Annotated in this window: 54 protein-coding genes (2 of these 54 running past the window's edge); 27 read left to right on the top strand and 27 right to left on the bottom strand. The window is 70.7% G+C overall.

From position 1 onward, the window contains the following. The 5 genes from OG885_RS45370 to OG885_RS45350 form a co-directional block, all read left to right on the top strand. Positions 1 to 98, top strand: partial view of a hypothetical protein gene (locus tag OG885_RS45370; RefSeq protein WP_331729405.1) — the 3' portion only. The gene continues 988 nt to the left of window position 1, outside the view; only the last 98 of its 1,086 coding nucleotides appear in the window; its start codon lies beyond the left edge, outside the window; it ends in the stop codon at positions 96 to 98. Continuing rightward, positions 95 to 820, top strand: a complete 726-nt coding sequence (locus tag OG885_RS45365) for an ABC transporter ATP-binding protein (protein WP_331729402.1) — start codon at positions 95 to 97, stop codon at positions 818 to 820. The genes OG885_RS45370 and OG885_RS45365 overlap by 4 nt, the downstream gene beginning before the upstream one ends. Next, complete coding sequence (locus OG885_RS45360) at positions 817 to 2,046, top strand: ABC transporter permease (RefSeq protein WP_331729399.1); 1,230 nt, start codon at positions 817 to 819, stop codon at positions 2,044 to 2,046. The genes OG885_RS45365 and OG885_RS45360 overlap by 4 nt, the downstream gene beginning before the upstream one ends. A gap of 206 nt (positions 2,047 to 2,252) precedes the next feature. Next, positions 2,253 to 2,912 (top strand): VTT domain-containing protein, encoded by a 660-nt coding sequence (locus OG885_RS45355; RefSeq protein ID WP_331729396.1) that lies wholly within the window; start codon positions 2,253 to 2,255, stop codon positions 2,910 to 2,912. A gap of 20 nt (positions 2,913 to 2,932) precedes the next feature. Beyond that, positions 2,933 to 3,562, top strand: a complete 630-nt coding sequence (locus tag OG885_RS45350; RefSeq protein ID WP_331729393.1) for a TetR family transcriptional regulator — start codon at positions 2,933 to 2,935, stop codon at positions 3,560 to 3,562. A 67-nt stretch (positions 3,563 to 3,629) separates the two neighbouring features. Here OG885_RS45350 and OG885_RS45345 read toward each other — a convergent pair whose 3' ends face one another. From OG885_RS45345 to OG885_RS45335, 3 genes are all read right to left on the bottom strand, one after another. After that, complete coding sequence (locus OG885_RS45345) at positions 3,630 to 4,430, bottom strand: SDR family NAD(P)-dependent oxidoreductase (RefSeq protein WP_331729390.1); 801 nt, start codon at positions 4,428 to 4,430, stop codon at positions 3,630 to 3,632. A gap of 191 nt (positions 4,431 to 4,621) precedes the next feature. Continuing rightward, positions 4,622 to 4,999, bottom strand: a complete 378-nt coding sequence (locus OG885_RS45340; protein WP_331729387.1) for a fic family toxin-antitoxin system, toxin component — start codon at positions 4,997 to 4,999, stop codon at positions 4,622 to 4,624. Further along, positions 4,999 to 5,238, bottom strand: a complete 240-nt coding sequence (locus OG885_RS45335; protein ID WP_331729384.1) for a hypothetical protein — start codon at positions 5,236 to 5,238, stop codon at positions 4,999 to 5,001. The genes OG885_RS45340 and OG885_RS45335 overlap by 1 nt, the downstream gene beginning before the upstream one ends. Before the next feature lie 186 nt (positions 5,239 to 5,424). Here OG885_RS45335 and OG885_RS45330 point away from each other — a divergent pair, with 186 nt between their 5' ends. Next, on the top strand, positions 5,425 to 6,555 hold the full coding sequence (locus OG885_RS45330; RefSeq protein ID WP_331729381.1) for a glycosyltransferase: 1,131 nt from the start codon (positions 5,425 to 5,427) through the stop codon (positions 6,553 to 6,555). Between the two features lie 13 nt (positions 6,556 to 6,568). Here OG885_RS45330 and OG885_RS45325 read toward each other — a convergent pair whose 3' ends face one another. Continuing rightward, entirely contained in the window at positions 6,569 to 7,216 is a 648-nt protein-coding gene (locus OG885_RS45325) for a helix-turn-helix domain-containing protein (protein WP_331729378.1), read from the bottom strand. 284 nt (positions 7,217 to 7,500) lie between these two features. Here OG885_RS45325 and OG885_RS45320 point away from each other — a divergent pair, with 284 nt between their 5' ends. Next, complete coding sequence (locus OG885_RS45320; protein ID WP_331729375.1) at positions 7,501 to 7,851, top strand: hypothetical protein; 351 nt, start codon at positions 7,501 to 7,503, stop codon at positions 7,849 to 7,851. A 77-nt stretch (positions 7,852 to 7,928) separates the two neighbouring features. On the opposite strand, the gene OG885_RS45315 is transcribed toward OG885_RS45320, so the two are convergent. Continuing rightward, positions 7,929 to 8,465, bottom strand: a complete 537-nt coding sequence (locus OG885_RS45315; protein WP_331729372.1) for a DUF4232 domain-containing protein — start codon at positions 8,463 to 8,465, stop codon at positions 7,929 to 7,931. Positions 8,466 to 8,730: 265 nt separating this feature from the next. On the opposite strand from OG885_RS45315, the gene OG885_RS45310 reads away from it, so the two are divergent. Next, complete coding sequence (locus OG885_RS45310) at positions 8,731 to 9,417, top strand: hypothetical protein (RefSeq protein WP_405743334.1); 687 nt, start codon at positions 8,731 to 8,733, stop codon at positions 9,415 to 9,417. A 19-nt stretch (positions 9,418 to 9,436) separates the two neighbouring features. Here OG885_RS45310 and secY read toward each other — a convergent pair whose 3' ends face one another. Next, entirely contained in the window at positions 9,437 to 10,750 is a 1,314-nt protein-coding gene (gene secY / locus OG885_RS45305) for a preprotein translocase subunit SecY (RefSeq protein ID WP_331729367.1), read from the bottom strand. 135 nt (positions 10,751 to 10,885) lie between these two features. Here secY and OG885_RS45300 point away from each other — a divergent pair, with 135 nt between their 5' ends. After that, positions 10,886 to 11,128, top strand: coding sequence for a hypothetical protein (locus OG885_RS45300; protein ID WP_405743332.1), 243 nt, complete (start codon positions 10,886 to 10,888; stop codon positions 11,126 to 11,128). Between the two features lie 30 nt (positions 11,129 to 11,158). On the opposite strand, the gene OG885_RS45295 is transcribed toward OG885_RS45300, so the two are convergent. The 5 genes from OG885_RS45295 to OG885_RS45275 all read right to left on the bottom strand — a co-directional run bounded on the left by OG885_RS45295 (position 11,159) and on the right by OG885_RS45275 (position 15,212). Beyond that, a complete protein-coding gene (locus OG885_RS45295; RefSeq protein ID WP_331729361.1) occupies positions 11,159 to 11,938 on the bottom strand; it encodes an SDR family oxidoreductase in 780 nt (259 codons plus the stop codon). A 70-nt stretch (positions 11,939 to 12,008) separates the two neighbouring features. After that, complete coding sequence (locus tag OG885_RS45290) at positions 12,009 to 12,845, bottom strand: GNAT family N-acetyltransferase (protein ID WP_331729358.1); 837 nt, start codon at positions 12,843 to 12,845, stop codon at positions 12,009 to 12,011. A 77-nt stretch (positions 12,846 to 12,922) separates the two neighbouring features. After that, positions 12,923 to 13,555, bottom strand: a complete 633-nt coding sequence (locus OG885_RS45285; protein ID WP_331729355.1) for a TetR/AcrR family transcriptional regulator — start codon at positions 13,553 to 13,555, stop codon at positions 12,923 to 12,925. Next, on the bottom strand, positions 13,552 to 14,193 hold the full coding sequence (locus OG885_RS45280; RefSeq protein WP_405743330.1) for an alpha/beta hydrolase: 642 nt from the start codon (positions 14,191 to 14,193) through the stop codon (positions 13,552 to 13,554). Before OG885_RS45280 ends, OG885_RS45285 begins: the two co-directional genes overlap by 4 nt. A gap of 83 nt (positions 14,194 to 14,276) precedes the next feature. Then, positions 14,277 to 15,212: an SDR family NAD(P)-dependent oxidoreductase gene (locus OG885_RS45275; protein WP_331729349.1), complete on the bottom strand. Its 936-nt coding sequence runs from the start codon at positions 15,210 to 15,212 to the stop codon at positions 14,277 to 14,279. Positions 15,213 to 15,371: 159 nt separating this feature from the next. Here OG885_RS45275 and dacB point away from each other — a divergent pair, with 159 nt between their 5' ends. After that, a complete protein-coding gene (gene dacB, locus OG885_RS45270; protein ID WP_331729345.1) occupies positions 15,372 to 16,745 on the top strand; it encodes a D-alanyl-D-alanine carboxypeptidase/D-alanyl-D-alanine-endopeptidase in 1,374 nt (457 codons plus the stop codon). A 461-nt stretch (positions 16,746 to 17,206) separates the two neighbouring features. Next, a complete protein-coding gene (locus OG885_RS45265; RefSeq protein ID WP_331729342.1) occupies positions 17,207 to 17,989 on the top strand; it encodes an RICIN domain-containing protein in 783 nt (260 codons plus the stop codon). A 48-nt stretch (positions 17,990 to 18,037) separates the two neighbouring features. Here OG885_RS45265 and OG885_RS45260 read toward each other — a convergent pair whose 3' ends face one another. Beyond that, the gene (locus OG885_RS45260; protein ID WP_405743327.1) at positions 18,038 to 21,031 is read right to left on the bottom strand and encodes a S8 family serine peptidase; all 2,994 of its coding nucleotides are present in this window, start codon (positions 21,029 to 21,031) and stop codon (positions 18,038 to 18,040) included. Between the two features lie 178 nt (positions 21,032 to 21,209). Between OG885_RS45260 and OG885_RS45255 the strand changes: the two genes are divergently transcribed. From OG885_RS45255 to OG885_RS45245, 3 genes are all read left to right on the top strand, one after another. Next, entirely contained in the window at positions 21,210 to 22,193 is a 984-nt protein-coding gene (locus OG885_RS45255; RefSeq protein ID WP_331729336.1) for a LuxR C-terminal-related transcriptional regulator, read from the top strand. Between the two features lie 185 nt (positions 22,194 to 22,378). Continuing rightward, positions 22,379 to 23,218 carry an oxidoreductase gene (locus OG885_RS45250; RefSeq protein ID WP_331729333.1) on the top strand — a complete coding sequence of 280 codons (840 nt, stop codon included), beginning with the start codon at positions 22,379 to 22,381 and terminating at the stop codon, positions 23,216 to 23,218. A 102-nt stretch (positions 23,219 to 23,320) separates the two neighbouring features. After that, entirely contained in the window at positions 23,321 to 24,178 is an 858-nt protein-coding gene (locus tag OG885_RS45245; RefSeq protein WP_331729330.1) for an oxidoreductase, read from the top strand. Between the two features lie 270 nt (positions 24,179 to 24,448). Here the strand turns inward: OG885_RS45245 and OG885_RS45240 are convergent, their stop codons facing one another. Then, a complete protein-coding gene (locus tag OG885_RS45240) occupies positions 24,449 to 25,891 on the bottom strand; it encodes an aldehyde dehydrogenase (protein WP_331729327.1) in 1,443 nt (480 codons plus the stop codon). 198 nt (positions 25,892 to 26,089) lie between these two features. On the opposite strand from OG885_RS45240, the gene OG885_RS45235 reads away from it, so the two are divergent. From OG885_RS45235 to OG885_RS45220, 4 genes are all read left to right on the top strand, one after another. After that, positions 26,090 to 26,623, top strand: a complete 534-nt coding sequence (locus tag OG885_RS45235) for a TetR family transcriptional regulator (RefSeq protein ID WP_331729534.1) — start codon at positions 26,090 to 26,092, stop codon at positions 26,621 to 26,623. A 121-nt stretch (positions 26,624 to 26,744) separates the two neighbouring features. Then, the gene (locus OG885_RS45230) at positions 26,745 to 29,525 is read left to right on the top strand and encodes an AAA family ATPase (protein ID WP_331729532.1); all 2,781 of its coding nucleotides are present in this window, start codon (positions 26,745 to 26,747) and stop codon (positions 29,523 to 29,525) included. A gap of 158 nt (positions 29,526 to 29,683) precedes the next feature. After that, the gene (locus tag OG885_RS45225) at positions 29,684 to 30,742 is read left to right on the top strand and encodes an alpha/beta hydrolase (RefSeq protein WP_331729324.1); all 1,059 of its coding nucleotides are present in this window, start codon (positions 29,684 to 29,686) and stop codon (positions 30,740 to 30,742) included. Between the two features lie 60 nt (positions 30,743 to 30,802). Next, entirely contained in the window at positions 30,803 to 31,561 is a 759-nt protein-coding gene (locus OG885_RS45220; protein WP_331729321.1) for a creatininase family protein, read from the top strand. A 52-nt stretch (positions 31,562 to 31,613) separates the two neighbouring features. Here OG885_RS45220 and msrA read toward each other — a convergent pair whose 3' ends face one another. Beyond that, on the bottom strand, positions 31,614 to 32,129 hold the full coding sequence (msrA, locus tag OG885_RS45215; protein ID WP_331729317.1) for a peptide-methionine (S)-S-oxide reductase MsrA: 516 nt from the start codon (positions 32,127 to 32,129) through the stop codon (positions 31,614 to 31,616). 222 nt (positions 32,130 to 32,351) lie between these two features. On the opposite strand from msrA, the gene OG885_RS45210 reads away from it, so the two are divergent. From OG885_RS45210 to OG885_RS45200, 3 genes are all read left to right on the top strand, one after another. Next, the gene (locus tag OG885_RS45210; protein WP_331729314.1) at positions 32,352 to 33,212 is read left to right on the top strand and encodes an alpha/beta hydrolase; all 861 of its coding nucleotides are present in this window, start codon (positions 32,352 to 32,354) and stop codon (positions 33,210 to 33,212) included. Positions 33,213 to 33,307: 95 nt separating this feature from the next. Next, entirely contained in the window at positions 33,308 to 34,189 is an 882-nt protein-coding gene (locus OG885_RS45205; RefSeq protein WP_331729311.1) for a helix-turn-helix domain-containing protein, read from the top strand. Positions 34,190 to 34,273: 84 nt separating this feature from the next. Beyond that, a complete protein-coding gene (locus tag OG885_RS45200) occupies positions 34,274 to 35,074 on the top strand; it encodes an alpha/beta fold hydrolase (protein ID WP_331729307.1) in 801 nt (266 codons plus the stop codon). A gap of 95 nt (positions 35,075 to 35,169) precedes the next feature. Here the strand turns inward: OG885_RS45200 and OG885_RS45195 are convergent, their stop codons facing one another. Beyond that, the gene (locus OG885_RS45195) at positions 35,170 to 35,649 is read right to left on the bottom strand and encodes a hypothetical protein (RefSeq protein WP_331729304.1); all 480 of its coding nucleotides are present in this window, start codon (positions 35,647 to 35,649) and stop codon (positions 35,170 to 35,172) included. A gap of 94 nt (positions 35,650 to 35,743) precedes the next feature. Continuing rightward, a complete protein-coding gene (locus OG885_RS45190) occupies positions 35,744 to 36,118 on the bottom strand; it encodes a hypothetical protein (protein WP_405743322.1) in 375 nt (124 codons plus the stop codon). 112 nt (positions 36,119 to 36,230) lie between these two features. Between OG885_RS45190 and OG885_RS45185 the strand changes: the two genes are divergently transcribed. Further along, a complete protein-coding gene (locus OG885_RS45185) occupies positions 36,231 to 36,818 on the top strand; it encodes a TetR/AcrR family transcriptional regulator (RefSeq protein ID WP_331729299.1) in 588 nt (195 codons plus the stop codon). On the opposite strand, the gene OG885_RS45180 is transcribed toward OG885_RS45185, so the two are convergent. The 3 genes from OG885_RS45180 to OG885_RS45170 form a co-directional block, all read right to left on the bottom strand. Continuing rightward, positions 36,790 to 37,692, bottom strand: a complete 903-nt coding sequence (locus OG885_RS45180; protein ID WP_331729296.1) for a Bax inhibitor-1/YccA family protein — start codon at positions 37,690 to 37,692, stop codon at positions 36,790 to 36,792. The genes OG885_RS45185 and OG885_RS45180 overlap by 29 nt on opposite strands. Positions 37,693 to 37,822: 130 nt before the next feature. Further along, a complete protein-coding gene (locus OG885_RS45175) occupies positions 37,823 to 38,467 on the bottom strand; it encodes a peptide deformylase (protein ID WP_331729293.1) in 645 nt (214 codons plus the stop codon). A gap of 3 nt (positions 38,468 to 38,470) precedes the next feature. Further along, positions 38,471 to 39,271: a GNAT family N-acetyltransferase gene (locus OG885_RS45170; RefSeq protein WP_331729290.1), complete on the bottom strand. Its 801-nt coding sequence runs from the start codon at positions 39,269 to 39,271 to the stop codon at positions 38,471 to 38,473. Positions 39,272 to 39,623: 352 nt separating this feature from the next. Here OG885_RS45170 and OG885_RS45165 point away from each other — a divergent pair, with 352 nt between their 5' ends. Beyond that, the gene (locus OG885_RS45165; RefSeq protein WP_331729287.1) at positions 39,624 to 40,580 is read left to right on the top strand and encodes a 2-dehydropantoate 2-reductase; all 957 of its coding nucleotides are present in this window, start codon (positions 39,624 to 39,626) and stop codon (positions 40,578 to 40,580) included. Positions 40,581 to 40,637: 57 nt separating this feature from the next. On the opposite strand, the gene OG885_RS45160 is transcribed toward OG885_RS45165, so the two are convergent. From OG885_RS45160 to OG885_RS45145, 4 genes are all read right to left on the bottom strand, one after another. Beyond that, positions 40,638 to 42,041: an FAD-binding oxidoreductase gene (locus OG885_RS45160; RefSeq protein ID WP_331729284.1), complete on the bottom strand. Its 1,404-nt coding sequence runs from the start codon at positions 42,039 to 42,041 to the stop codon at positions 40,638 to 40,640. A gap of 143 nt (positions 42,042 to 42,184) precedes the next feature. Next, entirely contained in the window at positions 42,185 to 43,192 is a 1,008-nt protein-coding gene (locus OG885_RS45155; protein ID WP_331729281.1) for a PAS domain-containing protein, read from the bottom strand. Between the two features lie 154 nt (positions 43,193 to 43,346). After that, positions 43,347 to 45,275: an ATP-dependent zinc metalloprotease FtsH gene (gene ftsH, locus OG885_RS45150; protein WP_331729278.1), complete on the bottom strand. Its 1,929-nt coding sequence runs from the start codon at positions 45,273 to 45,275 to the stop codon at positions 43,347 to 43,349. A 31-nt stretch (positions 45,276 to 45,306) separates the two neighbouring features. Beyond that, entirely contained in the window at positions 45,307 to 45,693 is a 387-nt protein-coding gene (locus OG885_RS45145; RefSeq protein WP_331729529.1) for an SPW repeat protein, read from the bottom strand. 293 nt (positions 45,694 to 45,986) lie between these two features. Between OG885_RS45145 and OG885_RS45140 the strand changes: the two genes are divergently transcribed. Then, entirely contained in the window at positions 45,987 to 46,847 is an 861-nt protein-coding gene (locus tag OG885_RS45140; protein WP_331729275.1) for a PrsW family glutamic-type intramembrane protease, read from the top strand. Positions 46,848 to 46,981: 134 nt separating this feature from the next. On the opposite strand, the gene OG885_RS45135 is transcribed toward OG885_RS45140, so the two are convergent. The 3 genes from OG885_RS45135 to OG885_RS45125 all read right to left on the bottom strand — a co-directional run bounded on the left by OG885_RS45135 (position 46,982) and on the right by OG885_RS45125 (position 48,466). Continuing rightward, complete coding sequence (locus OG885_RS45135; RefSeq protein ID WP_331729272.1) at positions 46,982 to 47,302, bottom strand: WhiB family transcriptional regulator; 321 nt, start codon at positions 47,300 to 47,302, stop codon at positions 46,982 to 46,984. Between the two features lie 53 nt (positions 47,303 to 47,355). After that, entirely contained in the window at positions 47,356 to 47,760 is a 405-nt protein-coding gene (locus OG885_RS45130) for an SsgA family sporulation/cell division regulator (RefSeq protein ID WP_331729269.1), read from the bottom strand. A 76-nt stretch (positions 47,761 to 47,836) separates the two neighbouring features. Beyond that, positions 47,837 to 48,466: a hypothetical protein gene (locus tag OG885_RS45125; protein ID WP_331729267.1), complete on the bottom strand. Its 630-nt coding sequence runs from the start codon at positions 48,464 to 48,466 to the stop codon at positions 47,837 to 47,839. 479 nt (positions 48,467 to 48,945) lie between these two features. Here OG885_RS45125 and OG885_RS45120 point away from each other — a divergent pair, with 479 nt between their 5' ends. Together OG885_RS45120 and OG885_RS45115 are read left to right on the top strand one after the other, a co-directional pair. After that, the gene (locus OG885_RS45120) at positions 48,946 to 51,840 is read left to right on the top strand and encodes a LuxR C-terminal-related transcriptional regulator (RefSeq protein ID WP_331729264.1); all 2,895 of its coding nucleotides are present in this window, start codon (positions 48,946 to 48,948) and stop codon (positions 51,838 to 51,840) included. 69 nt (positions 51,841 to 51,909) lie between these two features. After that, positions 51,910 to 52,569, top strand: coding sequence for a response regulator transcription factor (locus OG885_RS45115; protein WP_331729261.1), 660 nt, complete (start codon positions 51,910 to 51,912; stop codon positions 52,567 to 52,569). 23 nt (positions 52,570 to 52,592) lie between these two features. On the opposite strand, the gene OG885_RS45110 is transcribed toward OG885_RS45115, so the two are convergent. Further along, positions 52,593 to 52,967: a response regulator gene (locus OG885_RS45110; protein WP_331729258.1), complete on the bottom strand. Its 375-nt coding sequence runs from the start codon at positions 52,965 to 52,967 to the stop codon at positions 52,593 to 52,595. Between the two features lie 294 nt (positions 52,968 to 53,261). On the opposite strand from OG885_RS45110, the gene OG885_RS45105 reads away from it, so the two are divergent. Beyond that, positions 53,262 to 55,915: the 5' portion of an AAA family ATPase gene (locus OG885_RS45105; RefSeq protein ID WP_331729255.1), read on the top strand. It continues 145 nt past the right edge of the window; the window shows 2,654 of its 2,799 coding nt (coding positions 1-2,654); it begins with the start codon at positions 53,262 to 53,264; the stop codon falls past the right edge of the window.

Raw genomic sequence — 55,915 nt, 5'->3', positions numbered from 1 at the left:
CGCTGGTCGCGGTACGGACGGGCATGTTCGCGGGCGGCCTCGTCGAGGTGAGCGGCAAGGGACTGACCGAGGGCAGCAAGGTGGTGACGGCCTCATGACCACTCCCGACACTTCCGCCGCTACCACCCCTGCCGCAGAGCCTGTTCTCGTCCTCGACGAGGTCACCAAACGCCACCCCGGCAATGTCACCGCGCTGGACCGGGTATCGCTGCGGGTCGACGCGGGCGAACTCCTCGCCATCGTCGGCCCGTCCGGGTCCGGCAAGTCGACACTGCTGCACATCATGGGCACCCTGGACCGGCCGACGACCGGCACCGTCCGCGTCAGCGGGCACGATGTCCGCACACTGCGCGACCGTCACCTCTCCGCACTGCGGGCACGGTCGCTGGGCTTCGTCTTCCAGCACTTCCACCTCACCGACGGGCTGGATGCCACGGAGAACGTGGCCACCGCTCTGCTGTACGCCGGTGTCCCGCGCCGCAAGCGCCGGCCGCTGGCACAGGAGGCGCTGGACCGGGTGGGACTCGCGCACCGCCACGCGCACCTCCCCCAGCAGCTGTCCGGGGGCGAGCGCCAGCGGGTCGCCATCGCGCGGGCGCTGGCCAACCGTCCCGCTCTGGTGCTGGCGGACGAACCGACCGGAGCGCTGGACGCGGCCAACGGCAAGGCCGTACTCGATCTGCTCGTCGAGCTGAACGCGCAGGGCACGACCATCGCCGTCATCACCCACGACCGTGACATCGCGGCCAGGCTGCCGCGCAGGGTGGAGTTGCGTGACGGCCGTATCACCGACGACGTGTGTGAGGTGAGTGCCGTATGACGCGCACGACTGCTGCGCACGGGCCGCGCCCGGTCCGGCCGGCGTTCTCCGACATCCTGCGCCTCGGTCTGCTGGGGATCAGAACCCGTGGTCCGCGGGCCGCGTTGTCCGCTCTCGGCATCTCCATCGGTATCGCGACACTCGTCGTCGTGACCGCCGTGCCCGCCTCCAGCCAGCGGGCGCTGATGGACCAGTTGTCCGCGCTCGGCACGAACATGCTGCGGGTGGCGCCGCAGGCGAACAGCGATCCCCCGGTGGTGCTGCCCGCCGACGCGGACGCCATGGCTGCCCGCATCGGGCCGGTGACGGGCGCGAGCGCGGTCGCCAACACCCATACGACGGTGCTGCGTTCGGACCGGGCCGACCCGGCGGACGCGTCCGGCATCAGCGTCCTGGCCGCCCGCACGAACCTGCTCGGGGCGGTGCACGGCACGGTCCGCTCCGGGACGTTCCTCACCCCGACGACGGCTCGTTTCCCGACCGTGGTGCTGGGCTTCCGGGCCGCGTCCCGGCTCGGCTTCGACCGGGTACGCCCCTCCCCGGCCGGTCAGAATGCCGGGCAGGTCTACATCGGCGGGCGTTGGTTCACGGTCATCGGCGTCCTCGACCCGCTGCCGCTCGCCCCCGACCTCGACAGTGCCGTCCTGGTCGGCTGGAAGGCGGCCCGGGACCGGCTCGGTTTCGACGGCCACCCCACGGTCGTCTACGTCACGGCCCGCGAGGCGCAGATCGAGGAGGTGCGTGCCGTGCTGCCGGCCACCGTTCACCCCCAGCTGCCGGGCCTGGTCCAGGTCAGCCGCCCGTCGGACGCGCTGGCCGCCAAGCGCGCCACCGAGCAGACGCTGTCAGTGCTCCTGCTCGGGCTCGCGGGGGTCGCCGTGCTCGTGGGGGGTGTGGGCGTGGCCAACACCATGGTCGTCTCCGTGCTGGAACGACGGCGCGAGATCGGCCTGCGCCGGGCGTTGGGCGCCAGCCGCCGGCAGATCCGGGGGCAGTTCCTGGCGGAGTCGGTGGTGTTGTCCGCGCTGGGCGGCGGTGCCGGGACCGTGTTCGGGGCGGCGGGGGCGGCGGGGTACGCCGTGTCGCAGTCCTGGCCCGTGGTGATCCCGACGCTCGCGCTGGTCGCGGGCGGGGCGGGGGCGGTCGTCGTCGGGATGGTGGCGGGTGTGTATCCCGCCGTCCGGGCGTCCTTGCTGCCGCCGACGGAGGCTTTGGCCGCGGTGTGAGGTGTACGGTCGGGACATGTATGAAACGGGTGTCTCGACCGAGTGCCACGTCGACGGACACCCCTTCCAAAACTGTGGAAAATGGGCCACTTTCGGAAAGGCGCCAGCCGCCGAAATTGCGGGTGCCCTATCGAAACCGGGTCCCTTCAGTCCCTGCGCTCGGCCCGGTCCGTTCTCACACCTACCTTGATCGCTACGCTGCGGCCATGCGATGGTTCTGGCTCGTGATCGGGCTTTTCGCCGCGATTCTCGTTCCGTTCTTCCTCTTCGGGGACTATTTCGACGGCCTGGCCTCACAGGCGGCGGAGCACCGGCTGTCGACCTCCGTGGCCGTGACGGTGATCGCCGGTCTGCTCGCGCTGGACGTGTTTCTCCCCGTGCCCTCCAGCGTCGTCTCGGCTGCCGCGGGAGTGCTGCTGGGGTTCGGGTGGGGTACGGCCGTCGTCTGGGCCGGGATGACGGTCTCCTGCGCGCTGGGCTATCTCGTCGGGGCGCGTTCGGAGTCCCTGACCCGGCGGCTGGTGGGTGAGGCGGGGCTGGCCCGTGCCGCCGACGGCGCCCGGCGCCACGGGCTGGTCGCACTGGCCCTGTGCCGTCCCGTGCCCGTACTGGCGGAGGCGAGTGTGGTGCTGGCGGGCGCCACCCGGGTACGTCCCGGCAGGTTCCTCCTGGTGTGCGCCTGGTCCAACCTCGGTGTGGCCGTCGTCTATACGGGCGTCGGTGCCTGGTCGGTGTCCGTGAACTCCTTCGCGCTGGCGTTCCTCGCCGCGATGGCCTTCCCGGGGTTCGCGCTGGTGGTCGCCCGTATGCGGGCCGGGTGGGCGCGGGTGGAGGAGGTGAGGGCAGAGGGCGGGGGCGGCAGCTGACCACACGTATGCTCCTGCGCATGAGTCCCGAGCAGCCTGCCCGTAAGCGTGACGGTGCCGCGACCCGCGAGGCGATCCTGGCCTCGGCCGTCACCGAGTTCACCGAGCACGGTTACGCCCGGGCCGGGGTGCGGCAGATCGCCGAGCGGGCGGGTGTCACGGCGATGATGATCAATCGCTACTTCGGCTCGAAGGAACGGCTGTTCGCCGAGGTCGTCGACCGCGTCTTCGCACCGCCGACGGTCGTCGGCGACCGGCTGCCCGGCCTGGCGGACTCGGTCGCCCGCACGCTCGCCGAGCGCACGGCGCCCGACGCCGAACGGCTCGACCCGTTCCTGCTGTTGCTGCGATCGGCCTCGGACCCGGAGGCGGCGGACATCGTCCGGCGGGGCATCGAGACCCATGTGGGCACCCGGCTCGCCGGGCTGCTCGAAGGCTCCGACGCGGAGGTCCGGGCGCAGTTGGGACTCGCACTGCTCGCCGGTACGTGGCTGCTGCGCAGCATCGTCGGTACCACCGCGCTGGCCGAGGCCGACAACGACCACCTCGCGGGCCTGATCGCCGACATGCTCCGCCCTGTCACCCAGGAGACCGGCAGGACCGGCATCGCCCATCGCTCCGTCGGCGGCCCGGCCGACAGCGCCGAATAGCCGCCGGGGCCGGGGCTGGGGTCGGTGCCCGGGCCGGGGCCGGGGCCGGGGCTGGGGCCGGGAGCGCTCAGAACGCGGAGCGGATCAGCCCGCCGTCCACGCGGATCGTGGCCCCGCTGACGTACTGGGCGTAGTCGCTGCACAGGTACGCCACCGCCGCCGCGATCTCGTCCGGCTCGCCGAAGCGTTCCTGGTCGTTGGGGATGAGGGCCTGCACGGCGTTGGGCTGGATCTCCTCCCAGGTGTCGCCCCAGCCGCGGGCAGGGCCGATCTCCGTGACGAGTTCCTTCGTCGCCTCGACGAGGATCGCTCCGGGTGACACGACGTTCGAGGTCACGCCGGTGCCCTTGAGCTCGCGGGCCAGGGACACGGCGAGGTTGTGCCGGGCGGCCAGAGTGGCGTTGTACTGCGGGTGGGTGTTCATCGGCTGGGACGCCAGTCCGCCGCCGATGGTGACGATCCGGCCCCAGCCGCGCTCGCGCATCGCCGGGACCAGGTGCTGGATCATCCGGACACCGGAGACGACGTTGACGTTGTAGGTGGTCCGCCATTCGTCGGGGCTCGCCTCGGCCCATGACAGATGCCGGTAGAAACCGGCGTTGTTGATGAGGATGTCGACAGCACCGTCGCTGGTCGCCGCCCGTGCGACCTCGGCGGCCGCCTCGTCGTCGGCGAGGTCGCCCACGACCGTGGTGGCCGTGCCGCCCGTCTCGCGGATCTCGCGCGCGACCTTTTCCGCGCGCTCCTTGTCCCGGCCGTGCACCACTACCGCCGCGCCCTCGGCCGCCAGCAGCTTCGCGGTGGCCTCGCCGAGGCCGGCGCTCGAACCGGTGACGAGCGCGCGCTTTCCGGTCAGATTGAGGTTCATGTCTGTTGTCTGTTCTCTCTCCGGGGTTCCCGGGCCCTGACGGCCCGGGAGTGTGTGTCTCTACTCAAGAAGTCTACGACTGTATACTTCTTCGCGCTCGCCGACTTCGAGTGGCGTACGACACGGTGGCCAATAATCATGACCATGACAACAGTGGAGCGTCAGGCGGGCATGGCGACCGCGCCGGCCGCTCAGGTGGCCGCGGGCCAGCCGCGCAGCTGGGCGGCGATCTGTGCGGTGGTGCAGGCGGGGCCGCGCAGCAGGTCGCGCAGGGCGATGGCGTCGTCGCGGGTGGGCTTGACGGGGATGCCGGAGGCTTCCAGGTACATGACGCCGGTGGCCGCGGCCACCGCCATGTTGGAGCGCTCCAGCCAGCGGCAGCGGCCGAGGATGTGGACGAGGGCGGCGGCGCGGGCGTAGGGGCCGTCGTAGACCGGCTGGTCGAGGAGTTCGGCGCGGTGGGCGGCGACGGCGGCGACCGGGATGCCGTAGTCGTCGGGCGCGGGGTCGCGGGCGCCGGCGAGTTCGGCGACCTGCAGGATCCAGGGGACGTCGATGTGCAGGTCCATCAGGCGGCGTGGGCTCCCGGTGCGGTTCGGTCGGCGTCCTCGGCCTCGTCGAAGAGCGCCTGGTGTTCGTCGAGGAAGCGGCGGGCGGCCTCCAGGCCGCGGGCGCGCAGGCCGTCGGTGTCCTCGCGGACGAGGGCGGCGATGTAGTCACCGACGCTCAGGCCGCGGTCCTTGGCGCGGGCTTTCGCGAGTTCGGCGACCTCGTCGTCCACGCGGGCGCCCAGTTGTGTCTTTGCCATACAGGCATGGTAACAGCTGTTACCAGATCTGTGGCGGGCCGTGTCGCGGCCTGAGTCACTTCGGTCGCTGCGGTGACTGAGGGCGGCGCTAAAACACGTGTCCTGCGACGGTGTGTTTCAACACGTGTTTGTTATCTCCCCATTTGGATAGAGGCACACTTCATTGAATGCCCTACACTCCTCGCCATGCGAATCCTCTTCTCCAGCACTCCGCAACACGGACACCTCCTGCCGGAACTCCCCCTGGCCCGCGCCTTCCGCGACCGCGGCGACGAGGTCGCCGTGATCACCTCGGCTTCCTTCGGGCCCCTGTTCGCCGCCGAGGGCATCACCCTGTTCCCGGTCGGCCCCGAGATTCCCGAGCTGCTCGCGGAAGCCGCCCGGCTGGCCGGAGTGGACGACCCGACGGTGCCCGACCCGGCCGTCGCCGCGGAACTGTTCGCCGGTGCCCGGATCGACCTCACCGCGGACGCGGCGATCGCCGCGGCACGGGACTTCGCGCCGGATCTGATCGTCGCCGAGGCCACCGACTACGTGGGCCCGCTCGTCGCCGCCGCTCTGGAAGTCCCCTACGCCAAGCTCGCCTTCGGCCCGCTGATCCCCGCCCAGTTCACCGACGTCTTCGACACGGTGGCCGAGCGCCGCTACCAGCAGCGCGGGCTGACCGTGCCCCAGCCCGACTGGTACCTGGACCCATGCCCCGAAGCGCTCCAGGGCCCGGACTGGCAGGCGCCGCAGGGCCGTCTGCCGCTGCGCCCGGAACCCCACCGCGGCCTCGACACCCCACAGCCGCCCGCCGCGGTGTCCACCGGCAACGGCACCCGCCCCAAGGTGCTGCTCTCCTTCGGTACGCACTTCGCCGAGCCGGGGTTGCTGCGCCCGGTCATCGACGCGCTCTCCACGCGGGCCGACCTGGTGGTGACGCTGGGGCTGACCGCGACAGCGGCCGACTACGGCGACGGGCTCGACCATGTCGAGTTCGTCGGCTTCACCCCGCTCGCCGAACTGCTCAGCGGCATCGACCTGGTCGTCACCCATGGTGGCGCGGGTACGACGCTGGCCGCTCTCTCGCGCGGTCTGCCGATGGTGGTCGTACCGCAGGGCGCGGACCAGTTCCTCCAGGCGGGTGCGGTCGCCGCTTCCCGGACCGGTGTCGCTGTCATGCCTCCCGCCGACGCGGGCGCGGTCGCGGACGCGGCGGCGGAGGTCCTCGACAGCGAGGAGTACCGGACGAACGCGCAGCGGATCTCCAAGGAGATCGCGACGATGCCTTCGCCCCGTGAGGTCGCCGACACGCTGGCCGGCCTCGTGGGCTGACGCAGCGTGGGGGTCAGCCGTCCTTCGGCTCCGCGAGGAGGGCGGCGATCGCCTGCTGGGCGAGCCACTGCTCGGTCTCGTCCCAGGACCAGCCGTGTTCCGCGACGAACAGGCGCCAGGACGGCAGCCCGAGCAGGAACCACAGCATGTCGGTGGCGCGCTCGGTGCTCAGGCCGGGACGCAGCGCACCCAGTTCTGCCAGGCGTTCGGCGAGGACTCCCAGCGCCTGGCGGTAGGCGGTGGAGACCTGACGGAGCTGCTCCTCGACCTGCTCCTCCACGGCGGCGGCCGTGATCATCACCTGGACGATGTCCAGGTGACGTTCGTTGTCCAGGCGCACCCCGTGGGCCATGGCCGCGACCGCCGCCCTGGCGTCGGTCGCGGTACGGACGGCTTCCAGCGTCCGTTCGACGACCGGGTCGTCCACCCCCCGGTTGATCAGGACGGTCAGAATGGCCGACTTGCCGCCGGTGCTCGCGTAGACCGTGGGCACCGCGGTCCCGGCTTTCCGGGCGATGTCGCCGATCGTGACCTTCGCGTACCCGTGTGCGACGAAGAGCCGCAGGGCGGCCTCGAGGATCGCGGCCCGGGTTCCCGCGGCGGCTTCGGCCCGCCGGTCGTTACGGTAGGGGCGCCGCCCGCCGCCGGTGTGCGCACTCATGCTTTCCTCTCCTGCGCCGGCGGACGCGTCTCTGCTTTCGTCGGCCGTGCCCCCATGATGCCCTGCCCAGCCGCAGGTCCTGAGCTGGAGCCGGGGCCGCCCGCAGCTGGACGGCATGGGTCGCTCGGCGCCAACAAGCAGGGGTGCGGCCTGCTTCTCTGCCGGTCTTCTCACACGTGTCTGGGGTGGCCGGTATTGATCTCTCCCTCACATGGTTGAACGTGCAAGAGTTTGCGTCGAGCACATTTGACGCACAGGAGAGGGTGGATCACATGTTCGCCTCCATGACGGGATTCCGTGCCGGAGTCGCCGGCGCGACCTTGGCCGGCGCGCTGGTCGTCGGCGCCGGTGCCGGCACAGCGGTCGCGGCCGGCTGGCCCGCGTTGCAGGAGGGCGCGTATCTCTACCCGGGCACCACCGGGACGGGTACGGCGACCGAGGCCGACCTCACTGACCTGGGAACCTGCCACACCCTGTCGAAGCCGGCGCTGTCGGTTCAGGTCGTCTCGGGCTCCGCGTCCCTGGAGCTGTACCCCGGGGCCGGCTGCACCGGCGCCGTTGCCTGGCGCAGCGGCTCTCTGGCCCAAACCGACCTTCCCTGGGCGGCGTTGAGCTACCGGGTGGTCACGGCCTGATCGTGCACGGATGCCCCCAGTCTGGCGTGGGCGTTCTTGGGGTCCTGCCGCCGCAGGACCCCAGGTGACGCGGGCCGTCAGAACGTCGGGCCGGTGCCCTTCGCCAGCGGGGTGATGTCGATGCGGCCCTTCTGGAGGACCTCACCCAGCTTCCACGTCGTGTTGAGGTGGTGGCGGGAGTCGGGCGGAGTGACCTCCAGCCGGGTGGGGTTCTTCTCCGCCTTGGTCGGTTCACCCGCGGCCGGTACCGCTCCCCAGTGCAGCCGGGTGTAGGCGCTCTGCCCCGGCTTGAGAGTGATCAGTGGGGTCCGGCCCTCGTCGCGGACCACGTGCGTGGGCACGTCCTTGCCGCGGGAGTTGAGGAGTTGCAGCCCCACGTATCCCTCGGTCCGGACGGTCTTGTGGGTCTTGTTGGTGAGAATCACCGTCGCGTAGCGCTGTCCGGCGCCCGAGTCCAGCGCGTGCACACGTACGGACAGCGAGGACGTGTCCGCCCAGCCCGGCCGGGTCGCGGCCTGCGACGGAGCGGCGGTGATGCCGACCAGCGCCGCTGCGGCGAGAGCCGAGAGAGCGGCAGGTGTGACGAGGCGGTGGATGCGCCCGTTGGAGAACATGGTGTGTTCCTTTCCGGATGACCCGTTTGAGGCCTTCCGATATGTATGAGGCTTTCGGGAGACGGGCGGTTCGCGCACCTTCCGGTTCTTTACGTCACGGTGGACGTTGTTGAATCGTCTTTGGGTGTTTCGTGACCACCGAGTCGCGACCGCACGTTGTGCGATCATCGCCTCTCACACGTGTGCGGAATGTTCGAGGAGGCGTCGAGTGATTTCCGAGCCTGAGATGACGGAAGGCGTCGACCCGCCGGAGTCCCGCGAGGTCATGGCCGACCTCGTGCAGCGGCCCCCCGCACGCTCCCTGCGCCGAAGGCCGTGGCTGTGGCCGGCTCTGGGCGGCGCGTCGGTGGCGTCCGCACTGTGGGCCGCGGCGGTTCTCCTTCTCAACGTGGGTGACCAGAGCCCTGATCTCCGCGGATACCGGCTGGACCGGGACTCCTGCAAATCGGCGCGGTTGGCATCACTTCAGGAGGAGCTCGCGCTGAAGAGCGTGCCGAACAACGTCGATGAGGAGCTGTTGAAGCACCCGGCGCTCGACCAGGTTCACTGCTCGCTGGGGTTCCAGAAGAAGGCAGAGAACAAGCCGGGCGGCCATTGGCAGGTGAGCACCACCGTCGGTGTCGCTGTGGCTCTTCACAAGGCGACCGATCCGCGCGACGAGTTCGACGCCGACCGGCGGGTGACGGACTTGGGTGTCGTGGCGGCGGACAATGTCAAGCCAGTGCCCGATCTCGGTGACGAGGCGTTCCTGATCGTCGAGGACTTCGGCCACACCGAACTCAGGGTGCTCGACGGAGCGGCGGTCGTGACCCTGAGTCTGTCCACCACCACCTTCTACGAGGGAGACATGGGCACCGCCGAGGAGAGTCCCGAACTCCCTGATGTGTCGACCTACTGGCCCGCCATGATCAGCGACATGCGTGAGCTGATGGCGGACTTCAGGCGGTCGTGAGCCCCCGGGAGCCAGTTCCTCAGCGCAGGAAACCCTCGTAGTGGCGCTGTTGGAGCTGGCTCTCGATCTGCCGGACGGTTTCCAGGCCGACACCGACGACGATCAGGATGCTGGTCCCGCCGAACGGGAAGTTGTTCGTCGCCCCGAACCCGATCAGGGCGATGGTGGGCACGAGGGCGATCAGCCCCAGATACAGGGAGCCCGGCCAGGTGATCCGGGTGAGGACGTACGACAGGTACTGCGCGGTCGGCCGGCCCGCCCTGATGCCGGGGACGAAGCCGCCGTACTGCTTCATGTTGTCCGCGACCTCGTCCGGGTTGAAGGAGATGGAGACGTAGAAGAACGCGAAGAACACGATCAGCAGGAAGTACAGGCTGATGTAGATCGGGTGGTCGCCCTTGGTCAGGTTCTGTTCGATCCAGGTCTTCCAGCCGGGCGTGCCGTCGGCGAACTGCGCGACGAGGGCCGGTATGTAGAGCAGTGACGACGCGAAGATGACCGGGATGACGCCGGCCTGGTTCACCTTCAGCGGGATGTACGTCGACGTACCGCCGTAGGCGCGGCGGCCGATCATCCGCTTCGCGTACTGCACCGGGATGCGGCGCTGCGCCTGCTCGACGAAGACCACCAGGCCGACCATGACCAGGCCGACGAGGATGACGGTGCCGAACTCGATCCAGCCGCCTCCGAGGGTGCCCTGCTTCTTGATGGCCCACAGGGCGGACGGGAAGGTGGCGGCGATCGAGACGAACATGAGGATCGACATGCCGTTGCCGATGCCGCGGTCGGTGATGAGCTCACCGAGCCACATCACGAGGGCCGTGCCCGCCGTCATCGTCACGACCATCACGACCGTCGTGAAGATCGAGCGGTCCGGGACGATGGACGAGGCGGTCGTGCAGCCGGAGAAGAGCGCTCCGCTGCGGGCGGTGGCGACGAGGCCCGTGCCTTGGAGGATGGCGAGCGCGACGGTCAGGTAGCGGGTGTACTGCGTGATCTTCGCCGTACCGGCCTGGCCCTCCTTCTTGAGGGCTTCCAGACGCGGGATCACGACGGTCAGCAGCTGGAGGATGATGCTCGCCGTGATGTACGGCAGGATGCCCAGCGCGAAGATCGTGATCTGGAGCAGCGCGCCACCACTGAAGAGGTTGACCAGGCCGAACAGCCCTTGGTTGCCGGAAGCCTGTGAGACGCATTCCTGGACGGCTCTGTAGTCGACGCCCGGGATCGGGACATGCGTGCCGACCCGGTACACCACGATGACGGCCAGCGTGAAGAGCAGCTTCTTACGCAGGTCAGGTGTCCTGAACGCCTGGATGAACGCGATGAGCACGGGGCCTCCTGCAATGAAGCGGCACGGCCGAGATCGCATGTATCTCCGGCCGGATGGGTGTGGGTGTGAACTTCGGGCATTCACCCGTCCGTTGGAGGAGGGGAGATGCCGCCGGGCCTGAGAACGCCCGCGATCGTGAGTCCGGGGCTCATCGACTATGAGCAGGAGTGCAGCGTGCTGCCCGAGAAACATCTGCGGACGATCGTGCAGATCGGCCTGTTCCCCCTACGTGGGGCTGCGGCTGTCTACTGGCTGACGGTCGGCTGGTACCTCCACAGGCCCTCGCGCGAGGAACGGAAGGCCCTGGAGATCGCGCGGCGAGCGGCGGCCACTGCCGGACAGTCACAACCCACGGCCACGGCCACGGCGCTGCGTTGACGGTCGGCGGGCCGGTCCGTGTTTCGGCGGTCAGTAGTAGATCGAGCCTTTGTGGCCGCCGCTCGGGACGATCGTGTCGCCGTTGAGCGCCACGCTGAGCGGGCTGGCCAGGAAGGCGATGACCGCGGCCACCTCGTGCGGTTCCACGATCCTTCCGATCGCGACGGACTCGGCCCACTGCCGCTCGATGTCCGCTGGGCTGCATCCCCTGGCCTCGGCCTGGCGGTCGAGGTTGGTGACGAAGGTGTCGGTCCGGGTGGGGCCGGGCTGGACCGAGACGACGTTGACGCCGCTGGGCCCGAGTTCGTCCGCCAGGTTCTTGGAGAGGGCGACCACGGCGGCGTTGCGGACGGAGCCGGTCACCGAGCCGGACAGGCGTGCCGCCAGTCCGCCGATGTTGATGATCCGGCCCCAGCCACGCTCCGTCATCCCTGGCGCGAAGGCACGGGCACACCGGAGGTATCCGCGTACCTTGACGTTGATCTCGGCTTCGAGGTCGTCCTCGGAGATGTGACCGGGGTTGGTGATGGCGGCGTTGTTCACCAGGATGTCCACCCCGCCGAGCCGCTCTGTCACCCTGCCGGCCATGGCCGTCACCGCGGCGTCGTCCCCGGTGTCGGCCGCGACCCCGATGACCTCGGCCCCGGTCTCCTCGCGCAACAGCGCCGCCTGTTCCTCGGCGTGCGGGGCGGACCTGGAGACCAGGGCGACGGAGGCGCCTTCCGCGGCCAGGGCACGGGCTACGGCGAAGCCGATGCCGCGGGTGCCGCCGGTGACCACGGCCCTACGGCCCTTGAGTTGGAGATCCATGTCCCATCCCTGTGTGGTGAGGGGTTACTGGCGGGTGGAGGGGGTGCTGGGTTGCCGGACGTTCGTTCACTCAGGCGGTGAAGGCGACCCACGTCTCTTCCGTGCGGAAGCCGGCCTGCTCGAAGAGCGGAAGGGCCTCGTCGCTCGAGTGCAGGTAGGCCGTGCGGGCCCCGGCGGCCCGGGCGTCCCGGAGGATCGCTTCGACGATCGCCCGGCCGATCCCGCGCCGCCGGTGCTCGGGCAGGGTGCCGATGTTGGCGAGGCCGACGTGCCGTTCGGTGACGATCGCCAGGCCGGCCGCGACGGGGGTGCCGTCCGCTTCGGCGAGGTAGGCCTTGACGAAGGGTTGGCCGAGGACGTGCGGGGTGTAGAGGCTGCTGATGATCATCGGCGGGGCACCGAACGCCGTGCCGAGGACCGCGGCGAAGGTCTCGTACTCGTCGCCGCTCAGCGGGCGGACGGTCACGGACTCGGGGCCGGAATGCCCCTGCTCCCGGCCGACTTCGGGTCCTCTCGCGCGTCGGTCCGCACGGCCGTCCGCACGTCCGTCCGCACGTCCGTCCTCCAGCGAGAGCAGCATGAACGGCTGCCGCAGCTGCGTGGACAGGCCGCGACGGGCGGCCAGCTCGGTGATCTCCCCACCGGCCTCACCCCGCAGCCGGATGCTCCAGGGCAGCTGCCGGACATGCGGCTCGGCCTTCTCGCACAGCAGCCTGATCTCCTCCGCGTCCGGGACGTCGGACACGCTCATGATGCTGTTCAGCACGGGGATCATGGAGCCGGTGACGGCCAGCAGGGCGCCGTTGGGGCCGCGCTCGTGCAAGCCGTTCGGAAGGATGTCGGCGAGCTGTTCGGTGGCCGTCTGAAAGGCCTCAGCCGCCTCGTGAACCACATGTCTGCTGGTCATACGTGTGAGTATATCCGTGTCGGTTTGTCACCGCACGCGACACACTTACTTGCCGGTAGGTATCGTCAGGACATGCCTCAGCCCGTGGGGCGGCGGAAGGCCCCGTGCCACCAGATCTGGGCGAGTTCGCGAGCGAAGACGGCGTCCCCGGTTCCGTCGTCGACCGCGATGTGATGGGCGATCGCCTGTGCTCCGCCCCAGATGATGATCCGGCTGGCGGAGGGGGCGTCGACGTCGGCCGGAGTCGCCCCGGCGGCCTGCTCCGAGCGCAGGGCCCGCAGCATGGTCTCGTCGAACCCTTCGAGGTTCGCGGTGTAGAAGTCACCCACGGAGGCGTCGTAGGACGCCGCCTCGCGAACGGCGGTGAGCACACCCTGGTGAGCGCGGTGAACGGTGAGCACGTCCTCGAAGAACCGGGCGAGCCGGTCGGCCGCGCCCTCCCCCGTCCCCAGCTCCCACTGCTGGGCGAGTGCCAGCAGTGACTGCCTCAACTCGTCGGTGAGCTGTACCAACAGGTCGGACTTGCTCTGGAAGTGCGAGTAGAACGTGGCCCGGGAAACGCCTGCTTCCTCCAGGATCCGCTGGACGCTGATCTCGGAGAACGGCTCACCGGCATCGAGCAGGTGCTCCAGGGTGCGTATCACCTGGGCCCGCGTCGCGGCGGAACGCGCGGCATGGTGGCCCGCCTGACGCCGGGTCACCGGCCTCATCGGACGTCGCTGTGCGCGATCCCTGCGAGGATGTCGGCCAGCTCACCGGGCATGGAAAGCAGCGGAGTGTGGCCGCTGGGCAGGTGGTACGTGGTGCCCGTTCGCTCGGCGAACGGCTTCTGGTAGTCGGGCGGCAGGCTCTGGTCGTTGTCGCAGAAGACGTAGCTGGAGGGGATGGTGGACCAGGCGGGCCTGGTCACCGTCACCGGCTCGGCGAAGGAGAGTGCGCTCTGCGGCAGAAGCCGCGCCACGACCGCGTCCCGCTCCTCCTCGGACACGTCGTTGTACAGCGTCGTCTCCGGGTCGTCGCGGACCGGGATGATCCCCTCCACCGCGGCGAGGTCCGGAGCCTCGGCACCGAAACACGTCATCAGGCTCTCGCCCACGTCCAGGGCGAAGCCGGAGATGTACACCAGGTGGGAGACGTTGGCCGCTCCGTCGGCGGCCTGGGTGACCGGGGCTCCACCGTAGGAGTGCCCGACGACCACCAGGGGTGCGCCGATGGCGTCGATCTTCTCGCGGACGGCGCGGGCGTCGTCGTACATCCCGGGCAGCCGCCCTTCGGACCCGGCGGGCACGAGGCTGGGCAGGTCGACGGTGTGGCTGACGAAGCCTCGCTCCGTGAGAGCGGTCTGCACCTTGCTCCAGCACCACGACCCGTGCCATGCACCGGGGACGAGGAGGAATTGGGGGGCGGTTGCGCGGTCGTTCATCTCGATCCTCAGTTCACCAAGGGGGAAGCGTGGTCCCACAGCCGGTCGGCGGCCGTGGGGTCGATCGCCCACTTCGCCACGCCGGCCATCGGTTCGGGGCCGCCGTCCACGATCTCGGCCTGCTGGTTGTCCTCGAAGTACTGTCCGGTCACCCCCTCGACCAACGGCGAGGCGGCCAGCAGCACGGTGGTGGCGGCGCCCTGGGCCGGGGTCTTGTAGTAGTCGGGGGTGAGGAGGTTGCCGTCCGCGTCCATGGCCCCCAGGGCCTGCATCGTTGCCCGGTCGATGTGTCGCGTCAGGTTGGTGTGGATCCATCCCGGCGCGCAGGCGTTGGCGGTGATGCCGTCCTCGGCCCAGCGACGGCTGATGCCGACGGCGAGCAGCACGTCGGCGGTCTTCGACTGCGCGTAGGCCAGGAAGGGGTCATAGGGGCGCTGGTCGAACTGGGGGTCGTCGAAGTCGAACCCGGCTCGCAGCTGGGCGCCGGAGCTGAGGACGACGACGCGGGGCCGCTCGGCGGCCTGGAGTGCCGAGTGCAGGCCGGCGGCGAGGGCGAAGTGGCCGAGGTAGTTGGTGGCGAGCTGCATTTCCCAGCCCTGGGCGTTGACCTCCCGCGTGGGGAGCATCATCACGCCCGCGTTGGCGATCAGCGCGTCGACCGGTCCGCTCCAGTCGGCACAGAAGGCGCGCACGGAGGCCAGGTCCGACAGGTCGAGCGCGACTGCCCGCGTGCCGGGCAGTTCTTCGAGCAGCGGCTGGGCGATGGCGGGGTTGCGGGTGGCGATGGTCACCTGCGCGCCCGCACCGGCGAGCGCCCGCACCGTCTCGGCACCGAGGCCGGAGGCTCCGCCGGTGACGATCATCCGGCGCCCGGTCAGATCGAGTCCTTCGATCACTTCGGCAGCCGTGGCGCGCAGCCCGTACGGGGTGGTCGTCAGCTTCATGCGACAACCATACAACGTGTTCATACATGTTAGTCACCCGAGGCGAGCCGCGGGATGAGAAGCACATGTGAACACGGCACCCCATTCGTCCACATGCTGACTGGTAGGGTGCGCGCCGATCCCCCACCCACACATGTCTGGACTCGCGCTTTGGATTCCATGAGCAGGTTGACCAAGGAAACACAAGAGCCGGCTGCCTTCCAGCCCGGTGGCCGGCGTCGGCACAGAAGGGCCGGGGAGAGCGGCCCGGGTGTGCGGCGTGCCGTGCTGCTCGCGCTGGCGGTGCCCATGGCCTCGGCCGCGCTGGCCGCCCCTTCGGCCTTCGCGGTGACCGGCGACAGCGCGAAGGGGACGACGGCCGGGACGACCGACGGGGTCGACTCCGACGACCAGCAGATGGCCGCGAACCTGGACTCCCGGGTGCTCGACCAGCGTCTCGGTTCCGAGGTGAGCGGCGTGGTCCTCGACGCGGACTCCGACGCGACCCTGTGGGACCACAACGGCTCCACCGCCCTGATGCCGGCCTCGAACACCAAGCTCGCCACCTCGACGGCCGCCCTGACCGTCATGGGCCCCGAGCACCGGTTCACGACCAGGGTCGTCTACGGCGACGGCACGCTCACCCTGGTGGGCGGCGGCGACCGCACCCTCAGCAGCGGCGACCTGGCCGAACTGGCGCGGACCGCGGTCGCCGGACTGAAGAAGGCGGGCCTGAGCACGGTGAAGGTCGCGGTGGACGACAGTCTGTTCGCCGCGCCGACCCTCGCCGAAGGCTGGAACGAGGGCTACTACCCGGATTCCGTCGCCCCCGTGCGTGCCCTTGTCGTCGACGGCCGAGGCGTCCAGGACACCTCGATCGACGCCGGGCAGGCGTTCGCCGACCTGCTCGCGAAGGACGGGGTCACGGTCGACGGCGATGTCACACGCCGCACCGCGAGCCACTCCGATGTGCCGGTCGCCCGCCACAGGTCGGCGCCCCTGGCGGACATCGTCAAGCTGATGCTCAAGACGAGCGACAACGACATCGCCGAGACCCTGCTGCGGATGACCGCGGTGCAGGCGGGACACCCCGCCACCTTCGAGGGCGGTACCGAAGTCGTACGTCATGTCCTCAGCCGCCACTACGGCGTGTCCCTCGACCACTTCGAGATCCACGACGGCAGCGGACTGTCCCGCAGCAACCGGATCCCCGCGGCCACCCTCGCGCAGATCCTGGAACTCCTCACCGAGCACCGCTACACCCACACCCTGGGCTCCGTCCTGGACGGCCTGCCGGTCGCCGGTGAGGCGGGCTCCACGCTCGGCCCGGAGTGGGGCCGCTTCGACGACCCCCACTCCCAGTGCGCGGTGGGCAAGGTGCGGGCGAAGACCGGCACCCTGACCGGAGCCGTCGCGCTGAGCGGTCTGACCCGGACCGACGACGGTGAGTGGCGCGTCTTCTCCTTCGTCGAGAACAACTCCACGGCCGCCCCGAACGACATCAAGGACGCGATGGACGGTCTGGCCGCCACGGTGAACGGCTGCTGGGCGTAGCGCCTGACCACAGCATGGGCGGATAAGCTCAGGTCTCAACTGCCCTTCCGACGCGCCGCTTTGAGTCGGCGCCCGCAGGCCGGTATGAGTCACAGGGTCACATGTGACAGGGCCGGGCTGTCCAGGAAGCCGGTCGTACACCCCCCGCACACCGCCACCCATGTCTCGGTTCTGCCGGAAAGGAACCCATGAAGCCTCCTCACGCGCCCCGGTCCGCGGGGGACCTCCCCAAGAGAGTCCCGGGCAGCGGAAAGTCGGTCAGTTCCGGTTCCGGGCCGGTTCAGGACGGCTCCACAGCGTCGGGCCCGGCCGCAACGCGGCAAGGTACCCCCGGACCGCGGCAAGGTTCCGCCGTACCGCGGCTCTCGCAGATCTCCTCGCTGGGCTCGCCGCGGAACTCCGGCCGTCCTCAGGCCGCTGACCGCCGGACCGGTGACCGCCGGACCGGTGACGATCCGGTCGTGGCGCTCGAACCGGCCACCGGACGAAAGGGCAGGCGTGAGGGCCTGCGCGGTGCACTGGGCGTCGTAGGGGTCGTGGGGCTGCTCGCGGTGGCTGCCGTCGCGCTGACCCTGGGCCTGGTGCGCGGCGGCGACGACAACCCGCGCGACGATGCGTCGGTGTCCGTGGACTCCGATGGTCATGGCTCGGACGTCACCGACGCGCTCGGGGACCTGTCCGGTCCCTCGGCGCATGCCTCGGCAACCGCGTCCGGCAAGGAGCCCGACTCGGCGAAGAAGCCCAGCAAGGCCGCCTCGCCCACGAACAGCGGGGCGAGCGAGGCGTCCGCGAAACCGGACGCCGGTTCCCCCGACTCGGCTGAGGACAAGGCCGGTTCGGACTCGACCGCTTCGGCCACGGCGCCCGGGGTGAGCGTGTCCAGCCACGCCTCGGGGCGCTGCATCGATGTCGTCGGCGGCAAGGCCGTACAGGGGGCAGCGCTGATGATCTGGGACTGCAACGGATCCGCCGCGCAGCACTGGACGTTCACGGGCGGGACCATGCGGACCCTCGGCATGTGCGTCCAGCTCGCGGGAGGGTCCACCGATGACGGGACGGACCTCCAACTCGCCTCCTGCGACGGCAGCGCGGTCCAGCAGTTCAACCTGAACGTCCGCAGCGACCTGGTCAATCCGCTCGCCGACAAGTGCACGGACGTACGGGACAACCAGACGGCCAACGGCACCAGGTTGCAGCTGTGGTCCTGCTCCGGCGGCGAGAACCAGAAGTGGTCGTCGTCCTGAGGGACCGGTAGGTCCGGCGGGCCGCGGTGCGGCCCGCCGGAGGGTGGGTCAACCGTTGATGCCGACCAGTGTTCCGGTGCCGTCCGGGTATCCCACGTACGCCGTGGCGGGACCGGAGGTGTTCACCCCGGACCACGTGCCAGTCACCTGGAACGGGACGCCCGGCTTCGTCGCGGGACGCGTCGGAGAGACGCTGAACGTGCCCGTCGTGGGCGTGTCCGGGCCCACCACGTTCGCCTGGAGGGTGAACTTGATGTCGGGCGAGAACGGCGCGCCCAGGGTCCAGCCCGTGATGACGGTGGCCAGGTACTTGCCGGGCTTCAGGCTCGCCATGCTGACGCGTGCCTGGTGTTCGGGCAGGGACCCGTTGAGCTGTCCGCCCGGTCCAGCGCTGCCGTCGGCCTGCATGGGCGCGATCCACAGGAAGACCTTGGCGGCGGGGTCGTCCGTCGTCGCGTAGAACTCACCGGCCTTGCTTCCCTCGGGGACCGTGAAGGCGTACTCCTGGTAGCCGCCGGTCGCCTCCAGGAGTTGCCCAGGCACCGGAACACCCGCGACCGGGGCGTAGGCGGTGAGAGTCAGCTTCTCGGTGCCCGGGGTCACGGAGTAGCTGACGCTGCCGTCGCTTCCGCTGCCGGAGACCTGGCTGGGGGCCAGGACACTCTTCGGGGTCACCGCGATCGGGCTGCGCACCGACACACGTCCGCCGCCGGTCCAGGTCAGCGAGCCCGTGACCGCGACATCGGAGGGGGCGGTGGTCCGGGTCAGCTTGATGCTGACCTTGGCGCGCTGTCCGGGGTGGGTGAAGCGCAGGGTCGAGGGCTTCACCTCGGCCTTGAAGCCGGGCAGTTTCACCGAGGCCCGGTACACACCCGCCTTGGCCGCGGTCAGGGTGCGGGTGAGGGTGCGCGAGCCGAGCAGCTGGTCGACCGAGAGGGACGGGTAGTTGAGGTCGCTGGGTGCGACGGGCGCGACGCCGGTGCCGGTGTCGATGCCCAGCCCCTCCTCGTAGGCGAGCCAGTCGGGGTTGGAGGAGTCGTACACCAGGCCGGGGTTGAGCATCGCGGTGGCGTCGACGACTCCCGAGCCCTGCGCGTACACGTCGGTCTCGGTGCCACCGGACGGGGTCCTGGCGTCCACGGCGGTGGTCATCAGAGCCGACTTGACCGCCATCGGGGACCACGTGGGATGTACGCCGAAGTAGAGGGCCGCAAGGCCCGCGACCTGCGGTGCGGCCATCGACGTACCCGACATGAAGTCGAAGTTGTGCCCCTGGTTGTGGGGCGGGGACACGGCGGCGAGCACGGCCACACCGGGTGCGGCCAGGTCCGGCTTGATCAGCGCGCCCTTGTTGTACTCCGAAGGTCCCTTGGAGGAGAACGCCGCGATCTGCGGGTAGGGCGTCCCCGTGGAGCCTCCCAGGACCAGCGAGACGGTGGCGTCGGGCCCCGCGGCGTAGTCGCGGACGGTGGTGGCGGCCGGAACGTTCAAGTGCACGGTCGGGACCAGGTGGATGTCGCCGTCCGTGTCCAGGTCACTGGTGTTCACCAGGACCATGCCCACGCCCCCGGCCCGCTTCACCTCGGCGGACTTGCTCACCCGGGCGGTGATCCCGCGGTCGCAGACCACGACCTTGCCGGCCGTCTTCACCGGGTCGAGCGAGCCGTCCCGGCACAGATTCGCGTCGCTGACGGATGCCGAGGCGTTCCGTACGGCGGAGGACAACACCAGTGGCTTGGGGCCGAGTTCCGCGGCCAGGGTGACGCTGGCACCGACGAAGGTGCGGCCGTCGCCGAGCCTGACCGTGGCCTCGGGGGTCGCCATGGTGCTCGCCGCGACCGTGGTGACCCAGGGAGAGGTGTTGTCCAGCCAGCCGCGGCCGTAGTTGCCCACCGAGGCGGACACGAACACCCCGGCCTGTGCGGCCACCCGGAACGCCTGCTGGATGGGCGAGTCGAGCGGCGTCTCGATCTGCTGCCCTGCGGAGTAGTTGATGACGTCGACGCCGTCCGCGACGGCCTGGTCGATCGCCGCGACGATGTCCGAGTCGGCGCCGCCCACGTCCTTCCACAGCGCCTTGTACACGGAGATCGCGGCGCCTGGGGCCACACCGGAGATCTTCCCGAAGTCCTTGCCCTCTTCGTTGACCTGAACGTCGGCGTTGCCGGCCGCGGTCGACGCGGTGTGGGTGCCGTGGCCTTCGGCGTCCCGCGGCGAGATGTAGTCCGCCCGCTGCTCAGGGGGTATCTCCGCGAGGTAGGCGTCACCGAAGTACCGCGCGCCGACGAGCTTGGTGTTGCAGGCGGTGGCGGCGAACTCCTCGCCGGTCTGGCAGGTGCCGGTGAAGGTGCTGCCGTCCGCCTTCTTCATCGTGATCGTGTCGCCCTTGCGGTACGGGCGGTACGGGTCCTTGGGGGTGGGCTTCGCACTTCCCAGGGCGGGGGCGGCGAACGACTTGCTCTCGGGCCAGATGCCGGTGTCGATGACACCGACCACCACGCCCTTGCCGGACTTCGCGGTGCCGCCGAGTGACGACCACACGCCGTGCGGTCCGGACAGGCCCATGAGGTCGGTGGACCGGGAGTCGTCGGTGACCTTGTTCCAGGCGTCCGGGCTGACCTTGAGGACTCCTGGCTGCCCGCTGAGACGGGCGGCCTGAACCGCCGTCAGGTTCGCGGTGAATCCGTTGGTCACCACCGAGTAGTGGCGGCGGACCTTGGCCCCGACCGAGGCGGCGATCCTGTTGTGCCGCTTCTGGAGGAAGTCCCGGTAGCGGTGCGCCGCGGTGCTGGAGGCGTCGAGCTTGCGGCCCGCCGTCGGGGCGGTGGCGGCGAGGCCGTCCACCCCGCCCTTGTAGAGGGCGACCGGCTCGTCGGCGAGGGTCACGATGTAGCGGCCGGACGTCGGATGTCCGGCTGTGGGGACGGGTGTCAGCGGGTCGGGGGCGGCCTGGGCCGGAGCGCCGGGAGAGAGGGCGGTCAGAGAGACGGCGAGTACCGCCGCGCTCCAGGCAAGGGACCTTCTTCGTCGGGTGGAACTCACACGTTGCTCCATGGGAGAAGTACGTCGGACGGGGGACACGGCGGCCGTGTGCGAGTGCCTGGCGGGGCAAGTGAACGCTGTACGTCGGACAGGTGTCCAGATAGCCTGTTGGCGGGTTTGGACGGCTGACCAACGACGCCACGGATGGCACACACCTGTCCGATGGAGGTGCGCATACGTGCTTGCTGCTCTGGGTATAGGCGAGGCCGATGAGCGGCTGTACCGGTGCATCGTCGACCGCGGCCGGACCGACGTCGCGGACATCGCCTCGTCCCTGGGCATGCGGGAAGCGGACATCCTGCGCTCTGCCGCCCGGCTACGGAAGCTGGGGCTCCTGCACGACGTCAGCCAGGGCCACTTCCAGGCGACGAACCCCGAGGCAGCGCTGCTTCCTCTGGTGGCCAGGCGGCAGGTGGAGGTGGCCGACGCACTGGCCGCGGCCCGCGGTGAGATCGACCGGATCGCCGAGCGCTACCGGGAGGGAAGGCTGCGTTCGGATCCGCGCAACCTGGTGGAGGTGCTGTCGGACCGTGAGCTGATCCTGGAGCGGGTCGCGGAGCTGAGCCATACGGCGACCACCCATGTGTGGGTTCTGGACCGGCCCCCCTATGTGGGCCGCCCGGACGGCGAACTCCACAGCAACGGCGAGGAGTTCGAGATCACGAGCGCCTGGTTGCGACAGGGCGTCGATGTCCGCTCCATCTACTGCCCGCAGTCCATGGAGCGTCCCGGCCGGTTCGCGACCCTGCTGAGACTGGCCGAGCTGGGCGAGCAGTCCAGGATGCTGCCGTACCTGCCGTTCAAGCTGCACATCATCGACAAGCGGGTCGCCCTCGTCCCGCTGTCCGGCCCGGTCTATGACGACCTGGTCGTCATCCATCCGTCCGGCATGCTCGACGCGCTGACGGAGCTGTACGAGGCCTACTGGGCCCGTGCCGAACCGATCACCGGCACGGTTCCGGCCGAGGACGACACGTTCGGCCCGGACGACGTCGCTCTCCTCGGCATGCTCAAAGCCGGGCTCAAGGACCAGGCCATCGCCCGCCAGTTGGGATGCAGCACCCGGACCGCCACCCGTCGGGTCGCCGCCGTGCTGACCAAGCTGGGGGCCGACACCCGGTTCCAGGCGGGCATCAAGGCCGCCGCACGCGGACTGATCTGAGTCCGCCGGGGACCGGACAGGGAACCCAGATCAGTCCAATGACTTACATATCCGTGTTTTGGAGCTGTCCCAGATGTGTCGATCGGCAGCAAATCGACGGAGGTCCGATGCCGGTCCGGTCAGGAGAGTGAGAGAGGACTCCTCGGCCTTCACCTCGGTGAGGCAAGAAACAGGAAGGCACTCTCATGGCTACGACATGGTTGATCACCGGCGCGTCCCGAGGTTTCGGGCGGGCCCTGGCGGAAGCGGTGCTGGCAGCCGGTGACCAACTGGTCGCCACCGCTCGTCGTCCCGAACAGCTGGCGGAACTGGTCACCCGGTACGGCGACCGGGTGCGGGCCGTCGCCCTGGACGTCACCGACCCTGCCGCCGCCCAGGCCGCGGTACAGGCGGGGGTCGATGCCTTCGGCCGACTGGACGTGGTGGTGAACAACGCCGGCTACGCCAACAGCGCGCCCGTCGAGGAGATGGCGGAGGACGACTTCCGCGGCCAGTTCGAGGCCAACTTCTTCGGGGTCGTCAATGTCACCAGGGCGGCCCTACCGGTGCTGCGCGGCCAGCGCTCGGGCATGTTCGTGCAGTTCTCCTCGCTCGGCGGCCGTGTGGGTGGTACGCCCGGCATGGGCGCTTACCAGAGCGCGAAGTTCGCCGTGGAGGGCTTCTCGGAGGTCCTGGCCAACGAGGTCGCGCCCTTCGGACTGAAGGTGGTCATCGTCGAGCCGGGTGCCTTCCGCACGGACTGGCAGGGTGCGTCGATGGAGCTGCACGCGGTCGGTCCCGACTACGAGGAGACCGTCGGCGCCATGAACAAGTACCGGGCGGAGAACAACGGCAACCAGCCCGGCGACCCGGTCCGCGCGGCCCAGGTCCTCATCGACGTCGTACGCGACGACGATCCGCCGCGCCGGATCCTGCTCGGTGCCCAGGCCGTGACCATGGCGCTGGAGGCCGGCGAGGCCCGCGCCGCGGAGACCCGCAAGTGGGCCGCGGCCAGCGCCGCCGCGGACTTCCCGGCCGGCGAGTAGCCACCGCCCGCCGGGTCGCACTCCTCCGCCGCCCGGCACATCGCTCACACATGTCTTTCTCTACGACACATCCCTTTCACCCCTTCACAAGGAGATCGCTCCATGTCTCGTAAGACCTGGCTCATCACCGGTGCCTCCAGTGGCCTGGGCAAGGCCCTGGCCGAACACGTTCTCGCCCACGGCGACCAGGTGGTGGCGACGGCCAGCTCCACTAAGGCCACCACCGAGCTCGCGGCGCACTACCCGAAGACCGCGCTCGCGGTGAAGCTCGACGTCACCGACGCCGAGGACCGGGTGGCGGCCGTGCGTGCCACCGAGGAACGCTTCGGTGGTATCGACGTCCTCGTCAACAACGCCGCCATCGATTTCATCGGCGCCCTGGAGGAGCAGGAGGAGAGCGATTACCGCCGCCTGTTCGAGGTCAACTTCTTCGGTGCGGTCGAACTGACCCGGCAGGTGCTGCCCGGGATGCGTGCCCGTCGCAGCGGCACCATCGTCAACGTCTCTTCCATGGACGGCCTGGCCAGCCTGCCCGCCAACGGCTACTACTCCTCCAGCAAGTTCGCGCTGGAGGGCTTCACCGAGGCACTGTGGCAGGAGATCGAGCCGATCGGCCTGCGCGCCATGATCATCCAGCCCGGTTCCTTCCGTACCGGCATCGAGAACCGGACGAAGGTGTCCGGCGACGCCATCGACGACTACGCCGCCACGGCCGGTGCCTTCCGCGCCATGATGGGCAGCCTGACGCCGGAGATGTTCCCCGGGGACCCGGAGCGGGCCGCCGAGGCGATCTTCCAGGCCGTGAGTGCGCCGGAGCCGGCTCACTGGGTCGTGCTGGGCAGCGACGCCCAGCGCCGGATCGGGGCCAAGCTGGAGCAGCTGCGCGCCGAGTTCGAGGCGGGCCGCGAGCTGGCCTTCAGCACGGACTTCCCAGGCGCCGCCGAGAACGCGGTGCTCTGACTCTCACGACGGGCACGCGGCCTCCGAAGACCGGCAGCCGGTGGAAGGAAACCTTCCCCGCTGGTCCCGGTCCCTGGAGGCCGCGTGCCCGTTTCCCTTAGACGGTGTGCACTTGGCTCCGCGGCTTCGCGGCTTCGGCGTGTTCGTGCGTGTTCGATGCGCGTGTCCGAAATCGCCGTGCCGGCCCCCGGACACGACGCCGGCGGCAGGCGGTCGGAGGCCACCTGCCGCCGTGGGCGGATCGTGCTGTGCGGAGGGTGTCGTACGAGGTCAGACGGTGATGGTCTGGTACTCGGTGTAGGTGCCGAGGCCGACGGCGCCGTACTCGCGGCCGATGCCGCTGGCCTTGAAGCCGCCGAACGGACCGTCGAAGGCGACGGAGGCGCCGTTGATCGTGACGGTGCCGGTACGGACGCGGCGGGCGACGGCGAGAGCGTGCTCCTCGTCGGTGGACCAGACGCCGCCGGAGAGGCCGTACTCGGAGTCGTTGGCGATGCGGACGGCGTCGTCCTCGCCGTCGTAGGCGATGACCACCAGGACCGGGCCGAAGACCTCCTCCTGCGCGATGCGCATGGAGTTGTCGACGTCGGCGAAGACGGTGGGCGTGACGTAGTTGCCCTTCTCCAGGCCCTCGGGGATCTGCGGGCCGCCGGTGACCAGGCGGGCGCCCTCCTCGATGCCGAGCTGGATGTAGTTGCGTACGCGTTCCTGCTGGTCGGGGCGGATCATCGGGCCGATGAAGGTGTCGGGGTCGTTCGGGTCGCCGACCTTCAGCGACTCCACCAGCTCCTTGAGCGCTGCCACGACCTCCTCGTACTTCTCGCGCGGGGCGAGAATGCGGGTCTGGGCGATGCAGGACTCGCCGTTGTTGAGCAGGGAACCGAACTTCAGGCCCGCGACCGCCTTCGCGACGTCCGCGTCGGGAAGGATGATCGCGGCGGACTTGCCGCCCAGCTCCAGGCTGACCCGCTTGAGCTGCTCGCCCGCGATGGCTGCGATCCGCCGGCCCGCTCGCGTGGAACCGGTGAAGGCGATCTTGTCGACGTCGTTGTGCGAGATCAGGTACTCGCTGGTCTCCCGGTCGGCGGGCAGGACGCTGATGACACCCTCGGGCAGGCCCACCTGCTCCAGCAGCTCGGCCAGGAAGCCCATGCTCAGGGAGTTCTCCGGGGACACCTTGAGGACCACGGAGTTACCCGCCAGCAGGGCCGGAATGATCTTTGAAGTGGCTGAGGAGAACGGGGAGTTCCACGGGATCACCGCGGCCACCACGCCGACCGCCTCACGTCGGACCACGCTGCGGGTCGGTGCCGTCGGGTCGGAGGGGACGAGGGTCTCCTCCCAGCCGAACTCCTCGGCCGCCTTGAGGTAGGCGTTCGCCTGCCGGGTCAGTCCGGGCTGTCCGGCACGGGTGAACCAACCGGCCGAACCGTTCTCCAGCGAGATCAGATGGGCGATCTTCTCGGCGTTCTCCTCGCGCAGGGCGTTGAACCGGCGCAGGACCGCGATCCGCTCGACGGGCGGGGTCAGCCGCCACTCGCCGGAGTCGAAGGAGGCCCGGGCCGCAGCGACCGCGCGGTCGATGTCCGCGGGCTGTGCCTGGGCGACGCGGCCGACCACCGCCTGGTCGTGCGGCGAGGCGATGTCGAGCAACTGCGCGTCGCTCGGCTCGACCCAGGAACCTCCGATGAAAAGCCGGCCGTAAGTGATCATGTGCTTTCTCTCTTCCGGTGCTCAGGTGCAGTTCTTTTGGACTGTCATCCAACTGCCACTTCAATGTAGCACTTCTATCTTCTAGATGCACGTGCAGGTAGCTTTACAGGTCTTCAAGTTGCACATGCGAGGTACTCTTGACCTATGAGAGCCGACGCAGCACGCAACCTGGAAGCCGTCCTGACCACCGGCGCGCGGATGCTCGCCGCCGATCCCGGCGCGAGCATCGCGAGCATCGCCGCGGAGGCGGGCGTGGACCGGCGCACCGTCTACCGGCGCTTCGCCTGCCGCGAGGACCTGCTCGCGGCGATCTACGAGTCCCGGGTCACGGCCATCGAGAAGGCCATCAGGGAGGCTCGGCTGCGTGAGGCACCGGTCGCCGTGGCGCTGCACCGCTACGTCGAGAGCATCATCGCCGTGAACCGCACCTGGCCCGTCGACCTCGCCCGCATGCTCGCCGACGACGAGATCCGCCGTCGCCGGGACGCCTGTATCGCGGAGGTGGACCTCTTTCTGGAGCGAGCCACCGCCGCAGGACTGCTGCGCCGGGACCAACCGGAGCGCTGGGCAGGGCCGCTGCTCCCCGAGCTGGTGCATCTGGCGGCGCACCAGCAGACACACCTCAGCCCCGCGCAGGCGGCCGACGTGGTGGTCGACATGTTTCTTTACGGGGTCGGCGTCCCCCGCCAACGGACTCAGGAACCGGTGGAAGAGAACATCTCCGGACCATGACATGTATGCATGACTCCCTTCGGCGCGAAAGAATTCCCACGCACACCTACGCTCAGGGATGTACACACGTAGGTCGTCCTGTGGTGAAGGGGAGTGGGGCGCCGTGGAGTCGCTCATGACGATGGTCGGCCGGGACGGCGAGCGAGGGCGGCTGGCTGCGTTCGTGACGGCCACCGACGGTCAGACCCTGGTCCTCAGGGGAGAGACCGGGACGGGCAAGAGTGCGTTGCTCGACCATGCCGCCGAGTTGTCGACGCGGGCCGGCCACGAGGTGATCCGGTCCGCCGGGGTGGAGGCGGAGTCGGGGTTGCCGTTCGCCGGCCTGCACCAGCTGCTGCACACCCTGCTGCCGTGGACGGATCGGCTGGACGCGGTGCACCGCACCGTGTTCGGCACTGCCTTCGGGCAGGGGGGCGGGCGCCCGCCGTCGGTCATGGCGCTGGGCATCGCTGTCCTGGACCTGTTGGAGCAGGCGTCGGCGGCGAGGCCGCTGCTGCTGGTGCTCGACGACGGGCAGTGGCTGGACGCCGCCAGCACCGAGGTGATCGGTTTCGTAGGGCGTCGCCTCACCGGCAGTTCGGTGCGGCTGGCCGTCGGGCTGCGCTGCGAGATCGCGTCCGGCTGGGACACGGCCGCGCTTCCGGAGCTGCCCGTCCCGGCCCTGTCCGACGCCGCCGCGCGGGAGCTGCTGGATCTGCGGCACCCGGAGCTGACCGCGCCGGTGCGTCGGCTGGTGCTGGACCAGTCGCAGGGAAATCCGCTGGCCCTGCTCGAACTGCCCGCCCACCTTCACCGGATCGGCCACGCGACCACCGATGAGCAGGTAAGCACCGAACTCGGGTCGCACGCTGCCTCGCTGCCGGTTCCGGTGCCCGTGCCGCGGCGCCTGCACCACGTCTACGGCGCCCGGATCAGGACGCTCGGTGACCGGGTCCGCGGGGAGCTGCTGCGGGGCGCACTCGACGGTGTCGCGGCGATGTCCGGGGCAGCCGGGCTCGCCTCTGGCGTGGGCCGCCGCTATCGCATGCGGGACGCCGAGGAGGCGGTGACGGCCGGGCTGCTGGGGGTCGATCCGCTGAGCGGTGACTTCGTCTTCCGGCATCCGCTGGTGCGGTCGTCGGTGGTGCGGACGGCGACTCCCAACGAGCGGCGTGCGGCGCATGCCGTACTCGCGGACGTGCACCGCGACGACGTCGAACGCCGGGCCACACACCTGGCGGCGTCGACCGTCGACCCGGACGAGGAGGTCGCAACCGCACTGGAGGCGGCCGCCGAGTCGGCGACCCGGCGTGGTGGCGCGGTCGCCGCCGTGGCCTGGCTGACCCGCGCCGCCGAACTGAGCGAGAGCCGTGCGAAGCGGTCCAGCCGGCTGGGGGACGCGGCCTTCGTCGCCGGGCAGGCGGGCCACTTCGATCAGGCGCAGCGGCTGTTGCGTTCCGCCCAGGCGCCCGGCGCCGCCGAGTCTCCCGCTTCCGTGGTGACCTCGGCCTATGTGGCGCTCTTCGAGGACGGCGACGTACGGCACACGCACCGTCAGGTGTCGGCGGCGATCGAGACTCTGCGCGACCGTGGGATCCGGGAGCCGGACGAGGTGCTCACGCGGCTGATCGATCTGCTGCTGGCCATCAGCCAGTACGCCGGCTCCCCCGCGCGCTGGGCGGAGACGCGCGCGCTGCTCGAAACGCTGGGGGAACTGGCCCCGTCACGCTCGCTGGTCTACCAGGACGCGTGGGGGGACGTGGTGCGGCACGGGGCCGGGGTGCGGGAGCGGGTGGAGCGTGAGTTCGCCGGCCTCGCGGACCTGGAGCCGTGGGATGTGACGCGGCTGGCTGTCGCCGCCTATCACGTGGACACGCTCAGCCGGTACCGGCCGCAGCTGCAGCGCAGCGCGGACCGCGAGGCCGAGACGGGATTCGTCCGCATCGGGATGACCACCCAGCATCTGATCATGCTGGACCAGATCGCGGTGGGTGAGTGGGACGAGGCGGAGCGGACCGGACAGCGGTGCCTGGAGCTGACCCTGTCGCACGGGTATCACCTGCTCGCCCATCACACCCGCGCGTATCTGGGGTTGTTGGCGGCGTTGCGGGGCCAGGTCGAACACGCCCGCGAGTTGCAGGCCACCGTCGACGCCTGGGCCCGACCCCGCGGCGTCGGCTTCCTCACCCAGATCACCGACACCATCGGCACCACCGCAGCCCTCGCCGAAGGCGACTACGAAGCCGCCTACCTCCACGCCATCGGCATCACACCCCCCGGCACCTTCCACCCCTACGCCCACCAAGCCCCCCGCACCCTCCTCGACCTCGTCGAAGCAGCCCTCCACACCGGACGCACCCAACAAGCCCACCAACACGCCCAAGCCGCCCACCACGCAGGCCTCCCCCACATCAGCCCCCGCCTCGCCCTCACCACCTACGGCGCCCTCGCCATGACCACCCCCGACCCCACCCAAGCCGACCACTACTACCACCAAGCCCAAACCCACCCCCACGCCCACCACTTCCCCTACGAACTCGCCCGCATCCACCTCGCCCACGGCATCCGCCAACGCCACACCCACGGCCCCAAAACCGCCCGGCCCTATCTGACGCTCGCCGCTGAGGCGTTCGAGCGGCTGGGTGCGAAGACCTGGGGCGAGCGGGCCCGGGCCGAGCTACGGGTGGCGGGGATGGCCACGCGTGGCCCGTCGGTGCCGTCGGCCGAACTCACCTGGCAGGAGCGCCGGATCGCCGATCTCGCCGCGAGCGGCCTGACCAACAAGGAGATCGGCGAACGCATGCGTCTGTCGCCGCGGACGGTCAGCTCACACCTGTACCGGGTCTTCCCCAAGCTCGGCATCACCTCCCGCGCCGCCCTGCGCGACGCGCTGGCCAGGCTGGAGGGTGAGCAGGACGGCTGAGTGCGGATGGCTTAAGGCGGTGTACGCACCAGACCATGGCGTACGTATCACCGTCACATGACTGATGTGTCCGATTTCGCTGCGGACGAGAGTGTGTGCCGCCGACCCGTTCACGGTCCGCGGCACGGTCATCGGAAACACACGACGGAAGGCTTCACATGATCAACAGGCGCACCTTCAGCAAGGCCGTCGGCCTGGGCACCGGCGCGGCCGCGGTCTCGCTGACCGGACTGCAGACCAACGCGTCCGCCGCGACCGCCAAGTCGGGGTCGAGCGCCGCCACGGTGCCCACCCTCACCCCCGGCACCCACACCGAGTTCCCCACGATCAAGCAGGTCAAGGCCGGGCTGCTGAACGTCGGCTACGCCGAGCTCGGCCCCGCCCACGGCCCGGTCGTGATCTGCCTGCACGGCTGGCCGTACGACATCCACAGCTTCATCGATGTCGCCCCGCTCCTCGCCGAGCAGGGCTACCGCGTGCTCGTGCCCTATCTGCGCGGCCACGGCAGCACCCGCTTCCTGTCCCGGCACACGCCCCGGACCGCCGAGCAGTCGGCCATCGCCCTGGACATCATCGCGTTCATGGACGCCCTGAAGATCGAGAAGGCGGTCCTGGCCGGCTTCGACTGGGGTTCGCGCACCGGCGACATCATCGCCGCGCTGTGGCCCGAGCGGGTCAAGGCCCTTGTCTCCACCAGCGGTTACGTCATCACCGACCGCAAGGCGCAGCTCTCGCCCGCCCCGGCGGCCGTCGAGCACAACTGGTGGTACCAGTGGTACTTCGCCACCGACCGCGGCAAGCAGGCCATGGAGAACGAGAAGGACCGGCTCGCGCTGTGCCGCTATGTGTGGACGCTGGTCTCCCCCAACTGGAACTTCGACGACGCCACGTACCAGCGCACGGCGCAGGCCTTCCTCAACCCCGACTACGCCGCGATCGTGCTCTACAACTACCGCTGGCGCATCGGTCTCATCGAGGGTGAGCACCGCTACGACCGCTACGAGAAGCTGCTCTCGGCGCAGCCTCCGATCGCTGTGCCCACGGTCACCCTGGACCCGGCGCTCGACCCGTTCACCGCGCCGGGTGACGGCACCTCGTACCGCCAGCACTTCACGGGTGCCTACCTGCACCGCACGATCGCGGACATCGGTCACAACCTGCCGCAGGAGGCGCCCACGGTCTTCGCACAGGCCGTGGTCGACGCCGATCACCTCTGATCCCGACCCCTCTGATCCCGACACCTCTGATCTCGACACCTCCGATCTCCAGGAGCCCCGATGAGTGAAGTCCTGTGGAACCGTCTGACCGCCGCCGAGCTGCGGGCCCTCGCGGCGCGGGACGCGGTGGTGCTGCTGCCCATCGGGGCCACCGAGCAGCACGGCCCTCATCTGCCGACCGGTGTCGACGACTTCCTGGCGGCGGAGGTGTGCCGGCGGGCGGCGGTGCTGGCGGCCGAGCACACCGGTGTGGTGGTGACGCCGTCCGTGCCGACAGGTCTGTCGGAGCATCACATGGCGTTCGGCGGCACGCTCACCCTCAGTCTGCCGACCCTGCACGCGCTGCTGCGTGACATCTGCCGCTCCGTGATCCGGGCGGGTTTCTCACGCATCCTGATCGTCAACGGGCACGGCGGGAACATGACCGGCCTCAACGCCCTCACGACCGAGCTGACCACGGAGCTGTCGACGCCGATCGCGTTCGCCAGCTACTTCGGCGCCGGGCGGGAGGTGGTGCGGGACACCCTGGAGACGCAGGACGGTCTCATGCACGCGTGTGAGGGCGAGACGTCCATGATGATGGCCGCCCACCCGGACCTGATCCGGTCCGAGCACCTGGTCGAGGCGCACGGACCGCGGATCACCCTGCCCGCGGAGTCGACCGAGCCGGTGTACATGGCCGTGTCCTTCGACCGGATCACGGAGTCGGGGGTGGCGGGCGACGCCCGGGTCGCGACTGCCGAGAAGGGCGAGCGGATGCTGTCCGGGTGCGCCGCGGCGCTGGCGGACATCGTCGTACGGGATCCCTGGGCGAAGTAGCCCGCGGGTGTGCGGCGGGGAAACGCGATGCCGTCCCCCGCCGCACCCGCTGTCAGGCCTCGGCGCGCTTGGGAAGGCGCCAGTTGGGCCGCGGGAAGTGGCAGGTGTAGCCGTTCGGGTAGCGCTGGAGGTAGTCCTGGTGTTCCGGTTCGGCCTCCCAGAACGGGCCGGCCGGCACCACCTCGGTCACCACCGGTCCCGGCCACAGGCCGGAGGCGTCGACGTCGGCGATGGTGTCCTCGGCGACCCGGCGCTGCTCGTCGTCGTAGTAGAAGATCGCCGAGCGGTAGCTGGCGCCGATGTCGTTGCCCTGGCGGTTCCGCGTGCTCGGGTCGTGGATCTGGAAGAAGAACTCCAGGATCGTGCGGTAGTCGGTGGCCGTGGGGTCGAAGGTGATCTCGATCGACTCCGCGTGGTTTCCGTGGTCGCGGTAGGTGGCGTTGGGCTTGTCGTCGTCACCGCTGTAGCCGACCCGGGTGTCCTTCACCCCGGGCAGGGCCCGGATCAGCTCCTCCATGCCCCAGAAGCAGCCCCCCGCCAGCAGCGCCCTCTCCTCGGCGTCGCTCATGGCACCTCACCTTTCTGTTCACGCTTGTCTGTTCACGCTTGTTCGCGTGCATTCGCGCAGGTCTCCAGGCTCGCACGTCGGCGAACCGGAATCCTCCACACTCGCGTCACCACCTTGACAGGTGACGCATAGCCTGACAGATTCGTCACCAGTCAAAGCGGTGATGAATCGCAGAGTCGAAACACCGTAGATACCGATAAAAATTCCTGAGAGGGGTTCGTCGTGGTGACCATCAAGGGTGGACACAAGCAGCTGGTCATGGGCGCGGTCGCAACCGTCACAGCGGGGCTCGCGCTCGGCGCGTTCGCCCTCAGCGGCACGGCCAACGGCGCGACCGGGACGGCCGCGACCGCCGGTGCCGGCAAGCATGCCAAGCCCACCATCGTCCTGGAGCACGGCGCCTTCGCCGACGGCTCCAGCTGGAACGGCGTCATCTCGCGGCTGAAGGCCGACGGTTACCCGGTCGTCGCCGCCGCCAACCCGCTGCGCGGCCCGGCCTCCGACGCCGCCGCCCTGCGTTCGGTCCTGGACCACATCAAGGGCCCGAAGATCGTCGTCGGCCACTCCTACGGCGGCAACGTCATCAGCGAGGCCGCGACGAACGATTCCGACGTCAAGGCCCTGGTCTACGTCGCCGCGTTCCTGCCGGCCCCCGGCGAGAGCGCCCTGGAGCTGACCAACAAGTACCCGGGCTCCACCCTCCCCGGCACCCTGGACCCGGTCACCTTCCAGCAGACCGACGGCTCGACGGTCACCGACCTGTACATCCAGCAGGACAAGTTCCGTCATCAGTTCGCCGCCGACGTGCCCACGAAGCAGGCCGCCCTGATGGCCGCCGAGCAGCGGCCCATCGCCCAGTCCGCGCTGGAGGAGAAGGCCACCTCCGCCGCCTGGAAGACCATCCCCAGCTGGGACATCATCACCACCGAGGACCTCAACATCCCGCCGGCGGTGCAGCGGTTCATGGCCGAGCGCGCCCACGCGCACACCACCGAGGTCGCCGCCTCCCACTCGGTCGCCGTCTCCCACCCCCGCCTGGTGGCCGACGTGATCGAGCGGGCCGCCCGCGCCACCGTTCGCTGACCCCCTTCGAAGGACGGCGGGACGCCCGGTCCCGCCGTCCTCGGGGCGACGCGGCGACCATGAGACGCGAACTCGCAGGAGAACGGAACGGACACATGACCTCACCCTCCGACCCCCGCGCCCTCGGCGCCTTTCTCAAGGCCCGCCGCGCGCAACTGGACCCACGTGAGTGCGGCCTGCCCGAGACGGACTCCGCGCGCCGGGTCGCGGGACTGCGGCGTGAGGAGGTCGCCGCCCTCGCCGCGATCAGCGTGGACTACTACACCCGCCTGGAGCAGGGTCGCGTCCGTGCTTCCGCCCCGGTCCTGACGACCCTGGCCCGTGCCCTGCGCCTGGACGAGGACGAGGAGCGCTACCTGTACGCGCTCGCCGGCCGTTCCGACGCCCGCCCGCGCCGTGGCCGCCGCCCCGTCCAGCGGGTGCGCCCCGCCATGCGCCGCCTGCTCGCCCAGCTCCCCCACGCGCCCGCCCTCGTCCTCGGCAAGCGCCTGGACATCCTGGCCTGGAACGCCGCCGCCACGGCCCTCTACACCGACTTCGCCGCCGTCCCGGCAGCCCGGCGCAACTATCTGCGCCTGATGTTCCTCGACCCCGCGATCCGCGCCATGCACCGCGAGTGGGCCCATGACGCCCGGGACGCGGTCGCCGCGCTGCGCATGGAAGCCGCGGCCGACACCGACGACCCCGGCCTCGCCGCTCTCGTCGGCGAACTGACCATCCAGGACGCCGACTTCCGCACCTGGTGGGCCGAGCACCGCGTCAACAGCGCCACCTACGGAACCAAGGAGTACCGCCACCCCCTGGTCGGCGACCTCACTCTCGACTGCGACACCTGGGCCGCGTCCGACGGCTCCGGCCAGCGCCTGATGGTCCTGACCGCCGAGTCCGGCAGCCCCTCCCACGACGCCCTGCGCATCCTCACCTCCTGGACCGCGGAGCCGGTGAAGCAGGACGCGGCGCGGGACACGGCGGTGTAGGTGAACCCGCACGCCGCCTCTCTCGTGCTCCTAGGGAAGCTCATGGAGCTCGTGCTCCCGAGGAACGGGTGAGAGAGGTGGCGCATGCTCGCGTACGACGTCCATGGCAGCGGGCCCGGTCTGGTCCTGCTGCCCGGTGTCGGCGGCACCGCGGCCCTGACCTGGGAGACGCTGCTCGCCGGGCTGGCGGCCGAGCACACGGTCGCGCTCGTCGATCTCCCCGGGGCGGGGAGAAGCCGTTTACCGCTCGGCCGCCTTGAGGCGGAGACGGTGGCCGACCAGGTGGTGGAGGCCGCCGAACGGGCCGGGTTGAGCGACTTCGCCCTCGCCGGGACCTCGCTCGGCGCGGCCGTCGCCGTCAAGGTCGCCGCCCGCCATCGCGACCGGGTCCGCGGGCTGGTCACCCTGTCCGGCTTCGCCCGGCCGCGCACCTCGCTGTGGCTCAGGCTGGAGACCTGGGCGTCGTTGCACTCCCGTCGCGACGACGCCCTGAACGCGTTCGTGACCTCGCTGTCCTTCTCCGAGGAATACCTGGCCTCGCACACCCCGGAAACGGCCCGCCATCTGGCGGCCCGGCTGCTGTCCTCCGCTCCCGGCACCGCCCGGCAGATCGCCTTCGCCCTCGGCATCGACGTCCGCGGCGACCTTCCCGCCGTCAGCGCGCCGACGCTGGTCGTGGCGGCCGCCGGGGACCGGTTCGTGGCGCCGGAGCACTCGATGGACCTCGTGGACGGCATCCCCGGGGTCCTGCTGGCCGCGGTGCGCGGCGGGCACGCGGCGACCTTCGAGGAGCCGGAACGCACCCTGGAGATCCTCACCGGGTTCCTCCGCGGCCTGCGGCCCCCTTCCCCGCCGACGGCACGGCGGCCTGCTCGCACAGGGTGACTCACACCTGACGCAGGCGGACACCACCGGCAAGCAGCTGCGCCAGCTGATGAGCGGGGTGAACGAGGAGGCGTAAGTCCTCTCGACCGCCGTGCTCAGTCGGTCAGGCGGTCCAGGACCGCCGTGGCGAGGCGGACCGCGGCGTGCAGTTCCGTCACCTCGGCCACGGTGGGGCGGACCACTGCGGACCACTCGCCGCGCAGGCCCGGCCAGACCGCCAGCAGGACCTGGGCGCCGGCCAGGCCCAGGTGTGCCGTGACGTCGGTGCGGTCCTCGCCCGCGGGTGTCCAGGCCAGCAGGATGCGGCCCTGCGGGATGCGGGAGGGGTCGGTCAGCGGCAGCCAGGTGGCCATGAGGGTGCCGTGCACCGGGGTCACGATCGCGCCCCGGACGTCGGCGGGCATCGGCTGCCCGGTCAGCGTGGACAGCTCGGCCGCGGCGTCGGCCCGGGTGCCGGGCACCAGGGTGAGGGCGGGCCGGGCCGGACGGTGACCGCCGGGCCGCCGTCCGGACGGCGACGTCGTGGCCGGCGAAGGGCCGCCACCCGGTCGGCTGAATCTGTCGTGTCTCGTCATGTCCTCTCCCCCTTCGCACCCGGTGCGTGCTTCGTGGCCCGAAGCCTTCCGGAGCGTGCGGGTGAACACATCCGTCATCTGACTGCGCCCGGACTCAGAACCCGTCGCCGTCCCGCGCGGGTATGCCCGCGGTCGTACGCTCCAGCAGTCGTACGGCCTCGGACAGCACGGAATGCCGCACGGCGTACGGGACGGAGCTCGTCGTCACCTCGTACAGCTCGGCCAGCAGACGGGCGAGACGGCCGCCTCCCGTGTGGGCCAGGGCGACGCTGCCCTCCCAGAGGGTCTCGCGCAGCCGGTCGGGGGTGAACTGGCCGTCCCCGGCGCAGGCCAGCAACAGGCGGCCCGCCAGGGCTCGTTCCAACGGTCCCGGAAGCCAGGCGCCCTGGTCGAGGTCCGTGGCCAGGGCGGCGGTCAGCGAGGCGAGCCGCTCCACGGGGGTGCTGGGAGCAGCTGTGTCATGGGACATGGGATGCGATGGCCTTCTGTTCAACATGTCGGTGTAGGTTTCCATCAGAATACGTGTCTCGACGGGGCCCCGAGAAATGTGTGTGCCTCGGCGGAGAGGGACCGGAACATCAATGAGATCGGACGCACTGTCCAACCGTATGCGCATCCTTGAGGCGGCGGCAGAGGTGCTCGCCGTTCCAGGCGACACCTCGATGAAGTCCATCGCGCGCAGGGCGGGCGTGGGCCAGGGCACGCTTTATCGCCACTTCCCCACCCGGGAGTCCCTGGTGCTGCAGGTGTACGGGGCGGAGGTGGACGACCTGGTGACGGCCGTGCCCGCCCTGCTGGGCACCCTGACCCCGCAGGAGGGACTGTGCGCCTGGCTGCGGCGACTGCTCTACCTCGGCCGGTGCATGCCGGAGTTCGCCGACGCGATGAGCGTCGCCGGCGAGGCGTCGACGGGCCAGTGCCGAAAGGTGTACCGGCCGTTGCTGGACGCACTGTCGGTGCTGGTGAGCGCCAATGCGGCGGCCGGGACCATCGCACCGGGGACGACGGCCGAGGACGTGTTCACGCTGCTCGGTCCCGTGTGGCGCATCGGCGCGGACGGCGAGGAGGGCGTCCGGGCGGAGCGGCTCTTCGAGGTGCTGATGCGGGGGCTGTGCCCGCAGGCCGAGGCCGGGCCGGAGGTCAGTAGTACTCGACGGGGTAGTAGGTGACCAGCCTGGCCGTCTCCACGTACAGCCAGGTCAGGCTCAGGGTGAGCCCGAACGCGGCCGACCAGCGCTGGTCGCGGGGCGCGCCGTGGGTGAGGGCGGCCTCGACCTTGCGCAGGTGCAGGGGCAGGAAGGTCACCGTGAGGGCGACACCCACCAGGCCCATCAGGACGCCGAGTCCCGCGGAGCGCAGGCCCAGGCCGTCGGCGCCCATGAGGGGGAACAGGGCGGTGTCCGCGAGGGCGAGGAGGCACAGGGCGAGTACCACGGCTCCCGTGAGGCCGTACCGCCGCCGGTGCACCCGCATCCAGTGCAGCCGGTGGGCGAGCAGGATGCCGGCGGAGGTCGCCAGCGTCCCCAGGACCGTCTGCACGAGGAGGCCCGGGGAGAGGCGGTTGAACGCCGTGGTCGAGAGCACGCCGAGACATGTGCCCTGCAGGACGGCGAACGTCAGGGCCAGGATGGGTGACGGCCGCTTGCGGCGGCACTGGACCACCACCAGTGCCGCCGCGAGCAGTCCGGTGCCGCCGGCGAGGGCGTAGGCGACGGCCGTGCCGACCGGCACGTGGGGCAGCAGGGTCCACGACAGGCTCACGAAGAGGGCCGTTACCCCGAGTCCCGCCAGCCAGCGGGGCAGGACGTCGTCCATCGTCAGCAGATCGCCGACGGTGAGGGGCAGCGGACCGCCGTCCTTGTCCATGTCGTTGTCGTGGGTCTGATCGCGGCCCTGGCCTGTCGTGCTGCGGCCTTGGCCGACGGCGATGCCCGCTCGAGGGTCTTTCGCCATCGTCTTCTGCCCGGCCCGCCGTTCGAACTGCGGCCAGGCCAGTATCGGATTGCTGCTCTTCAGGGGGCGGTGCTGCTCGACCGGTGTCACGCCAGGTCCTCTTCTCCGTGTCCGTCCACGCCGGAGGTGTCGGCTGTCGTCAGGGTGCGCCACCGGACAAACGGCGCACATCAGTCAGTTGACGGTGGGTCCGCCGCGCCTGTCCGAACGGCGGGGGCCGTCAGGACAGCTCGAAACCCAGCTCGCGGGCGGCGGTCTCGGGGGTGGGCTGGGACCAGTGCTCGGCGACCGCCTCGTTCGTGGACAGCGAGCGCGACTGGGCCAGGTCCAGATAGAGCGTGCCGTTGAGGTGGTCGGTCTCGTGCTGGACGATACGGGCCGGCCAGCCGGTGAACACCTCGTCGACGGCCCGTCCGTGCTCGTCCTGTCCCCGCAGCCGGACCCGGGCGTGGCGGGAGACGACCGCCTGCCAGCCCGGCACACTGAGGCAGCCCTCGAAAAAGGCGGCCCGAGTGTCGTCCTCCGGCTCGTAGGAGGGGTTGAGCAGCACCCGGAAGGGCAGGGGTGTGCGGTCGCGCGCGTCGAGTGCCTCGCGGGGTCCGCGGGCCCGGTCCTCCACGACCGCGATGCTCAGTGCGATGCCGACCTGGGGTGCGGCCAGGCCCACGCCCGGAGCGGCGAGCATCGTCTCGCGCAGCGCGGTCACGAAGCGCTCCAGGAGGCCGGCGTCGAGCTGGCCGTCGTACGGCTCGGCGACACCGCGCAGGACGGGGTGGCCGGCGGCGACGATGGGCAACGGGCCGCCCGGGGTGAGGAGTTCCTCGATGTGCTCGGACAGCTGTCGGGGAGTCGGGTGGGTGGTCATGGGTCAGCTCGCCGGGATGTAGAAGCGCATCGGAGAGTTCGGCTTGAAGCCGATCCTCGGGTAGACGGGCGCGCCCGCGACGGTCGCGTGCAGGGTGGCCCGGGTCAGGCCGGTGGCGCGGGCGCCCTCGTGCAGCGCCTTGCGGGTCACCGCCTCGCCGTAGCCGTGGCGTTGGTGGTCCGGCTCGGTGGCGACGAGGATGACGAACAGGCGGCCCTGGGCCTCGACGGTCGCGGCACAGGCGACCGGGGTGCCGTCCCGCAGCGCCAGGTAGGCGTACACGTCCCGCTTCCACAGGGCCGACCCGGCGATCCCGTCGCGGCCGTCCGCCAGGTCGAAGCCGTAGGCGCGGGAGTTGATGTCGGCGTAGGCCGTGAGGTGTTCGTCGGTGGTGACCCGCTCGAAGGTGAGGTCGGGGTGGTGGGGCTCGGGGAGGGGCAGCAGGTCGCCGGCCATGCCGGTGCCGGGGAAGGCGTGGACCAGGCCCGCGCGCTGTGCCGCCTCGTCGAGGGCGGCGCGGGCGTCGTCGGCGAGCAGGTCCTCGAACAGCCACAGGAAGCCCGGCCGTTGCTTCGAGCGCATGATGTCCGCGGCCTGGGCCAGGCGGTTCTCCAGGAGCGCCTGGCCGAGGCCCGCCTCGTTGAGGGTGATCGCGTTCCAGAAGGCGAAGCGGCAGTCGGCCCAGCGGACGGCGAGGCCCGGCAGGTCGCGTACGTCCGCCTGCTCGTCCCGGTCGAGCACCATGGCGCGCCACACCGTGGACAGCTGTGCCACCGATTCGACCGCGGCCGCGAGATCCGTCATCGCAACTTCCTCACCTTGTCGGGTATGTGAAGGTCCCCCGTCGGTCCAACGATCGGCGGGGGACGGCAGTCCCGGGCTCCCTTCCCTTCCCCGCCCCCACAGCGAGGTCGGGCGGGAGAGCCCGGTGGCCGGCCGTCCGGATGCGCACCACTCGGTACGGCCGCCCTGTCCCCGCCCCGGCCGACGGCGGGAACCTGCCGCTCTGCACACGGATGCGGGGACGCGTTTGGTTCACCCGGCGAGGCACACTGGTGTCATACGTATCTAAAACACCCGCCATGAATTCTTACATGTGTGAACCGTTGGGCGAGATGAGCGCGTGTTGTTGCCGACCCATGATGAGGAGAATCCCATGACCTTGGCAGGCGAGGGCGAGACCCGGCAGTCCGTGGCCGTGGTCGGTGCCGGAGCGGTCGGCGGTGTGTTCGCGTCGGCCCTGTGCCGGGCCGGGCACGACGTCTCGCTCTGCGTCCGGACGCCGTTCGACGAGCTGGTGATAGAGACTTCCGACGGCGAGGACCATGTGCCGGCGACCGTGGTCACCGATCCGGCGGCGGTGAGGCCGGTGGACTGGGTGCTGCTGGCGGTGAAGTCCTTCGACACGGCCGGTACGGCCCGCTGGCTCGCGGCGCTGTGCGACGAGCACACCACCGTCGTCGTCCTGCGCAACGGCGTCGAGCTGACCGATGACGTGCAACCCTTGGTCCCGCAGGCAACTGTCGTGCCCGCGCTGGTGTACATCCAGGCCGAGCGGCTGGCGCCGGGCCGCATCCGGCACGGCTACGGCAACCGCCTCGACGTCCCCACAGGGCCCGACGCGGACCAGCTGATCCGACTGTTCCGGGGCAGCGGGACGGACATCCGCCCGCAGCAGGACCTGGTCACGGCCGCATGGCGCAAGCTGATGCTCAACGCCGCGGTGAACCCGCTGACGGCGCTCACCCTGCGCCGGATGGAGGTGATGGGCGACGGCATGATCCTTGAACTCGCCGAGGGTCTGATGCGCGAGACCCAGGTGGTGGCCGAGGCGGTCGGGGCCCGTCTCACCGGCGCGGACGTGCGGCAGACGCTTGAATTCATGAAGGACTTCAGCGACGGCAACGGCACGTCGATGCTGTACGACCGGCTCGCGGGCCACCCCCTGGAGTGGGAGGCGCTCAACGGGGCGGTTGTCCGGTACGCCGAGATCTACGGGATCGACGTACCGCTGAACCGGGCGATGACGGCGCTGCTCCACGCGCTCGGCCCGCTGCACACGACGGCGACGGCGGCCGAGGGTCCTGCGGGCGCGCATCTCGCGGCGGCGTGAGCCGCGCCGGGCCCGTGAGCCACGGCAGGGCGCCGCGGCTCACGGGCCTCGGGCCGATCAGGCCGGGGCGATGTTGTAGTTGAAGCGGAAGACGTTGGCCGGGTCGTACACCGTCTTCAGCGCGGCCAGCCGTTCGTACCGTTCCGCCCCGTACAGTTCGCGCACGCCCTCGGTGTCGGTGGCCTCGTCCGGCGAGAGGAAGTTCACCAGGTTCCGGCCGGTTGCCCAGGGCGCCAGCCCGTCGAAGACCCGCGCCAGTTCGGCGCGCAGCCCATCCGCCTGGTCCGGGCCGCCCACCGCGAAGCCGAAGACGACGTACGGAAGTCCGCGGCTGGGGACCGAGTTGGGGAACTCCGGTTCCTGGTCGAAGGCTCCGCCGAGCGCCCGTATCTCGATGCTCACCAGGGTGCAGCCCGACTCGGGTCCGGTCAGGTCCACCAGCGTCTGCGCCGTCTTCTCGGAGAACTCCTCCAGGCTGAGGCTGCGGTCGTAGTACGGCATCGGGTCGACCGGGTCGAGGTGGATCTCCCCGATCGCGGTGAACGGCTTCTCCCCCACCAGGTCGAGGAGGGGCGGCGCGGACTCCCGCAGCGGTGCGATGAGCCGGTCCCCGTCGGCCGCCGTACCGAGGTAGCCGATCCGCAGGTGGAGCACGAAGGCGCCGCGCAGCGGCTCGGGCAGGCCGGGGAGGTCGGGCAGCCGCTGGATGGCGAGCGAAGAGGTCATGTCCTCATCCACCGTGGGCAGCCAGGCGCGCCAGGCGTCCAGCACCCGGTCCAGGTGCTCGCCCGCGAAGTAGATGCCGCCGCCGTAGAAGCGGGCGACCGGGAAGGCGTCGAACTCGATCTCCGTGACGACGCCGAAGTTGCCCTTGCCGCCCAGCAACGCCCAGTACAGCTCGGGTTCGTTCTGCGGGGTCACCCGGCGCAGCTCGCCGTCCGCGGTGACGACGTTCAGCCGGCGCACATGGTCGGCGGCGTAGCCGTACTTGCGGCCCAGCAGCGGGCTCTGGCCGCCGCCGAGGGTGTAGCCGACGACGCCGACCTCGGGCGCCGAACCGACGACCGGGGCCAACCCCTCCTCCGCCGCGCGCGGCAGCACCTCGCTCCAGCGCACACCGGCCTCGACGCTGACGGTGCCGTTCTGCGCGTCGACGGAGATGCCCTTCATCCGCTGGGTCGTGATGAGCAGCCCGTCCGCCGCCGGGGAGACCACCTGGTGGGCGGCGGTCTTCATCGCGACCGGCAGGCCGTGCCGGGCGGCGAACCGGACCGCCGTCACGACGTCCCGCTCACTGCTCGCGCCGACCACGACGAGCGGGCGCAGGGGGCAGACCAGGTTGAACGTGGCGCACTCCGCCTCGTAGCCGTCCACGCCCGGTTCCAGCACCGGGCCCGTGACCTCGTGCCGCAGAGCCTCCACGTCCTGCGGGCTCAGCCGCACGCCTGTCGCACCAGACATATCCGCACTCATCCTGATCGCCACCTCACTGACACACCCGCGCCATCCCGTGGCGCGCCCGCGCGCAGCGGCGCGGGAACCGGGGACAGGCGACGGGCGTCGAAACCTGACGTGACTGACACGAGTCGGACGCCCTTCGCCGTTCACATGGATGTGTTCACACCTTGGGTCGGTCCGAGGGGGATGTTCGCGGTGAGTGTGGTTCCGGTGTCGGGTGTGTGTCGCACGGTCAGGGTGCCGTCGAGGCTGGTGGCGCGTTCGGTGAGGGCGGCCAGTGTCGCGAGGTCGGTGGCTGTCGCGGGTTCGGTCCCGTCGTCCGCCACGGTGATCACCAGTTCGGGGCCGTGGTTGGTGGTGACTTGGACGTGGTGGGCGTCGGCGTGGTCGAGGGCGCGTGCGACTGCTTCGGCGACGAGGAGGTATCCGTGTGTCTCGATCAGCTGGGGCAGTCGTCCGGTCAGGGTGCCGGTGACGGTCACTTGTCCTGGGTGGCGGCGGGCGAGAGCGGCGAGGGCCGCGGGCAGCCCGCCTGCGCGCAGGGCACCGGGGCACAGGGCGTCGGTGACCTCCCGGACGCCCGCCAGGGCCTCCTCGGTGTCGCGTACCGCATCGTGCAGCAGGCCGGCCGTCCCCGCCGCGGCCGGCCCCAGCGCGTGGCCGGCCATGTTCAGCCCGAGCAGGGCGCGCACCATCCGCTCCTGTGCCTCGTGCTGGAGGACCTTGGCGTAGTGGCGTTCCCGCTCCGCCTGACGGTGCGCCAGGAGCCGGTACGGCGGACCCGTGTCCCCGAGTCCCCGGCTGCCGGAAGCCTGCTCGGCGTCGAGTGGCTGGAAGAGGTACAGGGTCAGGGCCGCGTCACCGACCGCTCCGGGCAGGGGCAGCCGGGTCCATTCCACCGGCAGGAGGGTGCCGTCGGCCCGGGTGAGTGCGCCACCCTCGCCCCGGCTGGCGTGGTCCGGGGCGGGCCCGGGGTGGCCGTCGTAACCCAGCAGTGCAGAAGGGTGACCGTGTCCCAGCGCTTCGGCCGCCGCCGGGTTCGCGTAGCGCACGGTGTGCGTGGCGTCCACGGCCCAGACAGGCTGTCGTACGACGTCAAAGACGCTTCCCCAGGCTTCGAGGACGCTCCCCCAGCCGTCGGCGATCGACGTCATCGCACAGGTTCCTTCCCCCCGGGCCCGGTGGCTCGCCCGCCGGGCCCCGCTGCTGTCCTGACTTTCACAGCCGGTTCATGGGCATGCATCAGTCATTTGACTTGAAAGAACGCCTGGCTGACTTGAAAGAGCTCCCAGGAGGGGGATGGGCCGCTCAGTCCTTGGTGAGGGACATGACCCCGGCAATGCGGTAGGCGTCCGCCTCGTCCAGCGTCTCCTGCTCCAGCAGCGCCTGGGCGAGGTCGTCCAACTGGCCCCGGTGGTCATGGAGTTTGCGGCAGGCTTCGTTGTAGCACTCGTCGACGATGCGGCGTATCTCGTCGTCGATGATGTCGAGGGTGTGCGGGGCTGCCGAGAGGCCGTAGGCCTGCTGGGCGTCGTTGGGGAGGGCGGAGAGCCGGCCGACCCGTTCGCTCATGCCCCATCGGGCGACCATGCCGCGCGCGATGTTGGTGACCTGTTCGAGGTCGTTCTCCGCGCCGGTCGTGATCACGCCGTAGACGACCTGTTCCGCGGCCATGCCGCCCAGCGCGCCGATGATGCGGCCGCGCAGGTACTCCTCGGTGTACGCGTACTTGTCGGCGTCCGGCGTCGACAGCGTCACCCCGAGCGCCCGTCCGCGCGGCACGATGGTGATCTTGCGGACGGGATCGGCGCCCGGCTGGAGCATGCCGAGGAGGGCGTGTCCGCTCTCGTGGTAGGCCGTGCGGCGGCGTTCCTCCTCGGGCATCACCAGCGGGCGTTGCGCACCGAGTTGCACCTTCTCCAGGGCGTCGGAGAGGTCGGGCCCGGTGACCCGGAGCCGGTCGCGCTTGACGGCGAGGAGCGCGGCCTCGTTGGCGAGGTTGGCCAGTTCGGCTCCGGTCATGCCGGGGGTCGTCCGGGCGACCCGGGCGAGGTCGACGTCCGGGGCGAGCGGCATGGAGCGGGTGTGGATGCGCAGGATGGCCTCGCGTCCGGCGCGGTCCGGCGGGGAGACGGTCACCACCCGGTCGAAGCGGCCGGGACGGGTGAGCGCCGGGTCGAGGATCTCCGCGCGGTTGGTCGCGGCGACCACCACGACACCGTCGGAGGCGGAGAAGCCGTCCATCTCGGTGAGGATCTGGTTGAGGGTCTGTTCGCGTTCGTCGTGGCCTCCGATGCCGGACCCGGTGCGGGCGCGGCCGATGGTGTCGATCTCGTCGATGAAGACGATCGACGGGGCCACCTTGCGGGCCTCCGCGAACAGCTCACGTACCCGGGAAGCGCCCACGCCGACGATCATCTCGATGAACTCCGAGGCCGAGGCGGAGAAGAACGGCACGCCCGCCTCGCCCGCCACCGCCCGTGCGAGAAGTGTCTTGCCGGTGCCGGGCGGACCCGCGAGCAGCACCCCGCGGGGCATCCTGGCGCCCATGCGGCGGTAGGCGTCGGGGCGCTTGAGGAAGTCGACGATGTCGTTGAGCTCGTCCTCGACCTCGTCGATGCCGGCCACATCGGCGAAGCTCATACGCTCCTGCGCCGCCTCGACCGGCTTGGGCGGCTTACGGCCCAACATCCCGCCCATGCCGCTCAGTCCGCCGCCCGCCTTGCGGGCCACGAACACCCAGACGGCGATCAGCAGCGCGGTCGGCAGCAGCGACACCAGCAGGGACTGGCCGAGGCCGGGCCCCTGCGCCACCGGTGAGGCGGAGACCGCCACCTTCTTCTGCTCGATCTCCCGCCACAGTTGGTCGCTGTTCGCGAAGGCGGGCTTGTACGTCTTGAAGTGGACGAACCTCGTCTTGTCCGCGCTGCCGGGCACTTTGCGGGCCTGCTTCAGCGTGCCCTGGATCTGGGAGCCGCGTGAGTAGACGGTCTTGACGTTTTCCGCGTCCAACTGGGCGGTGAAGACCGTGTAGTCGACGGACGTGGTGCCGTCGCCGTGCATGCCGTTGTAGAGGAAGCCGGTCGCGAGATAGATGGCGACGAAGATCACGACCTGCACCAGGCGCCCGTTGCGGGAGCGGCGGCCATCAGGGGTGGGCGATCCGGACCCCCCTGGCACTCCTTCGGAGCGCCAGGGGGACCGCGGGTCGTGGCGGGGTGGTACGGGTGCGGCCATCGGGCCTCTCCTCACAAGCGGGGCACGGGAGTCAGGGGACTCGGTTGGCACGGCGGACCAGGGCTGTGGACACCAGGCCGAGCGTCAGGGTGAGCACCCCGAGGACGACGCCGTCGACGGCGGCCGCACGGCCGGGAGCATGGCCTGTTTTGCCGCCAGGGGTGCCGCCGACTGCCCAGGGCGAGACCGCCATCCACAGGCCGATCACTCCCAGGGCGGCGCTCAGCCCGGTCATGCGCTCAGGGGCCACCGTGAAGCCCGCGGCCGGCAGGCAGACGGCACAGCCCACGATCAGGTTGTGCACCGCGAGGTCGTGATGGGTGGCGGCGAAACCCAGCACCCAGGGGGAGACCGCGTAGAACAGGCCGACCACGAAGACCGGCCCGTTCACCAGTGCCACGTCGTGGCCGCTCAGCACCCGGATACGGCGCCCCCGGGTCTCGAAGGCGTCGGGCGGGTAGGTGCCATCGTCCCTTCCCTGCGTGAAACCTGGCACTTGAGAGCTCCTCACACTCGCCGTCCCGAGGGCTGCGTGGAGCACATGTTGTCGTCGGGATCGGGGGCAGGGCATCACACATGTGAGTGATTGGTCGCCGCTCGACAGAGGAGACTCGGACATTCGTCCCTTTTGGCACGTTTATGTGATGTGGTCGGCCGCCCCTCCGGGGCACCGTCGGGCGGAGCGCACTCCGCTCCCGAAAGGAGGAACCCGTGTCCGACACACAGAACTGGGTCCGCTGGGACGACGGCAGACTGGTCCGGGTGAGCAGGCGGTGGGGCTGGCTGACCGTCCTCGCCATCGGTCTGCTGGTGTTCTGGCTGATCCACGCGGCACTGATCTCCACCGGGAACCCCAACCTCGTCCCGGCCCTACTCTTCTTCGGAGCGGCCCTGGTCCCGGCGGCGTTCGTGAGTTTCGTGGCCGGGCGCCGACTCGACTTCGGCGTCGGACCGGCCGCCGTGGGCGTCACGGCGCTGGTCGGCGGCGCCATCGGGGTGACCACGGCCGGCTTCCTGGAGTATCGGACGCTGATCCTGCTGGACGTCCTGCCGATGGTCGCGGTGGGGGTGATCGAGGAGGCCGCGAAGCTCGTCATGCCGCTGGTACTGCTGCTGTTCATCCGGCGCCGGTCCCCCGGTGACGGCCTGCTCATCGGTGTCGCCTCAGGTGCGGGCTTCGCGGTGTTCGAGACGATGGGGTACGCCTTCGTCGAACTTGTCCAGTCCGGCGGTGACCTGCATGTGGTGGACCATCTGCTGGTGGTGCGCGGCCTGTTGAGCCCGGCTGCCCACATGGCGTGGACCGGGCTGACCAGCGCCGCACTGTGGTCGGCCGCGGCGCACCACTGGCGGCGCCGCTCCGTCGGGGTCCTGGTCCTGGTCTACGCGGTCGCCGTGGGCCTGCACACGGCTTGGGACAGCTTCGACGACGACACGGCCTACGCCGTACTGGCGGCCGTCAGCCTGTCCCTGCTGGTGTTCACCACCCACCGCCTGGCGGGCCTGTCCCGGTCTTCGGGCATCTCGCTACCCGCCACCGCGTCGGCGGTGGCCCCGGCGTCGCACAGCTGATCCGGCACCTGTCTCGCGACTGATCCCCCGCCTCTCCCACGGCTGATCCGCCGTCGGCCTGTCGGTGACGGCGGATCAGAAGGGGCGGGGGTGAGTAGCGGCAACCAGGGCCGTTCCTGGGCCGGGCTCGCCCGTCACCGAGAAGCCACGTCGTGTGTCCCGGTCCTGCCGGCGCTGCCCGCGCCCGCGCCGAGCTGCCGGCGTTCGTCGTCGGACAGCCCGCCCCAGACGCCGTAGGTCTCCCCCTGCCTGAGGGCCGCGGCCGCGCAGATGTCGACGACCTCGCACCCGCCGCAGACAGCGCGGGCGCGCTCCTCGCGGACGCGACGCGCCCGGCCCCGCTCGCCCGGCGGCGAGAAGAAGGTGGCACTGCTCATGCCTCGGCACGCGGCGCGTTGCTGCCACTGCCAGTCGGCCAGCCAGGGACGCAGTGTGTTCTTCGGTGTGTTGCGCATGGTCTTCCTCTCTGCCTGCGCCTGTCCGGCCACGGCGGCCGGACCCGTCGACGTCACTCGGCCAGCTGGGCCCACTCGTCCCAGTCCACGCCGTCCAGTTCGGTCCCCCGCGGGACCATGTCGTAGGTCCTCGCCAGCCAGCTCACGACCGGCTCGGCCGGGATCTCGAAGACCGCCTTGTGGGTGCTGCCCACGCGGACGCAGAAGGAGGACGGCTCGCCGTCGTGGTCGAGCACCGGCCAGAACGTCACGTCGCCCTCACCCACCCGGGCGGTCATGCCTTCGGCCAGCAGATCGCGGGACAGGGCCCAGGTCACCGGCCGCACGCCCTCGGTGTCGAGGACCAGGGTGACGGCGAGCGGGTCCTGGGTGTCGTAGGAGAACTCGCACTGCAGCGGCAGGTCGAGCTCGGAGAACACCCAGTGCGTGATCTCCAGTGCGAGCTGGCACTTCTTCATGGTCGCCTCCCAGTAGGGCCTCAGCCGGACATCCGGCGGGGAACGTAGGTTGTTGTGCTGCTGTGTCGTGCGGGGCTCAGCCGACGGCACGCAGAGCCCGGGGGGTTCGGCGTGCGGCGGCGAGCACCTCGAAGACCGCGGTGGCCACCAGGACGGAGCCGCCGACATCGGCCAGCTGCTCCGGTGACACGAAGGGGAAGGCGGTCATGAACAGGCCCGCCGAGACGATCACCGCGTTCAGGACGTCGTCGTAGACGAAGACGTGGCTCACCGAGGGCGAGGTCACGGAGATCGCCATGGTCAGTCCCCGCAGCAGCCAGGCGCAGCCGGTCCACAGGGCGAGCAGGAACACGGTGTCGGCGCGGCCGGCGAACAGGACCGCGCCCAACGGCAGTGCGGCGAAGCCGCCGCCGGCCAGCAGCCACCGGACGGCCGCCGAGGCCGTGGACCGGCGCACGGCCAGCAGTTGAAGCACCCCCTGGACCGCGATGTGCACCCCGAACAGCGTCCCGGCCTCGGCCGGGGTGGATACGGGTACGACGATCAGCAGGGTGCCCGCCGCCGCCGAGACCAGCGAACCCGCCAGCATCGTCGCCCGGGTGAGCGCACCACCCGGGCGGGCAGCCCCTCGGGACGGTGCGGAGTGCGGCGCGGGCCGGCGCATCCGGTCGCCCACCTCAACGCGAGGTGTTTCCAGGTGAACCATGTCCGCTCCCCGTTTCTGGCCGCAGGTGTTCGGTGTACCTGCGGTGCGTTTCTCGTCCTGCCGGTGAAAACCTTGTCTTCTGTGGGGGATCAAGAGGGTGTCCAGCGGTAGCGCCAAGTCTCGGAGGGGTCGGCATCCCGGTCTGTCGTGCGCTCCCTCGCCCTTGCTCGGGGTTCCCCCAAGCCCTTGTAGGGCCCACCCCACCTTCGGGCGGACTCCGACCGTTTGACCTGCGACGGCGTACGGCCGCCCGAACAGGTCGCGACCGCCGGATTCGGCCCGACCCACGCCCAGACCTCGGGTTTTCCCTACAACGACCGTCAGGTGGGCCCGCTGTGGGCGCTCCGGAGTCCTTGACAGCCACCGGGCGCGGACAGGACACATGCTGGCCGCGGGCCACACACCCATGTGTGCCTGGCCGTGGACACAGCAGGTGTGAGTGCGCGGGAGGCACGGCACACGGAACAGGGGAGGCTGCCTTGCTGAAGGCGACGACGACCGACATCCCTCACCAGCTCCTGAGGCGGGTGCTGCGTCTCGTCCACCGTCACGAGGGCGGGGTGCTGTGGATCGAGGGTCCCGCAGACGCCGGCAAGTCCCACCTGCTGGCCTTCGTCGCCGAGCAGGCAGCCCAGGCCGGGGCGACGGTGCTGGCCCGAAGCGGCGGCACCGAAGGCGGGCTCGCCGCCGACGACCTGCGGGAACTCGCCGAACAGGGCCCCGTCCTCGTCGTCCACGACGACGTGCATCATTGCGACCACCAGACACTGCTCACCCTGCGCACGCTCACCGCACGCCTGACCGGGCTCCCCCTGCTGTGGGTGCTCGCCGCACGCTCTCACCTCGACCGGCCGACGGTCACGGCCCTGCGCCGCGACCTGCCGGCCGAGCGGACAGACGGCTTCGAACTCACCGCCCTCGAACCGGATGCCGTACGGCGGCTCGTGACGGACCTCATGGGTGCGCGGGCCGCGGACGCCGACCCGTATCTGCCGCTGCTCGGCGGGCTGCCGGGCGCGATCCGGCACGCGTGCGCGCTGCTCACCTCGTCACGCGGGAGCCAGGAGGTGACTTCGGCCGTTATCACCCGCCGCCTCGACCAGTTGACCCCGCCGGCTCGAGAACTGGTGCTGACCGCCTCCGTGTTGGGCGACCGCCTCGGTATGCGGCAACTGTGCCGGATGCTGGAGCGCCGGGAACCGGCTCTGCTGAGCCCGCTGCGCGAGGTGCTCGCGGCGGGGCTGATGCACGCCGAACAGGAACACCTCACCTTCGTGCATCCGTCGGTGCGTGCGGCCGTCGCCGCCACACTGCCCCCGCCGGTACAGCTGTCCCTGCGGCGACGTTCGGTCGACCTGCGGCTCGCGGACGGCACGCCCGCGACGGCGCTCGCGGCCGAGATGGGCGCGCTGGCGCACCCCGGCGACGAGCGAGCGATCCGCGTGCTGGAGACCGCCGCCCGTGAGGCCGCGCCGCTCGCGCCGGCGGCGGCCGCCGCGTATGTGCGCCGTGCGATGGAGCTGGCCCCGCCCGCCACCCCCCGGCGGTCGAGGCTGGCTGCGCGGCTGGTCCCGCTGCTGTGGGAGACCGGCGCGTCCGGCGAAGCCCGCGCCCTGGCCCTCGAGGTGCTCCGGACGCCTCCCGACGCGGTCACCCACGCGCACGTATGCCTTGAACTGGCCCGGATGGGCGGCCCGTTCCCGGTGCCCCAGGCCGACGCTCAGCTGCGGCGCGCCCTGCGCCACCCCGATGTCCCGCTGCCGGTGAAGGACCAACTGCGCTCGACGACCCTGCTGCACCGTCTGCTGGCGGGTGAGGCCGAGGAGGCGGGCGGGGCCCTGCCCGGGGCGCTGGCCCACGCCCGTGGCACCCACCCGCTCAACGACCTGACACAGCGCACGCTCCGCTCGATCAGCGCCTGCCACCGGCAGCGCTGGAGCGACGCTCTCCGGCACAGCGAGCCGGTACCGGCACAGGCCGCCGAACTGGACACGGCATACGGGCCCATGCTGCCCGAAGTCGTCCTGTCGATGGTCTGGAGAGCCGAACTGCTGGGCCTGGCCGGCGACGTCCGAGGTGCCGAGGATCTGGTCGAGGGGGGTCTGGCAGAGGCGGAGCAGCGGGGCCGGCGGACGTATGCGGCGCTGTGGCGCACCTCGCGGGCCCGACTGCTGCTGAGCGGCGGTCAACTGCGGGAGGCGGTGCGGGAACTCGCGGCGGCGCAGGAAGCGACCGCCCATCTGGACGCGACAGCGAAGCGGACCCCGCCCGCCGCACAGGACGCGATCGCAAAGCGGGACCCGACCGCCGCACAGGACGCGATCGCAAAGCGGGACCTGACCGTCGCACAAGACCTGGCCACCGAGGAAACCCCGATCGCAAGGCAGGACCTGGCCACGGCGGGCACCCCCGACGCCGCTTACGAGGCCGCTGTGCTGTGTGCGCGGGCCAGGGCCGCCTTCCACCTCGGCGACGACCGCGAGATGGAGGTGTGCGCGGCACACGCGGAGGTCTGTCTCGCGAGCGGCGACCAGCAAGCACGCCGAGCCGGCGCATGGGTGTCGGTCCTGACCGCCTTGTACCGGGACGAGCCCGTGACGGGTGAGCGCCTCAAGGGTGCCGCCTCCCACCTGCGCCGCGGTCTCCTGCATGTGACCTGCGTCGATGCGGGGGACGTCGTCCTGCTGGTGGCCGCGGCGCTGGCCGCCGGGCAGCGTGAAGTGGCTGCGGCGGCGGTGGAGTTCGCCGCCGAGCGGGCCCGGCTCAACCCCGGCCTGCCCTTGTTCTCCGCCGCCGCCACGCACGGACGGGGCCTGTACGTGGGAGACGCGGAGCTGCTCATGGCGGCGGCCCAGGGCCACGGGGAGGTCCGCCCGCTGTTGCGGGCCCGTGCCCTGGAGGACGCCGGTGCAGGTGCGGCAGCGTCCGACGCCCGGCCCCGCCTTGAGGAGGCGCTCAGCGGCTATGTCGCCTGCGGGGCCGAACACGACGCACAGCGCGTGCGGGCCAGACTGCGCGCACTCGGCGTCCGGCCCCTCCCCGCAGCCTCCGCCGCCGTGCCCGGCGTGGAATGGCGCGGACTGACCCGGTCGGAGCTCGGCGTGGTGCAGCTGATCGCCGAGGGCGCCACCAACCGTGAGGCGGCGGAACGGCTGTTCGTCTCCCCGCACACCGTCAACACCCATCTTCGGCACGCCTTCGAGAAACTGGGCGTCCGCTCCCGGGTCCAACTGGCCCGGCTGTACGCACGGGAGGTCGACTCGGCCGGCGCTTGTGTCCGACCTCCGTCGGAGCCCGCTTCGAGGAGCGTCACCCTGGGTGTTCCCCTGATGCGCGGTTCGTCCCTGAAGGCTCACACCTCCTCCGAGGTGTGACACCTCAGCCGGTCAGCCGCCCTGTTCCTGGGCGGCTTGAGCACACACACCCCAGGTTAGGATCTCGCCATGAGCCAACCACTGCGGGCGGTGCTCGGAGAAGACCAGCCGTTCATGCGCGAAGGCATCGCGGCCATCCTGCGCAGGGCCGGAATCGACGTCGTCGAGGCCGTCGACAACGCGGTGGATCTCGTCCGGGCCGCCGAGGAACACCACCCCGACGTGGTGATCACCGACATCAGGATGCCTCCCGGTCTGGAGGCGGACGGTCTGCGGGCCGCGCAGAAGATCCGCGCCACCCGGCCGGAGACGGCCGTCATCGTGCTCTCCCAGTTCCTGGAGGCTTCCTACGCGCTCGACCTGGTCGGGGACGACCCGAGCGGCGTCGGCTATCTCCTCAAGGAGAAGGTGGCCAGTCCGCAGATCCTCATCGACGCCGTCGAGCGGGTCCTGGCCCGCGACTCGGCCCTGGACCCCGATGTGATCGCGGCACTGCTGGGACGCAAGCGCCCGGAGGACCCGCTGGCAGCACTGACGCCGAAGGAGCGGGAGGTCCTGGCGCTCATGGCGGAGGGTCACTCCAACACGGGGATCTCCGAGCAGCTCTTCGTGAGTGTCGCCGCGGTGGAACGCCATGTCACCGGCATCTTCCTGAAGCTGGGCCTGAACCAGTCGGCCACTGGCCAGCACCGGCGGGTGCTGGCGGTTCTGCGCTACCTCGGCCAGTAAAGCGCGGGGCCGGTGCTCCGGCGTCAGGGTGCGGTGGGTGTGAACAGGCCGCGAAGGTCGGCGTCGAAGAGTCTGTCCTTGGCGACGAAGGACTCGATGCCCGCGCGCTGGAGTTCCTCGGGTGACCAGAACGACTGGTCGGTGGAGGTCAGCACGATCCGCGGCCGGTCGCTCTGCGGTGTCTCCTGTGCCAGCCGGCGTGCCACGGTCAGTCCGTCGGTGTCGGGCAGGTGCAGATCGAGCAGCAGTCCGTCGGGGCGGTGCGTCCGCACCGCGGCCAGCGCCGAGGCGCCGTCCTGGGACTCCGCCACGACATGCAGGCCACGTGCCGTCAGCAGCGTCGTGGCGATGCGGCGGAACCCAGGGTCGTCGTCGACGACGACGATGTTGATGGACATGCCTTCAGCATGCCGAACCCCCTCACCACCGGACCATAGGGGGAGCCCTACGCTTTGTGTATCGCTCATGCAAAGAGAACCCCTCGGCGACCCCCCGGCGGACCCCTCACCGTCCGTCCCCGTTCCCGCTGGTCCGATTCCCGCTGGTCCGATTCCCGCCGGTCCCACCGGCGAGGGCGTGATCTGGATGCCCTTTAGACTGCAGTGATTGCATGACCGCACGGAGCCAGTGCAGCGCAGCCGGGTCGGCGGATGTCACCGGGCCTCCAGACGTCAGCCGTTGGAGGCCGCTCGATGAATGACCCGGACTCGACCGTCTGCCCGGCCTCCACACGGCTGGTCGGACGGGACAAGGACCTCGCCTTCATCCACTCCTTCTTCGGCAACTCCGAGGTTCATGGCGCCGCTCTGCTGCTGTCGGGCGAGGCCGGGGTGGGCAAGACCGCCGTGCTCGACGCGGTGGCGACCGGCGCCACGCACAACGGCATCCGGGTGCTGCGCGCGGCCGGTGTGCAGTTCGAGGCGGACATCAGCTACGCCGGGCTCAACCAGCTTCTCGTGCCGCTCTTCGACGACTTCGACGTCCTGGACCCGGTCCACCGCGACGCCCTGCGGGTCGCCGTCGGCATCGGCAGCGGTCCGGCGCCGGACCGGCTGCTGACCTCCACGGCGGTCCTGCTGCTGCTCCGGCTGACGGCGGCCCGTACACCGCTGCTGCTCGTCGTCGACGACCTGCCGTGGCTGGACCGGGCGACCAACGCCGTGCTCGGTTTCGTGGCCCGGCGGCTGGTCGGCAGCACGATCGGCTTTCTCGCCGCCTCCCGTGAGGGCTCCGAGAGCTTCTTCGAGGCCAGCGGTCTGACCGAGCACCGCCTTGAGCCGTTGGACGACGCTTCGTCGACCGAGCTGCTCGCCCTCGCACACCCCGACGTCTCCCCCGCCGTACGACGCCGTATCGCGGCCGAGGCGCGGGGCAACCCGCTCGCGCTGGTGGAGTTGCCAGTGGCGTTGTCGGCGGAGCAGCGGGCGACGCTGGCGATGGTGCCGGCCGTACTGCCGTTGAGTGAGCGGTTGCAGGCGCTGTTCGCGTCGCGGGTGGCGGAGCTGCCGGCGCGCAGCCGTGAGCTGCTGCTGCTCGCGGCCCTCGACGGGACGGGGGATCTCGCGTCCGTCGAGGCGGCGGCGTCCGGGCGGGCCGATGTCGACGACCTCGTTCCCGCCGAGCAGGCCCGGCTGGTGACGGTCTCCGCGGGCAACCGACGGCTGTCGTTCCGGCATCCGCTGATCGGTTCCGCGGTGGTGGAGCTGGCGACCGGGACTGAGCGCAGGCAAGCCCATCGGGCGCTCGCGGACGTCCTCGGCGGCCAGTTGGAGCGGCGTGCCTGGCATCTGGGCGAGGCGGCGACGGGTCCGGACGAGACGGTCGCGGCCCTGCTGGAGGAGGCCGCGCGCGGCCGGTTGCGCCGCGGGGACGCGCTGGGCGCGGTGGCGGCGCTGACGCGGTCCGCGGGTCTCAGTCCGGCGGCGTCGGACGAGAGTCGGCGACTGGCGGTGGCGGCCTATGTGGGCGTGGACTCCGGAGGTGAACTGGAGGACGCCACCCGGCTGCTCGCCGAGTCCCGGCTCGTTCATCCGGTCGGCCATCAGTCGCTGCACGCGGCGACGGCGTCGGCGTTCCTGCTGATCAACCGGGACGGCGACATCGACACCGCCTACCGGCTGCTGATCGGCGCGATCGAGTCATCGGAGCCCGAGCACCATTACGACGCCTCGGACGAGGGGCTCATCGAGGCGCTGCATCTGCTGATCCTGCTGTGCTGGTACGGCGGTGATCCGAAGCTGTGGGAGCCGATGCTGGCGTTCATGGAGCGGCTCACTCCCGAACCGCCCGAGCTGCTCTGGGTGATCACCCAGACCTTCGGCGACCCGGCCCGCACCGGTGCGGCGGCACTGCCCCGGCTGACGGAGCTGATCGCCACGGTCGGCGACGACCCGACACGGGTGATCCGGGTCGGCACCGCCTCGGTCTTCGCCGACCGGCTCGGGGACTTCCGGTGGGCCACGCACCGGTTGGTGGAGCAGGGCCGGGCCGGCACCGCGCCGGTGCGCCGGCACCTGGGTGCGCTGATGCATCTGGGCCTGGACTACTTCCATCTGGGCCGCTGGGACGACGCCGCGCAGTTGGCGGCCGAGGGGCTGACCCTGTGCGAGAACCACGACTACCGGTTCTTCGCCTGGTACTTCCAGTACATCCAGGCGGCGGTGGCGGCGGCGCAGGGGGACGCGGAGACCAGCGCCGCGCTGACCGAGGAGATCGTCCGGTGGGCGATGCCGCGCGGGACGTACGGCGCCCGGTTCTTCGCCTGTCACGCGCGGGCTCTGGCCGCGCTCGGCAGCGGCGACTTCGAGACCGCCTACCAGCACGCTTGCACGCTCAGCCCGCCCGGGACGGTGGCCCCGTACCTGCCGATCGCCCTGTGGGGCACGATGGACCTGGTCGAGGCGGCCATCCGTACCGGCCGGGAGCAGGAGGCCGCGGCGCACGCGGCGGCGATGCGCGCGTCGTCGATGGCCGCGCTGTCGCCGCGGCTGGAGATGCTGGTGCTGGCCTGCGAGGCACTGACCACACCCGGCCGGCCGGGCCTGGCCCTCTTCGAGCAGGCGTTGTCGCTGCCTGGTCCGGAGCGCTGGCCCTTCGACGTGGCGCGGGTGCGGCTCTTCTACGGCGAGCGGCTGCGGCGGCTGCGGGCCACGGCGGATTCCCGGGAGCAACTGGCCCAGGCGTTGGAGGCCTTCCAGCGGCTGGGGGCCAAGCCCTGGGTGACACGTACGGTGGCGGAGCTGCGGGCCAGCGGCCAGTCCACGCCCGCCGCGGCCCGGCCGGGACCGGTGGCGCTGACCGCGCAGGAGCTGCAGATCGCGACGCTCGCGGCGACCGGACTGACCAA

This window comes from Streptomyces sp. NBC_00028 (genome assembly GCF_045041065.1).
In the GTDB taxonomy this organism is placed as follows: domain Bacteria; phylum Actinomycetota; class Actinomycetes; order Streptomycetales; family Streptomycetaceae; genus Streptomyces.
The sequence above is the reverse complement of the archived record's forward strand: the minus strand, read 5'-3'. Positions and strand labels throughout refer to the sequence as shown.

Bases quoted from the DNA above. Each gene is read 5' to 3' on its own strand.
- OG885_RS45165 (WP_331729287.1), top strand. From the start codon at position 39,624: ATGACCTTGGCAGGCGAGGGCGAGACCCGGCAGTCCGTGGCCGTGGTC.
- OG885_RS45160 (WP_331729284.1), bottom strand. From the start codon at position 42,041: ATGTCTGGTGCGACAGGCGTGCGGCTGAGCCCGCAGGACGTGGAGGCT.
- OG885_RS45330 (WP_331729381.1), top strand. From the start codon at position 5,425: ATGCGAATCCTCTTCTCCAGCACTCCGCAACACGGACACCTCCTGCCG.
- OG885_RS45205 (WP_331729311.1), top strand. From the start codon at position 33,308: ATGACCTCACCCTCCGACCCCCGCGCCCTCGGCGCCTTTCTCAAGGCC.
- OG885_RS45155 (WP_331729281.1), bottom strand. From the start codon at position 43,192: ATGACGTCGATCGCCGACGGCTGGGGGAGCGTCCTCGAAGCCTGGGGA.
- OG885_RS45110 (WP_331729258.1), bottom strand. From the start codon at position 52,967: ATGTCCATCAACATCGTCGTCGTCGACGACGACCCTGGGTTCCGCCGC.
- OG885_RS45355 (WP_331729396.1), top strand. From the start codon at position 2,253: ATGCGATGGTTCTGGCTCGTGATCGGGCTTTTCGCCGCGATTCTCGTT.
- OG885_RS45310 (WP_405743334.1), top strand. From the start codon at position 8,731: ATGGCCGACCTCGTGCAGCGGCCCCCCGCACGCTCCCTGCGCCGAAGG.
- OG885_RS45365 (WP_331729402.1), top strand. From the start codon at position 95: ATGACCACTCCCGACACTTCCGCCGCTACCACCCCTGCCGCAGAGCCT.
- OG885_RS45250 (WP_331729333.1), top strand. From the start codon at position 22,379: ATGGCTACGACATGGTTGATCACCGGCGCGTCCCGAGGTTTCGGGCGG.
- OG885_RS45200 (WP_331729307.1), top strand. From the start codon at position 34,274: ATGCTCGCGTACGACGTCCATGGCAGCGGGCCCGGTCTGGTCCTGCTG.
- OG885_RS45185 (WP_331729299.1), top strand. From the start codon at position 36,231: ATGAGATCGGACGCACTGTCCAACCGTATGCGCATCCTTGAGGCGGCG.
- OG885_RS45115 (WP_331729261.1), top strand. From the start codon at position 51,910: ATGAGCCAACCACTGCGGGCGGTGCTCGGAGAAGACCAGCCGTTCATG.
- OG885_RS45195 (WP_331729304.1), bottom strand. From the start codon at position 35,649: ATGACGAGACACGACAGATTCAGCCGACCGGGTGGCGGCCCTTCGCCG.
- dacB (WP_331729345.1), top strand. From the start codon at position 15,372: ATGAGCAGGTTGACCAAGGAAACACAAGAGCCGGCTGCCTTCCAGCCC.
- OG885_RS45235 (WP_331729534.1), top strand. From the start codon at position 26,090: ATGCTCGCCGCCGATCCCGGCGCGAGCATCGCGAGCATCGCCGCGGAG.
- OG885_RS45245 (WP_331729330.1), top strand. From the start codon at position 23,321: ATGTCTCGTAAGACCTGGCTCATCACCGGTGCCTCCAGTGGCCTGGGC.
- OG885_RS45350 (WP_331729393.1), top strand. From the start codon at position 2,933: ATGAGTCCCGAGCAGCCTGCCCGTAAGCGTGACGGTGCCGCGACCCGC.
- OG885_RS45325 (WP_331729378.1), bottom strand. From the start codon at position 7,216: ATGAGTGCGCACACCGGCGGCGGGCGGCGCCCCTACCGTAACGACCGG.
- OG885_RS45130 (WP_331729269.1), bottom strand. From the start codon at position 47,760: ATGAAGAAGTGCCAGCTCGCACTGGAGATCACGCACTGGGTGTTCTCC.
- OG885_RS45345 (WP_331729390.1), bottom strand. From the start codon at position 4,430: ATGAACCTCAATCTGACCGGAAAGCGCGCGCTCGTCACCGGTTCGAGC.
- OG885_RS45335 (WP_331729384.1), bottom strand. From the start codon at position 5,238: ATGGCAAAGACACAACTGGGCGCCCGCGTGGACGACGAGGTCGCCGAA.
- OG885_RS45285 (WP_331729355.1), bottom strand. From the start codon at position 13,555: ATGAGGCCGGTGACCCGGCGTCAGGCGGGCCACCATGCCGCGCGTTCC.
- OG885_RS45135 (WP_331729272.1), bottom strand. From the start codon at position 47,302: ATGCGCAACACACCGAAGAACACACTGCGTCCCTGGCTGGCCGACTGG.
- OG885_RS45125 (WP_331729267.1), bottom strand. From the start codon at position 48,466: ATGGTTCACCTGGAAACACCTCGCGTTGAGGTGGGCGACCGGATGCGC.
- OG885_RS45315 (WP_331729372.1), bottom strand. From the start codon at position 8,465: ATGTTCTCCAACGGGCGCATCCACCGCCTCGTCACACCTGCCGCTCTC.
- OG885_RS45230 (WP_331729532.1), top strand. From the start codon at position 26,745: ATGGTCGGCCGGGACGGCGAGCGAGGGCGGCTGGCTGCGTTCGTGACG.
- ftsH (WP_331729278.1), bottom strand. From the start codon at position 45,275: ATGGCCGCACCCGTACCACCCCGCCACGACCCGCGGTCCCCCTGGCGC.
- OG885_RS45295 (WP_331729361.1), bottom strand. From the start codon at position 11,938: ATGGATCTCCAACTCAAGGGCCGTAGGGCCGTGGTCACCGGCGGCACC.
- msrA (WP_331729317.1), bottom strand. From the start codon at position 32,129: ATGAGCGACGCCGAGGAGAGGGCGCTGCTGGCGGGGGGCTGCTTCTGG.
- OG885_RS45340 (WP_331729387.1), bottom strand. From the start codon at position 4,999: ATGGACCTGCACATCGACGTCCCCTGGATCCTGCAGGTCGCCGAACTC.
- OG885_RS45320 (WP_331729375.1), top strand. From the start codon at position 7,501: ATGACGGGATTCCGTGCCGGAGTCGCCGGCGCGACCTTGGCCGGCGCG.
- OG885_RS45360 (WP_331729399.1), top strand. From the start codon at position 817: ATGACGCGCACGACTGCTGCGCACGGGCCGCGCCCGGTCCGGCCGGCG.
- OG885_RS45190 (WP_405743322.1), bottom strand. From the start codon at position 36,118: ATGTCCCATGACACAGCTGCTCCCAGCACCCCCGTGGAGCGGCTCGCC.
- OG885_RS45170 (WP_331729290.1), bottom strand. From the start codon at position 39,271: ATGACGGATCTCGCGGCCGCGGTCGAATCGGTGGCACAGCTGTCCACG.
- OG885_RS45240 (WP_331729327.1), bottom strand. From the start codon at position 25,891: ATGATCACTTACGGCCGGCTTTTCATCGGAGGTTCCTGGGTCGAGCCG.
- OG885_RS45220 (WP_331729321.1), top strand. From the start codon at position 30,803: ATGAGTGAAGTCCTGTGGAACCGTCTGACCGCCGCCGAGCTGCGGGCC.
- OG885_RS45225 (WP_331729324.1), top strand. From the start codon at position 29,684: ATGATCAACAGGCGCACCTTCAGCAAGGCCGTCGGCCTGGGCACCGGC.
- OG885_RS45175 (WP_331729293.1), bottom strand. From the start codon at position 38,467: ATGACCACCCACCCGACTCCCCGACAGCTGTCCGAGCACATCGAGGAA.
- OG885_RS45275 (WP_331729349.1), bottom strand. From the start codon at position 15,212: ATGAAGCTGACGACCACCCCGTACGGGCTGCGCGCCACGGCTGCCGAA.
- OG885_RS45290 (WP_331729358.1), bottom strand. From the start codon at position 12,845: ATGACCAGCAGACATGTGGTTCACGAGGCGGCTGAGGCCTTTCAGACG.